This window comes from Pandoraea eparura (assembly GCF_902459725.1).
Classification (GTDB): Bacteria; Pseudomonadota; Gammaproteobacteria; order Burkholderiales; family Burkholderiaceae; genus Pandoraea; species Pandoraea eparura.
In genome coordinates this window covers 403,061-460,080 of sequence record NZ_CABPSH010000003.1, presented here as the reverse complement: position 1 = coordinate 460,080, position 57,020 = coordinate 403,061, and the positions used below count along the sequence as shown (strand labels likewise).

Here is a 57,020-nt window from a genome sequence, read left to right as displayed (position 1 = left end):
ATCCAGATGTGCATTCAGGAACTCTCGACGTGCCTGCAGTACCGCACGCCGATCAAGATCCTGTCGCTCAACAATCGCTACCTGGGCATGGTTCGCCAGTGGCAGCAGATCGAATACAGCAAGCGCTACTCCAGTTCGTACATGGACGCGCTGCCCGACTTCGTGAAGCTTGCCGAGGCCTACGGTCACGTGGGTATTCGCATCGAGAAGTCGTCGGACGTCGAGCCGGCACTGCGCGAGGCGTTGCGCCTGAAGGATCGTACGGTATTCATGGATTTCCAAACGGATCCCACCGAAAACGTCTGGCCGATGGTCCAGGCGGGCAAGGGCATCAGCGAGATGCTGCTCGGTTCGGAAGATCTGTAAGACGAGGCGCGCGCCGAGCGTCGCCGCCGGTCAGGCCGGCGCGGGCGCGACGTCCCCACACTAGGACAATCCGGGATACACCATGAGGCACATTATTTCTGTTTTGCTCGAGAACGAGCCGGGCGCGCTGTCGCGCGTGGTGGGCCTGTTTTCGGCACGTGGCTACAATATCGAGACCCTCACTGTCGCGCCGACCGAAGATCGGTCGCTCTCACGCATGACGGTGGTCACGACGGGCTCCGACGACGTCATCGAGCAGATCACCAAGCACCTGAACCGGCTCATCGAGGTGGTGAAGGTGGTCGATCTGACCGAAGGGGCGCATATCGAACGTGAGCTGATGCTCATCAAGGTGCGCGCCGTGGGCAAGGAGCGAGAAGAGATGAAGCGGATGTCGGATATTTTCCGCGGCCGCATCATTGACGTTACTGAAAAGACCTACACGATCGAGCTGACCGGGAATTCGTCGAAACTCGACGCGTTCATCGAAGGGCTCGATCGTACGGCGATTCTCGAGACGGTTCGTACCGGTGGCTCGGGCATCGGGCGCGGTGAGCGCATCCTGAAGGTCTGATCGGCAGCGGCAACGCGGTAAGCGGATTTCGATCCATTCTGATTTGAGTAATTTTTTGGCATTACGGGACAATTCCAAATGAAAGTTTTCTACGACAAAGACGCCGACCTCTCCCTCATCAAGGGCAAGCAAGTGACGATCATCGGCTATGGCTCGCAAGGCCATGCCCACGCCCAGAACCTGAAGGACAGCGGTGTGAACGTGACGGTCGGTCTGCGCAAGAATGGCGCTTCGTGGAACAAGGCAGTCAGCGCCGGCCTGAACACCAAGGAAGTGGCGGAAGCCGTGAAGTCGGCCGACATCGTCATGATGTTGCTGCCGGACGAGCAGATCGGCGACGTGTACAAGAACGAAGTGCATGACAACATCAAGCAAGGCGCCGCACTGGCCTTCGCGCACGGCTTCAACGTGCATTACGGCTGCGTGATTCCGCGCGCCGACCTCGACGTCATCATGATCGCCCCGAAGGCGCCGGGCCACACGGTGCGCTCGACGTACTCGCAAGGCGGCGGCGTGCCCCACCTGATCGCCGTGGCACAGGACAAGTCGGGCGCCGCGCGCGACATCGCCCTGTCGTACGCTGCCGCAAACGGCGGCGGCCGTGCCGGCATCATCGAAACGAACTTCCGCGAAGAGACGGAAACCGACTTGTTCGGCGAACAAGCCGTGCTGTGCGGCGGTACCGTCGAGCTGATCAAGGCCGGTTTCGAAACGCTGGTCGAAGCCGGTTATGCGCCGGAAATGGCCTACTTCGAGTGCCTGCACGAACTCAAGCTGATCGTCGACCTGATCTATGAAGGCGGCATCGCCAACATGAACTACTCGATCTCGAACAACGCCGAGTACGGCGAGTACGTCACCGGCCCGCGCGTCGTGACCGAAGAGACGAAGAAGGCCATGAAGCAGTGCCTGACCGACATCCAGACCGGCGAGTACGCCAAGTCGTTCATCCTGGAAAACAAGGCAGGTGCTCCGACCCTGATCTCGCGTCGTCGTATCACGGCCGAGCACCAGATCGAGCAAGTGGGCGGCAAGCTGCGCGCAATGATGCCGTGGATCGCCAAGAACAAGCTGGTCGACCAGTCGAAGAACTAAGCCCGACGCGCCGTAAGATGCGTATGCCCGGCACAGCTTGCGGGCGTTGCACCGGCGGCGCACGGCAGACGGGGCGAGCGCCAAAAGCGCCTGTCGCGGGTAAAAGCGCATAAGGGGCTGGATCGCCGTCACCGTCGCGCCGGGCCGTCCGCTTTGCTGTAGCTGTCGCTATGGCAAGGCGGGCGGCCTTTTTCGTTTTGTCCCGGATATCGATCGGTTCGACCAGCTCGCCCCGTGTGCCCAGTGCGCTCCGTGCGACCCGTTCGATCGGCTCCACCAGCTCGACCAGCTCGACCAGCTCGAGCCGTTTGACCAGTTCGACCCGCTTGGCCAGTACGGACAATGCGATCAGTGAGATCAGTGGATCAGTGGATCAGTGGATCAGTGCGACCGACTCGACCATCTGGGCCGTGATCTGGTGCTGTGGTTGTGCGAAATGACCGACTTTGGCGTTGTGCCGCCGACCTGTCGATTGGGGAAAAAGTGTCACGGCGCCGCGCGCATTGCTACAATGCCGCCACGTCATGGTTTGGCCCAACGCAGGCCGACCCGCTCACTCAACCGTTTTACCAAGGACGCGAGCTCAATCGCATGAATTATCCTCACCCGATCATTGCCCGCGAGGGCTGGCCCTTCCTGGGTATCGCCGTCGCCGTCGCGCTCGTCGTGCACTTCATGGCCGGCGTGCTGTGGGCCGCGCCGTTCTGGGTGATCGCCCTGTTCGTCCTGCAGTTCTTCCGGGATCCGCCGCGGCAGGTGCCGCAGCAGGCCGGCGCCGTGCTCTCCCCGGCCGACGGCCGCATCGTGGCCATCGAAACCACGCAGGATCCGTACGCCGGTCGTGAAGCGCTCAAGATCAGCGTGTTCATGAACGTCTTCAACGTTCACTCGAATCGTGCCCCGGTTGACGGCACGGTGACCAAGGTGGAATATTTCCCGGGACGCTTTTTCAACGCCGATCTGGACAAGGCATCGCTTGAGAACGAGCGCAATGCGCTGGTGATCGACGTGGGCGGTCAGATCGTCACGAGCGTGCAGGTCGCGGGGCTCATCGCGCGCCGTATTCTGTGCTACGTCAAGGCCGGCGATACGCTTTCGCGCGGTCAGCGTTACGGCTTCATTCGTTTCGGGTCGCGCGTCGATGTGTACCTGCCGCTGGGCTCGCGTCCGCGCGTGACCATCGGTGAGAAGGTGTCGGCCACCTCGACGATCCTCGCCGAGCTGTAAGCCACCCGAGCCTCCGGGCCACGTCCGTGGGTGGCGGCGCGACCTTCAGTGGTGCGTCGCCGGGCTGCGGCCTGCAACGGCTTTCGCTTCGCGCGTTCCAATAGCGGTGATCCGTCGCGGGTTCGCCCGCCGTCATAGCATCGTCAAGGAGGTACAGATGCCGGAAAACCATCGCGGCCGCTTGCGCAACAATGTCAGGCATCTCTCGGCGTTCAGCCGTCACAACCATTCATCCGCAGAGCCATTGATGAACGAAGACCACGACCAGGGTGTGGAGGACGATCTGCCTGTGCGCCCGCGCAATCGCGGCATCTACCTGTTGCCGAATGCCTTTACGACAGCCGCGCTGTTCTGCGGCTTCTTTGCGATCGTGCAGGCCATGAACGATCGCTTCGAGCAGGCCGCCATCGCGATCTTCTTCGCCATGGTGCTCGATGGCATGGACGGGCGCGTGGCGCGCATGACCAACACGCAGAGCGCGTTTGGCGAGCAATACGATTCGCTCTCGGACATGACCTCGTTCGGCGTGGCGCCGGCGCTGGTGATGTACGAATGGATTCTCCACGAGATCGGCAAGTGGGGCTGGCTCGCGGCGTTCGTCTATGTGGCCGGCGCGGCTTTGCGGCTGGCGCGCTTCAACACGAACATCGGCGTGGTCGACAAGCGTTTCTTCCAGGGGTTGGCAAGCCCCGCGGCGGCGGCGCTCATTGCCGGGTTCGTGTGGATTACGATCGACAACAAATTGCCGGTGAATGTGTTCTGGATGCCATGGGTGGCGTTCGGGTTGACAATCTATGCGGGCATGTCGATGGTGTCGAATGCGCCGTTTTACAGTGGCAAGGCGCTCGATGTGCGCCAGCGCGTGTCGTTCGGCGTGGTGCTGCTCTTCATGGTTGGCTTCATTCTGGTGTCGTCCGACCCGCCGCTGGTGCTCTTCGGGATGTTCTGCCTGTACAGCATCTCCGGCTATGTGCTGTGGGGGTTCCGTTTCCTGAAGGGCCGTCGGCAACGCATCTTCGGCGAAGTCGACGAGTAGGCGGGTGAGTAGCTAAGGTAAAGGAGATGTTCTTTAAGCTTGCAATGCTCGTGTCTAGACCGTTCCTGGCTGGCGAAGTTGAAAGCCTTCGCGCCAGGATCGGCTCGATTATTGCGACTATAGACGCCGAAGATTCTTCGTATTCTTTTTACTTGGCGCAAAAGTTGCTTGTGTCTGGGGAAGATCGCCGTGCGTCCAGTCACGCTGGGGTCGACGTTGTCGCCATATTCAGGGCACTTTTTGTTCGAATTAGCTCGGGGCGGCGCCAAGGGGGCAGTACTCTTGAGCAACAAGTGGTTAGAGTTCTCACCGGAGCGTATGAAATAACCCTGCGACGCAAGTTTCGCGAGGCATTACTGGCCCTACATGTATCGCGCCTGATTCCCAAGCATCGATTTCCGCAGGTATACCTGATGATTGGGTACTTTGGCACGGGCCTAGTGGGATACAAGTGCGTGGAGCAACATTTGCGCAGACAAGGGCTAGTAGATCACGTAGAGCTTTGTGCGGCGATTGTCGCCCGCTTGAAGTATCCGGAGCCAAGAGTGATGTCGGAGCGACGTTGGCAACAACTTAATTTGCGCTCGATGCATCTCGTCCGTCTATATCACGAACACTCAAAAAGCGGTGTCTATGACTTCCTCGAACTTCCCCCCATTCGACTCGGTGAGCCGATCTCTTCATGGACTGGAACATCATCCGAAACCTATGGCGTTCAAGGATGCGTTGAGAACGTCGGGCAAAGTTGATCGTGAAAGCCTTGTTAGGCTTTGGCTAACGGAGGGAATTCCATTTGCATTTTCTGAATGCGCAGGAGTCTATGAGGACATGCGCGGTTGGATTGCTGTGCGTTTGAATGTACAGGCGAAGGATGTGACGCTGGTCGGGAGTGCGAGAATCGGTTTCTCGATGCATCCGAACAATTTTGGTAGGGAGTTTGGTGGCGAATCAGATCTCGACTTGACGGTGATCAACGAGCCATTATTCGAGCGCTGTCGGGCGAACGCGTTTGCGTTCGTTCAAGCAGTTTCGGATGGGGATCCAGCACCTCGAAATGAGGCCGAGAGAAAATATTGGCCTGAAAACGCTAGGTGGTTGCCTGCTAATATACAAAAAGGGTTTCTAAATACGTTTCAGATCCCGAACCTGAGCATGTTTGAAGCGTCAAGTTCAGTCAATCATGTTATGTCAATAGTGAAGCGGCGCCTTGAGGTTACAGAAGGTGCGCCACGTCCAAAGAAAGTATCTGCAAGGGTTTATCGAAACTGGGACTCACTTGTCGCGCAAGTTGCGTTCAATCTCGAGACTGCCCGTAGGAAGTTGGACGGGGATTCCTGACCTGCTAATGCTGACTCTCCGCTAACGCGAGCGAGACTACACATCGTGTAGCACAGGAGGCGGTGAGTCTGGCGTCGATTGTTCAATACACAAGATCCCCACAGGAGAAAGTCATGGCCGACAAGCTGATCATTTTCGATACGACCCTGCGCGATGGTGAGCAGTCGCCCGGCGCGTCGATGACGCGTGATGAGAAAATTCGTATCGCCCGTCAGTTGGAGCGTCTGCGCGTGGACGTCATCGAAGCCGGCTTTGCCGCCAGCTCGAACGGAGACTTCGAGGCCATCCAGGCCATCGCCGGCATCATCAAGGACAGCACCGTGTGCTCGCTCGCGCGTGCCAACGACCGCGATATCGCCCGCGCCGCCGAGGCACTCAAGGGCGCGAACTCGTCGCGTATCCACACGTTCATCGCCACGTCGCCGCTGCACATGGAGAAGAAGCTGCGCATGAGCCCGGATCAGGTGCTCGAGCAGGCGAAGCTCGCGGTGCGGTATGCGCGCCAGTTCACGGACAATATCGAATTCTCGCCGGAAGACGGCAGCCGCTCCGAGCTGGATTTCCTGTGCCGCGTGCTGGAAGCCGTCATCAACGAAGGTGCGACGACCATCAACGTGGCCGATACCGTCGGCTATGGCGTGCCGGAACTCTACGGCCAGCTCGTGCGCACCCTGCGCGAACGTGTGCCGAATTCGGACAAGGCGGTCTGGTCGGTGCACTGCCACAACGATTTGGGCATGGCCGTGGCCAATTCGCTGGCGGGCGTGCAACTGGGCGGCGCGCGTCAGATCGAGTGCACGATCAACGGTCTTGGCGAGCGCGCGGGCAATACCGCGCTCGAAGAGGTCGTGATGGCGATCAAGACCCGCAAGGATTACTTCGGCCTGGAACTCGGCATCGACACGACGCAGATCGTGCCGGCCTCGAAGCTCGTCTCGCAGATCACCGGTTTCAGTGTGCAGCCGAACAAGGCCGTGGTGGGCGCCAACGCGTTCGCCCACGCCTCCGGCATTCACCAGGACGGCGTGCTCAAGGCACGCGACACCTACGAGATCATGCGGGCGGAAGATGTGGGCTGGACCGCCAACAAGATCGTGCTCGGCAAGCTCTCGGGCCGCAACGCCTTCAAGCAGCGCCTGCAGGAACTGGGCATCGAGATGGCGTCGGAGCAGGACGTGAATGCCGCATTCGCCCGCTTCAAGGAACTGGCCGACCAGAAGTCTGAAATCTTCGACGAGGACATTTTGGCGATCGTCTCGAATGAAGCCCAGGCCGAAGGCGGCGAGCATTTCTATCTCGTGTCGATGGCGCAGCATTCCGAGACAGGCGAGCGCCCGAGCGCCCATGTGGTCTTCACGGCGCAGGGCAAGGAACTCGTGGGGGACGCCGAAGGTAACGGCCCGGTCGACGCGGTGCTCAATGCCATCGAATCGCAGGTGCAAAGCGGCGCCGAGCAACTGCTGTATTCGGTGAATGCGATCACGACCGGTACGCAATCGCAGGGCGAGGTGACCGTACGACTGTCGAAGGGCGGACGCATCGTGAACGGTGTGGGCACGGATCCGGATATCGTCGCGGCCTCGGCCAAGGCCTATCTGTCGGCGCTCAACAAGCTGTATTCGAAGGCCGAGAAGCTCAACCCGCAACTGACGCCGTAATCGAGGGCGCCCTGGCGCCGTTGACCGTCGATGTATCGCACACACAACGCCCGCATCCGCACATCCGGCATGCGGGCGTTGTGCTGTCGGCGGTGCCTGAAAGACGATCAGAACAGGTCGTGGTCAAATTTCTCGTGCAGCGGATCGGGGCTGATCTGGGTGGTCTTGACGATGCCGTTCGCGTCGAAATAGAAGTTCATCATCGAGTACCAGACGTCGTCCTGCTTGAAGCGATAAGTCCAGACTTCGCGCTTCATGAGGGGGAAGTACGACGTTTCGACCGGCTCGCCGAAGTGATGCAGCACGTCGGTTTTCGTCCACTTGTCGATTTCGACCTTGTTGAACTCCGGCATCGAGAGCACTTGCGCGGTACCCAGCAGGCGGCCTTGTGCATCGAAGTCGGCGGCGATCGTCTCTTCACCGAACGGCTTGGTCGGATAGAGCCATCGCGTCACGCCTGGGGCGAGCGGATAGACTTCCTTCGGTTTGCCCAGCCGCGCCTGCACCTCGGTCTGCGAGGTGTTGGGAGAAAATGTCTGCCACGGGGGCGTGTAGCAGGCGCTCAGCGATAGCGCGAGTGCGCCGCTCAAGAGCCAGCGCAGCGCCGCGACAGGGCGCAAGGCGCTGGGGGGAGGGGGGCTTTGGGTAACGGCGTTCGGGGGGGCGATGCCCGCGCGCGCGCGGATCGGATCAGTCATGAATGGCCTCGCGTCAGAGGAAGACGGCCGCAGGGCGGCATGCCGATAGCATACCGCCGTGGGATGCGTCCCGGGGCGCGTCGGCTTGCCGGGGGTGGGCGGGAACGTTATGATTCGCGCCGAAACAGTCTCTGGGGCTTCAATGAAAGTTCATGTCTTGCTGGCGCGCTTGAGCGCGGTGCTTTGCGCCGCCACCCTGCTGGCCACGACCAGCCTTGCCCACGCGGCACCGCCGATCCGGCTCGCGCTCATCGAAGGGATGAGCGGCCCCTTTGGCAATGCGGGGGCGATGGTCGAGCGCAATTTGCGATTTGCGATCGAGCGCGTGAATGCGCGCGGCGGGGTCAAGCTGCGCGACGGCGCTCATCCGTTCGAGCTGACGGTGTTCGACAGCAAGGGCGGCGTTGAAGACAGCCTGGTGCAGCTCAAGGCGGCCGGCGATCTGGGCATTCCGTTTGTCCTGCAGGGCAACAGTTCGGCCGTTGCGTCGGCGCTGATCGATGCGATCAACAAGCGCAATGCGCGCGAGCCCGGGCAGCGCATGCTGTTCTTCAATTACTCTGCTGTCGACACGGCGCTCACGAACGAGCAGTGCAGCTTCTGGCATTTCGCCTTCGACGCCAATGCTGCCATGCGCATGCAGGCGTTGACTGAAGCCATCAAGCAAGACCCGAGCATCAGAAAGGTCTACCTGCTCAACCAGGACTACAGCTTCGGCCGGCAGGTCGCGGGGCTGGCCCGTCAGATGATCGGTGCAAAGCGCCCGGATGTGCAGATCGTGGGCGAACAGTTCAACCCGGTGGGGCGGGTGAAGGACTTCACGCCCTATCTCGCGCGCATTCGCGCGGCGGGCGCGGATACGGTGGTGACGGGGAGCTGGGGCAACGACCTGACCTTGCTCGTCAAGGCCGCGCGCGAACAGGGAATGGAACTCAAGTTCTACACGTTCTACGGCAACGCCCTCGGCGCTCCGGCGGCGCTGGGCGAGGCCGGCGTTGGTCGCGTGTACGCGGTGGCCGAATGGCACCCAAACGTGGGCGGAGAGGCATCGGATGCGTTCTACAAGACGTTCCGCGCGCGTTATCCGGAGGCGCGCGACGACTACCCGCTGCTGCGCATGAGCGTGATGATCGACATGATCGCCGCGGCGATCGAGCAGGCCGGCACTACCGATGTGACGACGGTGGCGAGGGCGCTCCAGAACCGCCGGATTCGCGAGGCGCCAGTCGATGCGTGGATGCGTCCGAACGACCACCAGATGATCGAGCCGTTGTACGTTTCCGTGATGCGTCGCGCGGGCGAGCCGGGGGTGAAGTTTGATAACGAGGGCTCGGGCTTCGGCTTCAAGACAGTGCTCGAGCTACCCGCCAGCAAGGTGGCGTTGCCGAGTACTTGTCGAATGGCCCGCCAGCGGTAACCGCCCGGCGAGGCGGGAGGACGGACGCGATGGGCGGGAAGCAGCGAGCGCCGTGCGAGATGTGAGGCCGATTTGTCGAAATTTTCAAGATAATTTGGTGAAATTTCATCGATTATTCGATGCGACGGCCGATTTTTCCCGCTAGAACCCCTCGCTCGGCCCCACCCAAGGCGGCGTGGCGAGGAAAAATGTGGCGTCCGGGAGGCAACTCCCGTATAATCGCGCACTTGCAGTTTTGTTTATGTGCGGCTAAGCCGCGCATGTTTTTGTAAGTTCACGGCACGGCCATTCTTCCGTGACCGCGTGTATCCAAAGGAAAGCAAATGACTACCGCAATGACCAAGAAGTCGGACGTCGTGGCGCAATTCGCCCGCGCCGCCAACGATACCGGTTCCCCCGAAGTGCAAGTGGCGCTGCTCACCACGCGCATCAACGAACTGACGCCGCACTTCAAGGCGCACATGAAGGATCACCACAGCCGCCGCGGTCTGCTGCGCATGGTGAGCCGTCGCCGCAAGCTGCTCGATTACCTCAAGGGCAAGGACGCCGATCGTTACCGCGCCCTGATCGAGAAGCTGGGCCTGCGTAAGTAAGCGATTACGATTACGACGAGATGCCTGTATCAGCGTGCTGATGCAGGCATTTTGTTTTTGGGCGCTGCCTGATGGATGTCCCGAGGATGTCCGGCAGGTTGCCAGCCGCGCCGTCGGGCGGGGTTCGCCCAGTTCCCGCAGTTCATGCGGTTCCCACTTTACGGGGCCTCGTCGATAAGCAGGGCTTGTGTCATTCCAGCGTCGTCCGAACGATGCGTGTGCCAACGTGCCGGGCAACGCTGGAATGGCATAACACTCCCCCCTGCGAGGCGTCGGGATCCCCCCGGCAGCGATGTCGCGCCGCTGCTGCATTCGCGCGATTCGATATAGGAGTGCAAATGTTCAATAAAGTCGTCAAGTCTTTCCAATGGGGACAAAACACGGTTCGCATGGAGACTGGTGAGATTGCTCGCCAGGCATCCGGCGCGGTGCTGGTCGACATGGACGATACCGTCGTGCTCGCCACGGTGGTGGGCGCGAAGAGCGCCAAGTCGGGCCAGGATTTCTTCCCGCTGACCGTCGACTACCTGGAAAAGACTTACGCCGCCGGCAAGATCCCGGGTGGCTTCTTCAAGCGTGAAGGCCGTCCGTCGGAAAACGAAACGCTGACGTCGCGCCTGATCGACCGTCCGATCCGCCCGCTCTTCCCGGAAGGCTTCTACAACGAAGTCCAGGTGGTCGTGCAGGTCGTCTCCCTGAACCCGGAAGTGCCGGCCGATATTCCGGCCCTGATCGGTGCATCGGCCGCGCTGTCGATCTCGGGTCTGCCGTTCAACGGCCCGGTGGGCGCCGCTCGCGTGGCCTATGTCGACGGCCAGTACGTGCTGAACCCGTCGCGTGAGCAGATCGCCAAGTCGAAGCTCGACCTGGTCGTCGCCGGTACGGAACAAGCCGTGCTGATGGTGGAATCGGAAGCGCAAGAGCTGCCGGAAGACGTGATGCTGGGCGCCGTGGTGTTCGGTCACGAGCAGATGCAAACGGCGATCAACGCCATTCACGACCTCGTGCGCGACGCCGGCAAGGCCGAGTGGGACTGGGCCCCGGCCGCCAAGAACGAAGCACTGATCGCACAAGTGACCGAGCTGGCGGACGCCCCGCTGCGCGCCGCTTACCAGACGCGCGAGAAGCAAGCCCGTACGCAACAACTGCGTGCGGTGACGAACGACGTCATCGCCAAGCTGGGCGAGGCGGCACTCGCCAAGGGCGAAGCTGCCCCGGACAGCATCGACGTCGGCAACATCCTGTTCGATCTGGAAGCCAAGATCGTGCGTAGCCAGATTCTGGCGGGCGAGCCGCGTATCGACGGCCGCGACACGCGCACCGTGCGCCCGATCTCGATCCGCACCGGCGTGCTGCCGCGTGCCCATGGTTCGGCGCTGTTCACGCGTGGCGAAACGCAAGCGCTCGTGGTGGCCACGCTCGGTACCAAGAGCGACGAGCAGATCATCGACGCGCTGCAAGGCGAGTACCGTGATCGCTTCATGCTGCACTACAACTTCCCGCCGTTCTCGACGGGTGAAACGGGCCGCGTGGGTTCGCCCAAGCGTCGCGAAATCGGTCATGGCCGTCTGGCCAAGCGTGCCCTGGTTGCGTGCCTGCCGGGCGCCGACGATTTCGGTTACACCGTGCGTGTCGTGTCGGAAATCACCGAGTCGAACGGTTCGTCGTCGATGGCGTCGGTGTGCGGCGGTAGCCTCGCCATGCTGGACGCCGGCGTGCCGCTGACCTCGCCGGTCGCCGGCATTGCCATGGGCCTGATCCTCGAAGGCAACAAGTTTGCCGTGCTGACCGATATTCTCGGCGACGAAGATCACCTGGGCGATATGGACTTCAAGGTGGCGGGGACGTCGAATGGCGTGACCGCCCTGCAGATGGACATCAAGATCCAGGGCATCACGAAGGAAATCATGCAGGTCGCTCTGGCGCAAGCCAAGGAAGGCCGCCTGCACATTCTCGACAAGATGACGCAAGCGCAGTCGGGCGTGCGTACGGAGCTGTCGGAATTCGCGCCGCGCATGGTCACCATCAAGATCAACCCGGAAAAGATCCGTGACGTGATCGGCAAGGGCGGTTCGGTGATCCGTGCGCTGACGGAAGAAACCGGCACGAGCATCGACATCTCGGACGACGGTGTGGTGACGATTGCCAGCCCGAGTGCGGAAGGCATTGCCGAAGCGAAGCGTCGCATCGAGCTGATCACCGTGGAAGTCGAGGTGGGCCAGGTGTACGACGGTACGGTGCTGAAGCTGCTCGAGTTCGGCGCGATCGTGTCGGTGCTGCCGGGCAAGGATGGTCTGCTGCACATCTCCGAGATCGCCAACGAGCGTATCAAGGACATCAACGAGTACCTCAAGGAAGGTCAGGTGGTGCGCGTGAAGGTGATCCAGCAGGACGACAAGGGTCGCCTGCGCCTGTCGCACAAGGCGCTCACGGACGAGGAAAAGCAGGGCAGCCCGGCGCTGGTCAAGCGCGAAGGCGACGCCCAGTAATTTCGGTGTCCGCATGAGGCTCGGCGATACGCGTTCGCGTGTCGCTGTGCCAAGGAAGACGGTGACGCTTCGGTGTCGCCGTTTTTTTATTCATCGCACGGATCGGCAAAATAATGCGGAAAAAATGCGAGAAGGGTATTTACAGAAAATGGGTTTGTCTTTAGAATCTCATTTCTCTGTTCGGGGGGTATAGCTCAGCTGGGAGAGCGCTTGCATGGCATGCAAGAGGTCAGCGGTTCGATCCCGCTTACCTCCACCACGGATTCCGACGCTTGATTTTCAGGCGCATCGAACAAGCAAGATTCTTGCGAAAACGATGTAAAAGACTTGAAAATAAAGCTTCACAAGCGAAGAAATGTTGTTTAGAATGGCGTTCTTCGCGAAATGCAGTAAAGCGAAACAGACAAGATTGTGACGATTTTGTCCCCTTCGTCTAGAGGCCTAGGACATCACCCTTTCACGGTGAGTACAGGGGTTCGAATCCCCTAGGGGACGCCAGAATTGGTGCCGGTAGCGAGTCGGTATCAGTTTGAAAGTGCCAAGCAGTTAGTGGCGTAAAGCCCGCTGAAAGTTAGGCGGGTTTTTTTGTCGGTTTTGGAGCGGTAGTTCAGTTGGTTAGAATACCGGCCTGTCACGCCGGGGGTCGCGGGTTCGAGCCCCGTCCGCTCCGCCAAAACCTACGAAGTTCGGCAATCTGCGCGTAACAACGCTGCAATGTCGAATGGTGAGCAGGAAAGCAGAGTGAGTCACATCACAATGCTGCAGCAAGTTTGGAGCGGTAGTTCAGTTGGTTAGAATACCGGCCTGTCACGCCGGGGGTCGCGGGTTCGAGCCCCGTCCGCTCCGCCAAACGAAGAAAGCCCAGGCTGATGCCTGGGCTTTTTTTATCTCTCGACGCTCGTCGTTTCGGGGCCTGCAACGGGGGCTCGCGAGGCGTTTCGATGCCGTATTCTTCCTGGTAATGCCATCCCGAAAGGCTGTGCGGATTTTTCGCGCTATTTCTTTAAAATGCGCAAATTATGCGCATTGATGATGGATGGCGATCATGTGCGGCGAGCCATCGAGTCGTGGTGACGATCCTGAATCGACCGGAGGCGGGGGCGATCAGCCTCGATCAGCTTTTGACCCGCACAATCCAGCGCAGATAGAGCAGCAAGCCGAACGCAGCGACTGCCAGACTGGCGCTATTGGCGAACCAGAATCCCGCGGCGCCATGCAGCCACCCCGGCGACAGTCCGCCGACGTCGAAGCCCAGCACGTAACCGCCGCCCAGACCAACGCCCCAGAGCGATACGGCATAGATCACGGTCGGCACCACTGCCACTTTCCACGCGCGCAGCACGAAGACGGCGCTCACCTGCAATGCGTCGAAGACGTGATAGCCGGCGACGATGGCGAGCAACGGGGTTGCGACGGCGGCAACCAGCGGATCCGACGTATAAGCGGCCAGAATCCACTGTCGGCACAGTCCCATGAGGGTTGCCAGCAACACGCCCAGCAGTCCGGCAAACTCGACGCCCCGGCGTCCGATCCGGCGTGCCAAGCGGAAGTCGCGCGAGCCAATGGCTTGCGCGGTGAGCGTCGCAGTCGCGATCGCGATCGACATGGGCAGCATGTACATGAGTGCGCCGAGGTTTGCGGCAATCTGGTGACCGGCAAGTGTCACGTCGCCCAGGCGTGCAATGAAGATGGCCATGAACGAAAACGCTGTCACCTCGATCAGGTAGCTCAGCCCCATCGGTACGCCGAGCTTGAGCAGCACCCGAATCGCCTGCCAGTGCGGCCAGCAGAATCGCGAGAAGACGGCGAACTCGCGCAGCTTCGCGTGACGAGCCATCAACGTGAGCCCAAGCGCACAGGACACCCAGTTGATGGCCGTCGTGGCGATGGCGCAGCCGGTGCTGCCGAGTGCCGGAACGCCCAATCGCTCAATGCCATAGATCAGCGCCAGATTCAGCGGGACTTTCAAGGTCAGCCCGGTGAGTTGAATGGCCATGACGATGCGAGGCTGCCCCACGGCGGTGGACAGCGAGGAGTACACACGAAAGAGCAGTGCGGCGGGCAGGCCGAAGGCAAGAATCTGGAGATAGGCGCTCGCCCGCGCTTCGAGTTCCGGGGTCGCTTCCGAGAGCCGCAGAATGAACTGCGGGTGCGACAGCAGCAGCACGCCCGGTACGGCGAGGCACCCGGCGAGCCAGAACGCCTGACGGACTTCCTCGCCAATGCTCTCGCGCTCACCCGCCCCGAAGCGTTGTGCGACGATCGGGGAGAGTGCCACGAGCACACCCATCAGCCCGACATACACGGTGATGTAGATCGACCCGCCGAGCGCGAGCGATGCGAGATCGAACGCCGAGGCGCGACCGACCATCGCCGTATCCATCACCCCGAAGGCGATGACGGCCAACTGACCGATGAGCACCGGCCAGGCCAGCCCGGCAATGCGTTTGATGTCGTGCCACATAGCGTTGCGCGAAGGACGCGGTGGACGGGCTTAGCGCGGGCGCGCTCCGCGATGCCACGGACGCTCCTGCAATACGTAGAGGCGGAAGCGCTCGTCGCGGTCGGCCGCACGGCGGCCTTCCCAGAGTTGGCGCCATTCATAGGGCGCCAGCGACAACGGTTCGCTGTAGTCCTGCGAGTCTTGACGCAGCAACACGTCGCAATCGTCGCCGGCCGAGCCGAAGCGCATCTTGCCGAAGTAGGCGAACGAGGCGAGCTGCGCATCGCCGACGCGGGCCGTGCGAATGCAGGTGTAATCGGCCGGCAGATGCGCGGCGATCTGTGCCGCCACGTCGCGGTAGGTTCGGCCGTAGTTCACGACGGGCAGCCACAACGTCATGAGCAGCACCCACATCAGGGTAGTGCCGCCGGACGACAGCACCACGCTGCGCCACAAGACTTTCGGGCTGCGTGACACGCGCCATGCCACCAGCGCGACCCAGGCGCCCGTGACGATCAGGGCGCTGATCAGCGTGACCCAACTGAATTCGGGGGCGAAACCGGGGACCAGGCGCCGCAGGTTGCGAGCGATCGATGCGGGGAAGCCGGTGATGCCGGCCAGCCAGACGATCCAGACAAAGCCTGCCAGCACGGTAAACGACAGCACGGCGAACCAGTCGATGGCGTTGACCGTGCCGCGCTTGAGCGTGGGCAGGCCGAACGCGGCGATGATCGATAGCGCGGGCAACGCCAGCATGAAGAGCTGATTGCCCTGATGCGCCTGCAGCACGATCAGCACGAGAATAACGATGGCAAAGGCGAGGGCAATCGCGATGTGCGGTGCGCGTCGCATGCCGCGCCACGAGTATAGCGACCACGCGGCCAGCGGCCATGCAGGCCAGGCGAACAGCGCCAGGTTCTTGGCGATATAGCTCAGCGAGGCGAGCGTTGGGCCGCTGAACGCGTCCACGCCGATATCCGTCCATTCTCCGAGCCATTGGCGCGCGCCGTAGGCAAACTTGAGTGCCACGAGCGGCCACGCGCAGGCGATGAGCAGCGTCACGGGCGTGGAGACCAGCAGCAACATGCGCAGGGGTAGCGCGCGGCAGACCACGGCGGCGGCCATGCCCGCGACCCAGAGCGAGAGCGTCATCAACGGCGAGGACGCGAGCGCCATGCCGCCCAGCGCGAGGCCGAACCAGACGGCGCCCTGACGCGGCTTGTCGAGGCTGCGCACGAGGCCGTAGATCGCCATCGAAATGAGCGTGAGCTGCCCGACGGCAGACGTCGTTTCGTGCCCGCGTTCGGCCAGGCCGAAACAGGCAAGCAGAATCAGCAGCGCGCCATCGGCGAGCGTGCGGCCGTAGTCGCGGGGTTCGGGCTCGCCGCCAAAGGCATATTTGAACGGTTGCACTTCGGGGCGGCGGCCGAGCAGGTAGGTGCCGTACCAGATGAATGTGCAGGTGGCGTAGAAGCAAAGGCCGGTGACGATGCGGGCGGCGTCGGGCGCGTCGAGCCATGAAAAAGCGCGGATGGCGAGCGCACCGAGCCACGAGACGAGGGGGCCGGTGTCGTAGATGGGTTTGCCGGCGATGTTCGGCAGCAGCCAGTCGGACAACTGACCGTGTGCCATTGTCCACATGACGCCGAATCCCGCGGCGTCTTCGTTTTTCCACGGATCGCGACCGAACAACCCCGCCAGCACATAGATGACACAAATGGCGATCAGCAGCGAACGCGGTAGCGCGCTGGTGGCGGAGGCGGTGATGCGAACTCGTTTCATAGGCCGGACGACAGGACCGGCACGGCGGCCGGATGGGAGAGACTCAGGGAGCGAGCCGGAACGGACTCGAAAGTGAAACCTTGGGTGAAGCTCAGGGTGAAACTAAGGGAAAACTCGGGGAAATCGGCAAAGCCGACAGTATGACAGTAACCGGCCCGATGGCGCAGGCCAGATCCAACAAAAAAGGGCAGCCTGAGCTGCCCCTTTCCAATGTTTTCTCCAACGCCGGGGTGTTGCCCCCAATGTGCTGGCCCGCCAGTGTCTGCCGGGCCCCGCATCGCGTTGTGCGGCGCGTCGCCGGTAAAACTCAGGCGATCTTGCCGCCGGCGCGGTTGCCGAACTTCTGGCGGAACTTGTCGACGCGGCCGGCCGTGTCCATGATGCGCTGTTCGCCGGTGTAGAAGTTGTGCGAAGCCGACGACGTTTCGATCTTCACGAGCGGGTAGGTCTTGCCATCCTTCTCGACCGTTTCCTTGGTGTGGATCGTCGAGCGGGTGATGAATTCGAAGTCAACGCCGGGCGTCATGTCGCGGAACAGGACTTCGCGGTATTCGGGGTGAATGCCTTCTTTCATGATGTACCTTGGGTTAAGTCGGTAGCCAGTCTGCGCGGGAGGAGGTTCGCCCGAGGTCGTTACCCCGGGAGGCGCCCCGTTGGCCCGCTAACGCCAGCGCCGTCATACGGCGGGAAGGACGTCAACCACTTTCCGGGTGAGTAAAACGCGCATTATGCCATGAAAACAATGACTTTCGCAAAGTTTTCACGGGGTTGTGGCGGGCGCGAGCCCCGCCGTGCCGGGCGTGCCGTCGCCTGCGCCGGCGCTCGCTGCGGGATCTTGCAGGAAATAGCGGGAAAACAGTGTGTAGAGGGACGGATAGGCGTCGCGGAAGGCCTCGGGGGCGACAAAGAACGCCTCGGCGCAGACCGCGAAGAACTCCGATTCGTGTTCGGTGGCGTATGGATCGAGCAGCGACGACGACGCGAACGCGTCCCAATGGGCATCGGGAACGTTGGACACGTCGTGGCAGAACGCCTCATACGCAGGGTCGAAGACCTCGCACCAGGCCTCGGGCGTGAGCTCGCCATGCAGACGCCGCAGCATCGGCGGTACACCGTCGGCTTCACCGCCTTCCATGTCGATCTTGTGCACGAACTCGTGAATCACCACGTTGTACGCCAGCACATCGCTCGCTTGCACGTCTTGCCATGAGAGCACGACCGGTCCGCCTTCCCAGGCTTCGCCGCTCGCCTCCTGCGCGATGTCGTGCACCACGCCGGCGTCATCCTCCACGGTTTTGCGGATCAGGAACTCGCCGGGGTACAGCACGATGCCCGTCCATCCGCGATACAGCGCGCTGGGCAGATTGAGAATCGGCAGGCACGCCTGCGCGGCCACCGAGACGCACATCGCCTCGGTCAACGGCAGGTCGTGCGCCGTCGAAAAGTGTTTGCTGCCCAGGAACTCAGTCGCGAGTCCGCGCAGCTTGTCCACGTCGGCCGCGCTACGCCGTGCCAGGAATGGCAGTGCGCCCACCACCTCGTGCCAGACGGCGTCGTCGATGGTAGGGCGTGCGTGGGCGCGTCGGAGGCGGGCGAGCAGGGTTTTGAACATGACGAGCGAAGTCGGAGGGTTGATGCCGCAGCGGTGGTATGCAAGGGCACGTCGCACTGCGATGGCGCAACGTTACTAATTTAGCTGTTTTTGAAGGGCTGCAAAGATGGCGCCGCACAGCGCGACGATGGCGATGAAGTGAAAGCCGTCGATGAACGTCAGAAACGACGCCTGCCGCTGAATCATCCGGGCAATTTGCGCGAGCGCGGCGCCGTGGGCTTGCGAGGCGGCCACGCCCGCGTGCGTGAGGGCTGTGGCGAGCGCGTCGAGCGTCTGCGTGAAGCGCGGGTTGAAGGGATTGGCGATCTCCGTCAGGCGCGTGCGATGCAACGCTTCTCGATGCTGTTCGAACGCCACAATCGTCGAGACGGCGAACGAGCCGGAGAGCTGGCGCAGGATGTTCTTGAGCCGGTAGCCATGCACGAAGCTCTCGTGGTCGAAGGCGCGGAAGGTCAGGTTGGCCACGGGCAACACGGTAAAGATGCCGAACACGGCCTTGAGGGCCAGCACGCCATAGAGTTGCGGCTGACCCGCGTCGGGTGGCATGGCGGCGAGCCACAGGCTGGTGGCGATCGTCATCGCGAAGCCGCTCACGATCAGTAATTTCTTGTGCGTAATGAATTTCGCGACGCGAAAGTAGGCCAACAGCAGAAACACGGTGAGGAGCGCCGAATACCCGAGCAATTGCCCGGTTCGCTCGACCGTGAAGCCCAACCCCTGCTCGAGCATGCGCGGCATCAGGTAGCTTTGCGTGTTCGCCAGGTAGTAGTACGCCGCGTAAAGCAACAGCCCGACCTGAAACTCCCTGCGACGCAACGATTGCAGGCGAATGAAGGGTGCCGGATGTTGCCACTGGTGATAGCCGAACGCCACGAGCGCGCCCGTGCCGACGACGGTGAGCAACGGCAACCACGGGGTTTGCAGCCACAACGTGTAACGCATTTCCTGCAGCACGAGCTCAAACGCCCCCATCGCCAACGCGAAGGCCATGAAAGGGGCGAACGGGTAGCGGCTGTCCGTGGCGCGCTCGCGCAGGCGGCCGATGTCCGGCACCGAGAACCAGGCGAGTCCCGCGAGCAGCACGGCGGGCGGCGCGGTGCACAGGAACAGCGTGCGCCAGGTGTATTCGGCGATGAGCAGTCCGCCGATGAGCGGCGCAACGGCCGAGCCGGTGAACAGCAGCAGGGCGAAGGTTTGCACCGTTTTGCCGCGGCGCGCCGCCGGCACGCTCACTTGCGCGAGGATGCGGCACGAACTCATCCAACTCCCCGCGCAAAAGCCCTGGCAGGTCCGCGCGATCACGAGTTGCGTCACGCTCTCGCTGGTGCCCGCAAGCAGGGCGCCGCAGGCATACAGCAGCAGTGAGGCCGTCAGATAGCGGCGATAGCCGATGCGCTCGACAAACCATTGCTGTTTGAGGATGGCGAGGACCGACGCCATGCCGTAGGCCGTCGTTATCCAGACGAACTCTTTGGGTGAGGCGTCGACGCCGCCGGAGATGTAGACGGCGAAGTAGACAAGCAGCGCGTTCTCGAAAAATTCGAGCCCCGGGATCAGGCCAAGCGCGTAGCGGTATGCCTCGACGCGCATCGGTCTTGACGGGTCGTTTGCCGGCGCGGTGTCAGGACCGGTCGGCGGGACGGTGGATGTCATGATGGGCGACGCGGCGGCGGCGCTCAGTCGGGCAGCACCTTGCCCGGGTTCATCAGCCCGAGCGGGTCGAAGGCCGTCTTGAGCGTGCGCATCAGCGCGAGTTCGACCGGCGACTTGTAACGCGCCGAGGCGTCGCGTTTGAGTTGCCCGAGGCCATGCTCCGCGCTGATGGTGCCGCGATGGGCATGCACGCTGTCGTGCACGGCGGCGGTGACGCTCGTCTGATATTGGTGAAGGAAGGCCGCGGGATCGACGCCCTCGGGCGCCATCACGTTGTAATGCAGATTTCCGTCGCCCAGATGGCCGAAGGTGACCCTGCGCGCGCCGGGTGCAAGGCGCTCAACGATCGGGTCGGTGGCGTTGAGAAACGCAGGTACCTGGGACACCGGCACGGCGATGTCGTGCTTGATGTTGAGCCCCATGGCCGACTGCGCCAGCGGAATGCTTTCGCGCAAGTGCCAGAGCGCATTCGATTGCGCCAGGCTGTTCGCGACGATGGCGTCGCGCACGATGCCCTGCTCGACGGCCGCGCTCAGCAAGCGCTCCAGCAGATCGCGTGCGTGCGCTTCACTCTCGTTGTCCGACAGTTCGAGCAGCACGGCCTGGGCATGGGGTTGTGCGAACGGATAACGCTGCTGTGGGAAGACTTGCGCGACGAGTTGGAGGCAGAAGTGGGACATCAACTCGAAGCCTGTCAGCAGCGGGCCTGCCATGCGTTGCGCCAGATTCAGGAGTGCCAGCGCGTGCGCCGGGCTGTCCAGCGCGGCGAGCGCCGTCATGCGCGCCATGGGTTGTGCGAAGAGCTTGAGTGTTGCTGCGGTAATCAGCCCGAGCGTGCCTTCCGCGCCGATAAACAGATCGCGGAGGTCGTAGCCGGTGTTGTCCTTGCTCAGCCCGCGCAAGCCCTCCCACAGTTCGCCTTGTGGCGTCACCACCTCGAGGCCGAGACACAGTTCGCGCGTATTGCCATAACGCAAGACGGCGGTGCCGCCCGCATTCGTCGCGAGATTGCCGCCGATGGTGCAACTGCCCTCGGCAGCCAGGCTGAGCGGGAACAGGCGCTGCGCGGCGGCGGCCGCTGCCTGCACGTTCGCCAGCAGACAGCCGGCCTCGGCGGTCAGGGTCATGTTCTCGGCATCCACTTCTCGGATGCGATCGAGGCGGCGCAAGCTGATGAGCACCTGACGTCCGGTTGTGTCGGGCGTCGCGCCGCCGGCGAGGCCCGTGTTGCCGCCTTGCGGCACCATCGGCACGCCGTGCCTGACGCACAGTCGCACGAGGGCGGCGACCTGTGCGGTGTCGGCGGGGCGAAGCACCGCGAGGGCGCGTCCTGTGTAGCGTTTGCGTTGGTCGGTGAGGTAGGCGCCCGTGTCGGCGGCCTCGCGCAGAACGTGGTCACGACCCAGCAGGTCACGGCACGCGGTGAGGAAGGAGGAGTCGTTCATGGCAGGGGGGCGGCACACGCTTCGCGCGATCCAAGGTTTGGCAACGCTGAGTTTCGAGGGCAGGCGCTAACGGGCGGCGGCGGCGCAGGCTTTCGCGGCCCGCTTGAAGGGCCGCAGATAAAAGATCGTCGAGAAGAAAAAGACGACGGACAGTGCCGTCTCGATCCACGCGAGCGAGGCCGATACCCCTGTGTCCGTCATGCCGCGCACAACGCCTTCGGCAAGAAACAGCAGGATGAACATGCTTGACCACTGAAGCGTGTAGAGGTTGCCGCGCAACACGCCGCGCAGCGGCAGCAGCAACAGCAACGCCTTGAGTACCAGCCACGAGCCGCCGGGACGCAGCGGCGCAAGCCACAACTCCCAGGCGAGCGACAGCGCAATCAATGCCAACAGACTCGTCACGCTGGCCAGGCGCAGCCCACGAGCCCCGCCGGAGGCGACGGGCATCGGCGGTGGCGTGCGCGGGGCCTGCGCGTGCGCACTGCGGGCATCGGTGCTTTGTGGCATATCGGGCGGTGTAGCAGTCATGGGCTTGTCGTGAGGGCCGGATTTACTGCGGGAAAGCGAGCCGCCGCCGCGTCGGGGTGGCGTGACGCGCGGCGCAAGCCCTCATTCTGCCAGCTTGTGTGCGGCGCGGGCGAGTCGTGCGCCGAGCGCCGACGCCAATTGACGCTCTTCAGCCGAGAGCGGATTGCCGTCATGCGCGAAATGGGTGGCGCCGTAGGGCGAGCCGCCGGTCCGGGTGCTGGAAAGCGCGGGCTCGGTGTAGGGCAGGCCCATCAGCAACATTCCATGATGCAGCAGCGGGATCATCATCGACAGCAGCGTGCTTTCCTGGCCGCCATGCAGGCTTGCACTGGACGTGAAGACGCAGCCCGGTTTCCCGGCGAGTGCGCCCGAGAGCCATTGCGGCGTGGTGCCGTCGAGAAAGTACTTCAACGCGGACGCCATGTTGCCGAAGCGCGTCGGCGACCCGAGCGCGAGCCCCGCGCATTCTTCCAGATCGCGCAATTCGACATAGGGCGGGCCGCTGTCGGGAATGTCCGGGGCGCTCGCTTCGCATACGGTCGAAACGGCGGGGACGGTACGCACTCGCGCCTGTGCGCCGGGCACGCTGTCGATGCCGGCCGCGATGCATTGGGCGAGTTGTGCCGTGGTGCCGTGGCGGCTGTAGTACAGGACAAGGATTTCAGTCATGAAGTCGAATTGGCTGGGTCGGCTGGGCCGCGGTAGCGGGCAGCTGGATGCCCGGAGGCGTCGACACGAGGTAGCGACGTCGACCGGACGAGCTGCGCGTTGCGATATCGCTGGTCGAGCGTTACGACGACAACGTCGGCGCGAGTCTTGTGGCAGCAAACCCTTTAGCGCCTTTGGCCTTGGTGGGGAGGCGGGTGGAAAAGGAAACGCGACGGAACGAGAACAGAACGAAAAAGGGTCGAAAAAGGATCGAAAAATGGATCGTAAAAGTGCAGGTATTATAGGGCGTTCCTATTGGCGTGACGGCTTAACCGCGCGACGGCTTTTGACCGGGTGACGGCTTAATCGCGTAACGGCTTAACTGCGCGACGACTAAGCCACGTAACGATGTACCCACGTAGCCGCATGACCGCGTGATCGCACAACCGCGTAATGGACCGCGTGGGATGCGCAGTCGCCGGCAGGCCGCGCCGGCGCTTTCCTTCTGGAGCCCGATTTGCTCAGATTCTCCCGCATCAACTGGAACAACGTTCGCCAACTGCTGAGATACGCGCTTGCGCGGGCAAAGGACGACCGGATTCCGCAGGTGGCGGGAAGCCTGACGTTTACCTCGATCCTGTCGATCGTGCCACTGTTCGCGGTGACGTTCGCGTTGTTCACGGCCTTCCCGATCTTCAATGCGTTTCGCGACGCCTTGCAGGGCTTCCTGCTCGAGCACCTGATGCCCGAGAGCGTGAATGCCCAGATATTCAACTACTTGAACCAGTTCGCGTCGAAGGCGAAAAGCCTGACGGCCTTCGGTCTGATCGGTTTGCTGGTGACGGCCGTGCTCACGTTGATGACGATCGAGTCGGCGTTCAATGTGATCTGGCGCGTGCGACGTCCCCGTCCGCTCGCGCAGCGCCTGCTGATCTACTGGAGCTTGCTGACGCTCGGGCCGCTGTTGATTGGGGTGAGTCTGTCGATCAGTTCGTACGTCTTCACGCAATCGATGTCGCTGGTGAGCACGTTGCCGCCGATCGTCGCCTCGCTGCTCAGTCTGATTCCGCCCGCGCTGACAAGTCTGGTGTTCATGCTGATGTATCTCTACATGCCGAATTGCAAGGTGGATTGGCGTGACGCGTTGGTCGGCGGGGTCGTCGCGGCGCTGGCGTTCGACCTGACCAAGCGGGGCTTCGGCCTATACATCCGGCAGTTCCCGACTTATACGGCCGTGTACGGCGCCTTCGCGGCGGTGCCGATCTTCTTGTTATGGATCTATCTGTCGTGGCTGGTGGCACTGATCGGCGCGACGATCGCGTCAGTGCTGCCCGCGCTGCGCCTTGGACACTTCCAATATCCCCGATTTCCGGGAAGCGATCTGCTCGATGGCCTGACGCTGATCCATTTGCTCAATCTGGACCGGGAGGCCGGCGGCAGCGGGTGCACGATGGTGCAATTGGCGAGCACCATGCGCACGAGCCTCGATCATGCCGGTGATTTGCTTACCCGGCTCGAGCGGATGGGGTGGGTCGGGCGGCTGACGACGCCGCCCCCGGCAGAGCGATGGCTGCTGCTCGCGAACCCGCGCACGGCGACTCTGGCGCCGCTGGTCGCGCAACTGGCCCTCAACGTCGACGAGTTGGCACGGCAAATGGAGCGTCACGCGCTTGACGGCGCGCATGTCGCCGAGATCCTGCGCGACGGGAGGTGGGACGTACCGCTGGCCGATGCGTTACCGTGCGATGTCACGCTGGCAAATTGTGGTGACGACACGTCGGGCGCGGGGGCGGATCACGCGAGCGGTGAGTCCCACGAAGGCGCTAGAGCTTGATGCGGCCCAGGCAGATATCCCGAAACATGACCCAGTCGCCCATCAGGCTGTAGATCGGATGGCGGAAGGTGGCGGGCCGGTTCTTCTCGAAAAAGAAGTGGCCCACCCACGCGAACGCATAGCCGCACACAACCGCCGCGAGCAGCCACCAAGGGTTGCCCGTCACCATAAACGTCAGCAGAAAGGCGATCACGCCCCAAGAGCCGACGAAATGCAGACGGCGGCAGACGGAGTTGCGGTGCTCTCCGAGATAGAACGGGTAAAAGTCCGCAAACCGGCGAAACGCCGGTGCGTCGTCGTGCCCAGGTGTCATCGCAAGCCTCCTCCATTGGGAAGGTGACGCGCTCAGTGTCGCATGAATGCGACGAGCGCATCGAGCAGGGCGTCCGGCTGCTCGGTCATGATCGCGTGCCCCGCATTGACGACCTTGATCGAGACCGGCGCACCGGCCTCGCGCAGCGCGTCGAGCAGGGCTTGTGCTGCGCGCGGCGGCGTCATCTGATCGCGCTGCCCCAGCACGGCGAGCACAGGACACCGCACCTGCGCAGCCGCGGCCATTCCCTGATCGTAGCGATTGCACGCCTCGAAGTCGGTGAGAAACACCTTGGCGGGATTGCGTTGCGACACGCGCTCCATCAACCGTTGATTCACGCCCCATGTCCAGAAACCGGGGCCGGGCGCCGAAGGCTTGGCCGCGAGCGTGCTGTGCGACCAGGCGTTGACAAGGGCGATGGCCTCCGGCTCACGCTCGGCGGCGGCCTCGAGCAGCACGTCGGACACCTTCATTGGGTAGGCGGTGCCCACCAGCGCAATGCGGGACACCCGCTCGGGATGGCGGGCGGCGGCGTCCAGCGCGATCAGCGACCCCATGCTGTGCCCGACCCACGTCGCTTGTCCGATGCCGGCCGCATCGAGGACGGCGACCACGCGATCGGCCATCTCGCCAATCGTGGTCAATGGGGCGCCCGCGCTGCGGTGATGCCCGGGCAGATCCAGGGCGAGCACGTTCATGCCGTGATGAGCGAGGTATCGGCTCTGTAACCCCCACACGCTGTGGTCGTGCTGCGCGCCATGCAGGAAGACGACTGTCGGCAGCGCCGGATCCATCGATTTGCCAGCGGTGTACGCGTAGAGGTTGTTGCCGTCGATGGTGAAGTTCATCGCGTTTGCCCCTTGGCTGTGGACTTGACGGCCGCCTTCAGGCCGCGTTTGAGATCCTGAATCAGGTCGTCGGGGTCTTCCAGGCCGATCGACAGGCGCACGGTGCCTTCTCCGATACCGGCTGCCGCGAGCGCCGCGGCGTCCATGCGGAAATGCGTGGTCGAGGCGGGGTGAATGACCAGCGAGCGCGCATCGCCCACATTCGCCAGATGCGAGAATAGCTGCAGCGATTCAATGAAGCGACGCCCAGCCGCCCGATCCCCCTTCAGGTTGAAGCTGAATACCGCGCCGGCGCCGCGCGGCAACAGGCGTTTGGCCAGTGCGTGGTCGGGATGCGACGCCAGTTCGGGGTAGGCGACGCTCGCCACGGCCTCGTGTCCGGCCAGAAATTCCACCACCCGACGTGCGTTGTCGACATGCCGCGCCATGCGCAGCGGCAGCGTTTCGACGCCTTGCAGCAGTTGCCATGCCGCTTGTGGATGCAGGCAGGCGCCAAAGTCGCGCAATCCCTCGCGCCGCGCGCGCAACAGGAACGGCGCGACGGAATTCTCCTCGGCGAAGACCATGCCGTGGAAGCCGTCATACGGTTCGGTCAGTTCGGGAAATTTGCCGCTTCGCTCGAAATCGAACGTACCACCGTCAACCAGAATGCCGCCGATCGTCGTGCCATGTCCGCCGAGGAACTTGGTGGCCGAGTGATAGACGAGATCGGCGCCATGATCGAAGGGCCGGATGAGCCACGGTGTGGTGAAGGTGCTGTCGACCATCAGCGGCACGCCGGCGTCGTGCGCGATCTCGGCAACACGGGGGATGTCGAGGACATCGAGCCCAGGGTTGCCAAGGGTTTCGCCGAAGCACAGCCGGGTCTCGGGGCGCACGGCCGCGCGCCAGCCGTCCAGGTCGCCGGGGCGCACGAAGGTGGTCTCGATGCCGAAGCGGCGCAGCGTGTAATGCAGCAGATTGTGCGAGCCGCCGTACAGCGCGCTCGATGCCACGATATGCGAGCCTGCGCCCATCAGGGTGGCAATGGCGAGGTGTAGCGCGGCCTGTCCGCTTGCCGTGGCGATCGCGCCGACACCATTTTCCAGGGCGGCCATGCGTTCTTCGAAGACGGCGTTGGTCGGATTGGAAATGCGTGAGTAGACATGGCCGGCGCGCTCCATGTTGAAAAGCGCAGCCGCCTGATCGGCGTCGGTGAAGACGAACGACGTGGTCTGGTAAATCGGGGTGGCGCGTGCCCCGGTGGCGGGATCGGGGGCGGCCCCGGCGTGCAGGGCAAGCGTGTCGAAGTGCGGGACGGACATATCGGAGAAGGCCTCGCGGTTGGCTTGACGTTGACGGAACGGCGGCTGAGCGATGACTAGGCGCTGGTGCGTGATGCCGGCGTCTTGAACGCGGCCATCCTAGCACCACCGCCGTGCATCGCGACAGGCGCAGTCGGATGCATCGGCAAAATGCTGGCGTTGTCTTATGTTTGAGGTGAGGGTATGTCCGATCGATCGCTGGAATCGGCCGAAAAGCCTCGTCGCACGGACATTTGAGCGTCTTGTTTCTTTCCTTTTCAGACGCTTTCCGATAGCATCTTTCGAACATGATCTAATCACGATAACGAGGGGACGACGGCGTGCGCGCCTGCGATCCGCCTCGAACACCGAAGTCTGGCAACTACGTCCGGTGGCATCGTTCTGCCGCGGTTGCCCGAGCATCACAACGAGGAGAGTGTGCCATGCGAGTGTCTGACATCCTGAAAGTAAAGGGCAACACCCTTTTCACCGTGACCCCGGAGACGTTGCTGGCCGATGCCGTCGACACGATGGCGCAGCATGATATCGGCTCACTCGTGGTCATGGAGTTCGGCGATCTCGTGGGCATGCTCACGTTCCGCGAAATCATCAATACGATCAGCGAGAATGGCGGTACGGTCGGCGCCTCCACGATTCGCAAGGTGATGGACGACCATCCGCTCACGTGCACGCCGGAGACGGATGTCAACGAAGTCCGGCGCATGATGCTCGAGCGTCACGCACGCTATTTGCCGGTCATGGACAACCGCACGCTCATGGGCGTGATTTCCTTCTACGATGTGGCGCGTGCCGTCGTCGAGGAGCAATCCTTTGAAAATCGCATGCTCAAGGCCTACATTCGCGACTGGCCGGCCGAGGAAGCGGAAGACACCAAGTGAGTGAGGCCAGCCGGCGCGGGGCACGCGGCGAGGGCCACCAATCACGACTGTTGAAAGAGCGGCGCTTTGCGCCGTTTTTCTGGACGCAGTTTCTGGGCGCGATGAACGACAACGTGTTCAAGATTGCGTTCACGTCGCTTGTCACCTATCACGCATCGCTTTTTCATAACGTCGACGGCAAGACGGCGGCGTTCCTCATCTCGGCCATCTTCATCGCGCCATTCCTGTTGTTTTCCGCGACCAGCGGGCAGATTGCCGACAAGTGGGACAAGGCGCGCCTGATCCGCTTCGTCAAGACGCTGGAAATCGCGATCATGGCCGTCGGCGCAGCCGGTTTCCTCTGGGCGAGTGCGCCGTTGCTGTTTGTGTGCACGTTCCTCATGGGGCTGCACTCCACCCTTTTCGGGCCGGTGAAGTACGCGTATTTGCCCCAGCACCTGGCCACACGTGAACTGGTGGGGGGAAACGGCCTGGTCGAAATGGGCACGTTCGTCGCCATCCTGATCGGCACGATTGTCGGGGGCGAACTGGCTGGCGCGGGGGCGGGCGCGCTGCCATGGATCGGCGGTGTTTGCCTGGGGTTGGCCTTGCTGGGGCGAGGGATATCGACGTGGGTGCCGCAAACGCCCGCCGCGCAGCCGGATCTGCGCATCAATTGGAATCCGCTGACCGAGACGTGGAGAAATCTGCGCATCGCTCGCGAGGATCGTGCGGTCTTCCAGAGCCTGCTCGGCATCTCCTGGCTTTGGTTCCTCGGGGCCACCTTTCTTGCCTCGTTTTTCAATTTCGCGCACGACGTGCTCGGCGCGGGCTCGGGCGTCGTCACGCTGCTGCTGGCCATGTTCTCCCTGGGCATCGGGCTGGGCTCGCTGCTGTGCGAGCGGCTGTCAGGCGGCAAAGTGGAAATCGGGTTGGTGCCGTTCGGCTCGATCGGCATGACCGTATTCGCGGTCGATCTCTATTTCGCGAGCCGCGGCGGCGCGCACGGTGTGGCCTTGCAGAGCGTGGCGCAGTTCGTTTCGCAACCGGCCCATTGGCGTGTGCTGGCGGATCTGTTCCTGCTGGCGATGTTCGGCGGTTTCTACAGCGTGCCGTTGTATGCGCTGATCCAGAGCCGTAGCGCGCCGTCGCATCGCGCGCGTATCATTGCCGCGAACAACATTCTCAACGCATTGTTCATGGTCGTGTCGGCACTCATGGCGATGGCCATCACGAAAGCCGGGTTCACCATCGACCAGTTGTATCTCGTCACCGGCGTTCTCAATGCGCTGGTGGCCATCTATCTGTATCTGCGGCTCCCGGAGTTCCTGATCCGCTTCATGATGTGGCTGCTGTTGCACACCCTGTATCGTATCCACGTCAAAGGGTCCGACCAGATTCCGGACGACGGGCCATGCCTGCTGGTCTGCAATCACGTCAGTTTTGCCGATGCGGTGGTCATCGGTGCGTCGATCCGTCGTCCGGTTCGCTTCGTCATGGACCACCGGATTTTCCGCATTCCTGTGTTGTCGTGGTTCTTCCGTACGGTCGGCGCCATTCCGATTGCTCCGGCGCATGAAGATGCAATTGCGCTCGACCAAGCGTATCAACAGATCGCAGAGGCCCTGAAGGCTGGCGAGGTCGTTTGCCTCTTTCCAGAGGGCAAGGTCACGGCATCCGGCGAACTGCAGGTCTTCCGGCAGGGCGTGCAACGCGTCATCGAGCGTACGCCCGTGCCGGTGGTGCCGATGGCGCTGCGCGGGCTGTGGGGGAGTTTCTTCTCGCGGCACGGCGGTGCGGCCATGACGCGACCGTTCAAGCGCGGCATCCTGAATCGGCTCGAACTTGTCATCGGTGCGCCAGTAGCGCCCGCCCAGGCCACGCCGGAAACCCTGCGCGAGAAGGTGCTCAAGCTGCGCGGTGCCTGGCCAGTGTAAGCGGTAACGTGTAAGGGCCCCCTGGCATCACGGCGTGGCTCGGAATGCGCTGAGGCCTCGCCTGAAAAGCCCTCGAAATGCCGCCGTTCGGTCGATTCGCGCCACCGCCTGCCGCACGGCGCGGCGCGGCGCGGTGGGATCGCTGGCATAATAGGGCCTTCCCGTCCTCCCCGAACCCGATCCCCGTATGTCTGGCAATACGCTTGGAACCCTGTTTACCGTTACCACTTTCGGCGAATCGCATGGCCCGGCCATTGGCTGCGTCATCGATGGCTGTCCGCCGGGAATGGCGCTCACGGAAGCCGACATCCAGGGGGAACTGGATCGCCGCCGTCCCGGCACGTCGCGTCACGTCACGCAGCGCAATGAGCCGGACACCGTCGAGATCCTCTCCGGCGTGTTCGAAGGCGTGACGACGGGTACCCCGATCGCGCTGCTGATCCGCAATACCGATCAACGCAGCAAGGACTACGGCAACATCGTCCAGACGTTTCGCCCCGGACACGCCGACTACACCTACCTGCAAAAGTACGGCGTGCGCGACTACCGTGGCGGCGGCCGCTCGTCGGCACGCCTCACGGCGCCGGTCGTTGCGGCCGGGGCCGTGGCCAAGAAGTGGCTGGCCGAGAAGTACGGCGTGCAGGTGCACGGCTGCATGACGCAACTCGGCGACATCGAGATTGCACAGACCGATTGGTCGCAGGTATCGCAGAACCCGTTCTTCGCCGCCAACGCAGAAGTTGTCCCGGAACTGGAAGCGTATATGGACGCGCTTCGCAAGGCGGGGGATTCCGTCGGGGCCAAGCTTCGCGTCGTGGCGACCGGCGTGCCGGTCGGTCTCGGCGAGCCGCTGTTCGACCGCCTGGATGCCGATATCGCCCACGCGATGATGGGGCTGAACGCCGTCAAGGGCGTGGAGATCGGTGCGGGCTTCCGCAGCGTCACGCAGAAGGGATCGGAGCATGGCGACGAACTGACCCCGGAAGGCTTCGTCGGGAACAACGCCGGTGGCATTCTGGGTGGCATTTCGACCGGTCAGGATATTGACGTGTCGATCGCGATCAAGCCCACGTCGAGCATTCGTACGCCGCGTCGCTCGATCGATGTGGCCGGTCAGGCGTCGACAGTGGAGACGTTCGGACGCCATGACCCGTGTGTGGGAATTCGCGCGACGCCGATTGCCGAAGCGCTGCTCGCGCTCGTGCTGATCGATCATGCGTTGCGTCACCGCGCGCAGTGTGGCGATGTGCACGTGAGCACGCCGGTCATCGCGGCACACGCGCCGGAATGACGACGTCGCGCTGACGAAACGCGCGGCGCCGTGGCCCACAAACAAAAACCGCCGGACGAACCGGCGGCGATGCGGCATTACATATTCGGGTAGTTTGGCCCGCCCCCGCCTTCCGGCGTGACCCACACGATGTTCTGCGTCGGATCCTTGATATCGCACGTCTTGCAGTGCACGCAGTTCTGCGCGTTGATTTGCAGTCGCTCGGAGTCGTCGTCGTTCTTCACGAATTCGTACACGCCTGCCGGGCAATAGCGCTGCTCGGGCCCCGCGTACTCCGTGAGATTGATGCCGACCGGCACGCTGGGATCCTTGAGCGTGAGGTGCGCCGGTTGGTTCTCTTCGTGGTTGGTGTTCGAGATGAACACCGACGACAGACGGTCGAAAGTGAGCTTGCCGTCCGGCTTCGGGTAGACGATCGGCTGGCATTGCGCGGCCGGCAGCAGGCACTCGTGATCGGCCTTCTTGCGGTGAATCGTCCACGGCATCTTGCCACCGAGCAGCTTTTGCTCGATGCCGGTCATGATCGTGGCGATGGTCAGGCCCTTCTTGAACCACTGCTTGAAGTTGCGCGCCTTGTTCAACTCTTCGTGCAGCCACGATTGCTCGAACGCGGCCGGGTAGGCGCTGAGCTCGTCACGCTGACGCTCGGCAACCAGCGCGTCGAATGCGGCGTCCGCGGCCATCATGCCGCTCTTGATGGCGGCATGGCTGCCCTTGATCCGGCTCACGTTGAGGAAGCCCGCTTCGCACCCGACCAGCGCACCGCCCTTGAAGACGAGCTTCGGCAGGGCCAGCAGACCGCCCGCCGTAATCGCGCGTGCGCCATACGAGATGCGCTTGCCGCCTTCGAGGAAGTGACGAATCGACGGGTGCGTCTTGTAGCGTTGAAACTCCTCGAACGGCGACAGGTACGGATTGCCGTAATCGAGACCGACGATGAAACCGACCGCCACCTGGTGATTCGGCAGGTGGTAGAGGAACGAGCCGCCGTAGGTTTGCGCATTGAGCGGCCAGCCTGCCGTGTGGATGACGAGGCCTTCCTTGTGCTTGGCCGGGTCGATTTCCCACAGTTCCTTGATGCCCAGGCCGTAGGCCTGCGGATCGCGCCCGTCGTCGAGATTGAATTTGCGGATCAATTGGCGGCCCAGGCTGCCACGCGCGCCTTCCGAGAAGATCGTGTACTTGGCGTGCAACTCCATGCCCAGTTGGAAGTTCTCGGTCGGTTCGCCGTCCTTGCCGACACCCATGTTGCCGGTCGCCACGCCCATGACCGCACCGTTCTCGTCGTACAGGATCTCGGCGGCGGGGAAGCCCGGGAAGATTTCGACGCCCAACGCTTCGGCCTGCTGGCCGAGCCAGCGCACGACGTTACCCAGGCTGATGACGTAGTTGCCATGATTCTGGAAGCAGGCGGGCAGCAGCCACGACGGCGTGGGGGTCGCGCCGGTCTCGTTCAGGAACAGGAAGCGGTCTTCGACGACCGGGGTGTCGAGCGGCGCGCCGAGGGCTTTCCAGTCGGGGATGAGTTCGCTCAGCGCCTGCGGATCCATGACTGCGCCGGACAGGATGTGGGCCCCGATTTCCGAGCCTTTTTCCAGCACACATACGGAAATGTCCTTGCCCGCCTCCTGCGCGCGCTGCTTCAAACGGATTGCCGTGGACAGGCCGGCCGGACCGCCGCCGACAACGACGACGTCATACTCCATCGACTCCCTCGGGCCGTACTGCTCAAGCAGCTTGGGATCCATTGATGCTCCTGTTATTAACGTTAGAATTCGTGGGTGCGGCCATTTTCCGGGAATGGGAGGCGCCTCGCAACCGCATATTAATAGCACGATCGTTCAGTTTGGTAGGTGAGCAACTCTAGCGGCAGGCCATGCGGCGTCGCCGTTTTTCGATGGATGTCGAGGCTCGAGGGAGAAGACGATGGGGCGTTCGCTGAATCTGGAAGGGAAAGTGGCGATGGTGACGGGCGCGTCGAGTGGACTTGGCATGCAGTTTGCCAAGGTGCTGGCCCAGGCCGGGGCGAAGGTCGTGCTGGCCAGCCGGCGCGTTGAACGGCTCAAGGAGTTGCGCGCGGAGATCGAGTCGCAAGGCGGTGCGGCGCACGTCGTTCCCCTCGATGTGACGGACTACGACAGCATTCGCGCCGGGGTGGCCCATGCCGAGACCGAGGCGGGGGCCATCGACATTCTCATCAACAATTCGGGGGTGTCGACCCAGCAGCGACTGGTCGACGTCACGCCGCAGGACTACGACTATGTTCTGAACACCAACACGCGCGGGACCTTTTTCGTGGCGCAGGAAGTCGCCAAGCGAATGATCCGGCGGGCCAAGGGCGATCCGCAGCGCCAGCATCGGATCATCAATGTGGCGTCGGTGGCCGGGCAGCGCGCGATCTCGCTGCTTGGCGTCTACTGCGTGAGCAAGGCGGCGGTCATCCACATGACTCGCGCGATGGCGCTGGAATGGGGGCGGTACAACATCAACGTCAATGCGTTGTGTCCGGGGTATATCGACACCGAGATCAACCACGAACATTGGCAGACCGATGCGGGGCGCAAGCTTATTCAGATGTTGCCTCGCCAACGCGTCGGCGAGCCGAGCGATCTGGACGGGCTGATTCTGCTTCTGGCGTCAGACGATTCCAGGTTTATCAATGGATCGATCATGACGATCGACGATGGCCTGGCGATCGGTTAAGCCATGACGGGCCTTATGCGGCGGGCGATTCGGTGCCATCGGTGGCCGCGCTGCAATGCGGCAATCGGGGAATGTCCGAGGCAGCCAGCGCCGTGGCGACGAGCGCATAATTCACCGATGCCAACGGGGTCGTGAAGGACGTCGCGTTGACGTCGGATCCCGAATCATCCTGAGGACACCATGCTGAATCAAGGCTGGCGAGCGCTCGTCGGCGTCGCGCTTGCCCTCGCCGCCGTCGCGCTGCCGGCGGCCGCGCGCCCCTACAAGGCCGAATACGCGCTGTCGATCATGCCCGATGCGGGCACGCCCTGGGGTAAAGGCACGCAACTCTGGGCCGATATGGTGCGCGAGCGCACGCACGGCCGCATCAACATCCGATTGCACACGGGCGCCTCGCTCGTGGGCGGCGATCAGACACGCGAATTCTCGGCCTTGCGTCAGGGCGTAATCGACATGGCGGTCGGCTCGACGATCAACTGGTCGTCGGCAATTCCCGAATTCAACGTTTTCTCCCTGCCATTCCTGCTGCGCGGCTGCCGGTCGCTCGACGCCCTCACGCAGGGTGAGGTGGGGCGCGAACTGTTTCGCCGCGTGGAAGAGCAGGGGGTCGTGCCGCTGGCGTGGGGCGAGAACGGTTTCCGACAACTGAGCAATTCGCGTCGGCCGATCCGTGCGCCGGAGGACATGCGCGGGTTGCGGTTCCGTGTTGTCGGATCGCTGTTGTTCAACGACATCTTCACGGCATTGGGCGCCGTGCCGACTCAGATGACGTGGAACGACGCGATGCGTGCGCTGCGCGCGCGCAAGATCGATGGCCAGGAAAATCCGATCACGGTTTTCAACAATGTGCGGCTCGACACGTTGGGGCAGCGCTTCATCACGGTATGGGATTACGTGGCCGATCCCATCGTGTTCTCCGTCAATCGGCAGGTCTGGGATAGCTGGACACCTCAGGACCGCGACATTGTTCGTGACGCCGCGATCGAGGCGGCGCGCTTCGAAGTGACGCTCGCGAGAGAGGATGCGATGAGCGGTGGGAGTGCGGCGTGGGATGATCTGGCGGCGCGTGGCGTGAAGGTGATACGACTCACGCCGGAACAACGTCAGCGTTTTGTCGACGCGACGCGTCCCGTCTATGCGAAATGGAAGGCGCTGGTCGGGCGCGATCTCGTCGACAAGGCTGAGGCTGCCGTAAGGGACGAAGTGACTACGGCCAAGTTGAACGAGCCCGACGTTCGCCGGTAGTGGCGATGGCTCGCCTCGGACGTGTCCGAAGCCGTGGTCTCGCGCAATCCCTAAAAGGCGGGGGATCCTGGCAAATCGCCCCGGTTTGCCGCGCACCGATCCCTGTGAAGCGCTACACTTTCTCCCCACGACGTCCTGTCACTGCACGGCAGGGCGTCGATCTTCAATATGGGGAATTTGCAGTGTCGTCAGAATACAAAGAAGTTTTCCGGATGCGCATGCCCATTCGCTGGGGCGATATGGATGCGTTCGGGCATGTGAACAATACCGTCTACTTCCGCTACATGGAGCAGGTGCGTATTTCGTGGCTGGAGTCGCTCGATATCGCGTCGGAGGAAACCTCGACCGGGGAGGGGCCGGTGATCATCAACGCCAACATGACGTTCTTGCGCCAGTTGCGTTATCCCGGCGATATCGATTGCCGCATGTCGGTGGGCGCGCTGGGCCGAAGCAGCGTCGACACCCGTTTCGAGCTGCGCCGTGCCGACATGCCTGAGGTACTCGTCGCCGAGGGCGGGGCGAAGATCGTTTGGGTCAACTACAAGGCGGAAAAATCGGTGCCGCTACCGGAGGCGGTGCGCGCATTGATGGTTTGAGGCGGAATCGCGGTCGTTGAACGGGGGCGCTGCTCGCCCCCTCGCGCCGCCTAATTGCCGAGCAGCCGCTGAACGAGTTCGGTGGCGGTGCCGGCGCCGTACTTCTGCATCAGACGCGCTCGGTAGATGTCGACGGTACGCGGGCTGATGTCGAGAATCTTGCCGATCTGCTTGCTCGTCTTGCCCTGCACGAGCTGGGCCGCAATTTCGCGCTCGCGAGCGGTCAGGGCCACGGCGACGCGACGGGTGGCCGACATGTCCTCGAAGGTCCAGAGGCCGGCGGCATGCGGGTCGTTCACGTCGAGCGATCGACCGGTCACGTGACACCAGAACAACTCGCCGCTGGCGCGGCGCATGATGCGCTCATCGGCATAGACGCCCTGCGTGCTCATGATTGGCGGAATGCGCTCGCCAATGCGCTCGAACTCCTTCGGCGACGGATACAGCACCTGAAACGACTGGCCAATCAGCGTCTCGGGTTCGTAGCCGAAGATCTTGCCGAGCTGACGATTGCAGTCCTCGATGATGCGCTGGCGCGAAATGACGAGGCCGACGGGCGCGATGTGAAATGCAGTCTGGTAGTCGAACGTCGGCATGGGGGAGCGGCGCGGATCCTGTCGGGGCGCGTGCCGGTGGGTCGCGTGCGACAGCCTGGCGCGCAGGGAGATATGTAATTTCACGTATTGTGCCCGATTTGCACGACACCGTAAGCTCTATGATTGCATGAGGGGCGTGGCCACGGTGATTCGCGGGGCGGCGCAAGCCTCGCAACGCGCAGGCGCGCGACATAATTTCAATGCTCAACCGAGGGAAAGGGACAAACGATGAACAAGGTATACGCCAGCGCCAAGGAGGCGCTCGCCGATGTTGTCGCAGACGGGCAAACGCTCGCCGTCGGCGGCTTCGGCCTGTGTGGCATTCCGGAGGCCCTGATCGCCGCGCTGCGCGACTCGGGCGTCAAGGGGCTCACCTGTATCAGCAACAACGCCGGCGTGGACGGCTTCGGCCTGGGCCTGTTGCTCGAGACGCGTCAGATCAAGAAGATGATTTCGTCGTATGTGGGCGAAAATAAGGAGTTCGAGCGCCAGTATCTGGCCGGTGAACTCGAACTCGAATTCACGCCGCAGGGCACGCTGGCCGAAAAGCTGCGCGCCGGCGGTGCGGGCATTCCGGCGTTCTTCACGAAGACAGGGGTCGGTACGGTGGTCGCCGAAGGCAAGGACACCCGTGAATTCGACGGCGAGACTTACATCATGGAGCGCTCGTTGCGCGCTGACGTCGCGCTCGTGAAGGCCGCCAAGGCCGATCGCGCCGGCAACCTCGTGTTCAATCGCACCGCCCGCAACTTCAACCCGGTGGCGGCCATGGCCGGCAAGATCACGATCGTCGAAGTCGAGGAACTGGTCGAGACCGGTTCGATCGACCCGGACGACGTGCATTTGCCCGGCATCTTCGTTCAGCGCATTGTGCTGAACGCCCATCCGGAAAAACGCATCGAACAACGCACGGTACGTGCCAAGTAAGCGCCGAGATCAAGGAGATAACCATGGCATGGAATCGTGATGAAATGGCTGCGCGCGCGGCGCGAGAGCTGGAAGACGGCTTTTACGTGAACCTCGGCATCGGGTTGCCCACGTTGGTGGCCAACCATGTGCCCGAGGGCATGGAAGTCTGGCTGCAATCGGAGAACGGCCTGCTTGGCATCGGCCCGTTCCCGACGGAAGACGAAGTCGATGCGGACATGATCAACGCCGGCAAGCAGACGGTGACCACGCTGCCCGGGTCGTCGATCTTCTCGTCGGCGGACTCGTTCGCGATGATCCGCGGTGGTCACATCAATCTGGCGATTCTCGGGGCGATGCAGGTTAGCGAAAAGGGCGACCTCGCGAACTGGATGATCCCGGGCAAGATGATCAAGGGCATGGGCGGCGCGATGGACCTCGTTGCCGGCGTCGGTCGCGTGGTGGTGCTCATGGAGCACGTTGCCAAGGGCGACGCGCACAAGATCCTCAAGGCCTGCGATCTGCCGCTCACCGGGGTTGGAGTGGTCAATCGCATCATCACCGACCTGGGTGTGATCGATGTGACACCAGGCGGCCTGAAGGTGGTCGAACTCGCGCCGGGCGTGACCAAGGACGAGATTTCGCAGAAGACCGGGGCGCCGCTCGACACGAGCGCTGTCTGACGTGTTCGCGATGTGCCGATTGTCTCCGGTTGCCTGAGTACCGGGGATGTCTGACACGCAGTATTGCTGAGGGTTGCCGTGGCCGTTGAACCCGGTGACCGGTGGAAGGCGAGACGGGCGGGGATTTCCCCGCCCGTTTTGTTTTGGAGACGTCTGCGGCCCAGTGACCATCCGTGCGCCGCGCAACGCTGCGCAGCGGATTGCCGGCATCGGTGCAAAGGAAGGCCGCAAGCGCGGTAGAATTCGGGTCTGGAAACCGATCCGAAGAGTCTGTCATGCCGAGCTACGCGCCGCGTCTGTCGAACGTTCAGTGCCTGAGTCCGTCCGGGTTGCATCGTATGGCGTACACCGAATGGGGCGATCCGGAGAATCCGCGCGTGCTGTTGTGTGTGCACGGGCTCACGCGATGCGGGCGCGATTTTGACGCGCTGGCGAAGACGTTCGCAAACGACTACCGTGTCGTGTGCCCCGACGTGGTCGGGCGCGGGCAGTCGTCGTGGCTGCGCAATCCCGCCGGGTATGTCGTGCCGCAATACGTCTCCGATATGGTGACGTTGATTGCGCGGCTGGGGGTGGCGTCGGTGGACTGGTTTGGCACGTCGATGGGCGGATTGATCGGCATGGGGCTTGCGGGTTTGCCGGATACGCCGATTCGAAGTCTGCTGCTCAACGACGTCGGGCCGCATATCGACGCCGCGGCGCTTGCCCGCATCGGTCAATATGTCGGCATGCCGAAGCGTTTTGCGTCGATCGACGAAGGCGCCGATTACCTCTGGTCGATCTCGTCGTCATTCGGCCCCCATACCCGTGAGGAATGGCATGCGTTATGCGAGCCGCTGCTCAAGGCCGACGGCGACGGGTATGTGTTGCGTTACGACCCATCGCTCGGGGCGGCGTTCGCCGCGATTTCGCCCGAGGCCGTGGCGGCGGGCGAGGCCATGCTTTGGGCGTCGCTGGCGGCGTTTTCCGGGCGCATACTGGTCGTGCGCGGCGAGCAGTCGGATCTGCTCTCTCGCGCGACATTGGAACAAATGCTGGCGCACGCGCAACATGCGCGCGCCGTTGAAATACCCGGCGTGGGGCATGCGCCGACGTTTGTGCATGCGGATCAGATCGAGATCGCACGCCGATTTTTTGCGGAATCCGCCGACTGACAGGCGCCCCGCTGGCCGGAGGGGGCATTGGCAGGTTCGGCATTCGAAGAATACGAGGAGTCTTACATCATGGCAGTACAACGTTTCTACGTCGAAAAGCGCTGGTCGGACATGGCCGTGCACAACGGCACGGTGTATCTGGCAGGCCAGACGCCGGACGACCGCACGCAGGACATGGCCGGTCAGACGCGCCAGGTGCTCGCGCATATCGACCGTCTGCTCGCCGAGGCGAACAGCGACAAGTCGCTGATCCTTTCCTGTCAGATCTACATTTCGGACATGAAGTACTTCGGTGAAATGAATCAGGTGTGGGACGACTGGGTGCCGGCCGGTAATGCGCCCCCGCGTGCCACCGTGCAGGCGTTGCTCGCCGACCCTGCCATGCTTGTTGAAATTGTGGTCGTGGCGGCGCAGCGCGAGCGCTGAGTGCACGACCCGCATCATCAGGGGCGCGCGACGCCCCGTGTTACGACATGAACCCACATCAAGCCCCGACATCCGCTGGCACGAATTCGACGACGGCGCCCGACGCCAGAAATTCGATCCCGGGCGCGGGTGAAGCCCCGCTGCCCGCCACGCTCGACGATGCGTTGGCGTTCGCCGAGACACTGTGCGGCGAGCACGTGTTGTCGTCCGGCGAGCCGATCATGGCGCACGCACGCGGCATGCTCGCGATTCTCGATACGCTGCGCGTGGACGAGGCAACGCATCAGGCCGCGGCACTCTTCTCGGCGGTCGAGTTCCTGCCGGATCCGCAAGCCACGTTGACCCAAACGTTCGGGGCCGAAGTGGCCGCGCTCGTGATCGACGTGCGCAAGTTGCAGCGGCTCTCGGGCGCGGGCTCGCGTGCCGCGCAGGCCATGCCGTCCGACGGGCGTGATCGCGACGCGGCGGCAGAGCGCAAGTCGCAGGTCGAAGGGCTGCGCAAGATGCTGCTCGCGTTCGCGCAGGACATCCGTGTGGTGATGATCCGGTTGGCGTCGCGTCTGCAATCGCTGCGCTGGTATGCGGCGCAGAAGAAGGCGCCGCCCGAGGACATGCCGCACGAGGTGCTCGAGATCTACGCGCCGCTGGCGAACCGTCTTGGCATCTGGCAACTGAAGTGGGAACTCGAAGACCTCGCTTTCCGCTTCCTTGAGCCGGTGACGTACAAGCAGATCGCCAAGCTGCTCGAAGAGAAGCGCGTCGAGCGTCAGACGTTCATCGAAGGGGCGATCCAGCGTCTTCAGGAGGAATTGGCGCGTGCGGGGGTCAGGGCCGAAGTGTCCGGGCGGCCGAAACACATCTATAGCATCTGGAAGAAGATGCGCGGCAAGGCGGTCGATTTCGCCGAGCTGTACGATGTGCGCGCGTTTCGCGTGATCGTCGACGACATCAAGGATTGCTACACGGTGCTGGGCATTGTCCACAACTTGTGGCAGCCGATTCCGAAAGAGTTCGACGACTACATCTCGCGTCCGAAGCCCAATGGCTACAAATCGCTGCACACCGTTGTGATCGGCGACGACGGGCGGGCCTTCGAGGTGCAGATTCGCACGAACGAGATGCATCACTTCGCCGAGTACGGCATCGCGGCCCATTGGCGCTACAAGGAGGCGGGGCAGCGGGGCTACGGCGGTGCGTTTGCGGCGAACGAGGCGTACGACGAGAAGATCGCCTGGCTGCGTCAGCTGCTTGCGTGGAAAGACGACGTGGCCGACACGGTGGGCGCCGAGGGGGCCGCGCAGCCCTGGGCGCAGCTCAAGCGCGCGACGATCGACGATCACATCTACGTGCTCACCCCGCAGGCGCGCGTGATTGCGTTGCCGCAGGGGGCGACGCCGGTGGATTTTGCCTATCATCTGCACTCGGAGCTGGGGCACCGATGCCGTGGTGCGCGTGTCGACGGCGCGATGGTGCCGCTCAACACGCCGCTGCAAAACGGGCAGACGGTCGAAATCGTGACGGTCAAGCAGGGCGGTCCGTCACGCGATTGGCTCAACACGCAGTTGGGGTATCTGCAGAGCCACCGGGCACGCCAGAAGGTGCGCCAGTGGTTCAATGCCATCGATCTCGAAGAGACGATCGCCCACGGTCGCACGCTGATCGACAAGACGCTGCAGCGCGAGGGCAAGACTTCGGTCAACCTGGAGGAGCTGGCCGCTCGCCTCGGGTTCCGTACGCCGGACGACCTCTACGCGTCCATCGCCAAGGATGAGTTCAGTCTGCGCCATGTCGAGCAGGCGCTGTCGGGCAACCTGCCGGGGCCGGAGCCGCGCGACGAGGATACGCTCGTCGCGAAGAAGAGCCTCGACACCAGCGTCGCGCAGGGAGCCAAGAGCGGGGTGCTGGTCGTGGGCGTCGGGGCGTTGCTCACGCAACTGGCCAAATGCTGCCGGCCGGCGCCGCCGGACCTGATCGTGGGCTTTGTCACGCGAGGCAAGGGCGTGTCGATTCACCGCCAGGATTGCACGAGTTTTCAGGCCATGAAGGCGCGTGCGCCGGAGCGGGTGATTCAAACCGCATGGTCGGCCGACGTGCTCGAAGGGCGGGGCGTGGCCGCTTATCCGGTGGACATTCAGATCGAGGCGACGGATCGTCAGGGATTGCTGCGCGACATCTCCGAAGTGTTTTCGCGCGAGAAGCTCAACGTCACTGGGGTCAGCACGCAGTCGCGGGGGGCGCAGGCGTTCATGCAATTTACTGTGGAAGTGCGCGATGGCGGGCAGTTGCAGCGAGCGCTGGCACAACTGGGTGGGGTGACGGGCGTCGTGTCGTCGCGTCGGCGGTAAGCGGTTTTTGCGGCAGGCACAATAATCGCTTGGCGACCCGCGCAAATGTTGCTAGAATCTCGTTCTCTTGTAGTAGGCTCGTAGCTCAGCTGGTTAGAGCACCACCTTGACATGGTGGGGGTCGTTGGTTCGAGTCCAATCGAGCCTACCAACGAATTTGATGCATGACAGTCCGCGAGACCCCGCAGACACAGGCGCTGGAAAAACACTCATGTTGAAGACCGCCCGAACTTTCACAGTGGTGAAGGTGCGACGTTAAGTCGAGGGTGTTTTTCGTCTGGATGCAAGGAATGAAGAGACGGCCTCGACGACAGTCGAGGCCGTTTTTTTTCGTGGTATTGCCGCGTGGCGTTGGCCGCGCGTGACGCTTTTGCGCATGGGAGTGCGACATGATTTCGGTACGTTTGCCTGACGGCTCGCAACGCCAGTACGAAGCCCCGCTCACGGTGGCGCAAGTCGCCGGCTCGATCGGCACGGGGCTGGCCAAGGCTGCCCTGGCCGGCCGCGTCGACGGCAAGCTGGTCGATACGTCCTATCTGATCGATCGCGATGTGAGTCTTGCCATCGTCACGGACAAGGACGCCGATGGTCTCGACGTCATCCGTCACTCGACGGCTCACTTGCTGGCTTACGCTGTCAAGGAGCTGTTCCCCGAGGCGCAGGTCACGATCGGTCCGGTCATCGAGAACGGCTTCTACTACGACTTTTCATTCCACCGCGCCTTCACGCCGGAAGATCTCGAGGCCATCGAGAAGAAGATGCACGAGCTGGCGAAGAAGGATGAGCCGGTCACGCGTGAAGTGCTCTCGCGCGACGACGCCGTACAGTTGTTCATGTCGATGGGCGAGAAGTACAAGGCCGAGATCATCGAATCGATTCCGGCAACGGACGAGATCGGCCTGTATCGCGAAGGCCGGTTCGTCGACCTTTGCCGTGGGCCGCACGTGCCGTCGACGGGCAAGCTCAAGGTCTTCAAGCTGATGAAGGTCGCGGGCGCCTACTGGCGCGGCGACGCCAAGAACGAACAGCTTCAGCGCATCTACGGCACGGCCTGGACGAAGAAGGAAGACCAGGACGCGTACCTGCACATGCTCGAAGAGGCGGAAAAGCGCGATCACCGCAAGCTCGGCCGCGCCCTGGACTTCTTCCACATGCAGGAAGAGGCGCCGGGCCTCGTCTTCTGGCACCCGAAGGGCTGGACGCTCTGGCAGCAGGTCGAGCAGTACATGCGCCGCGTCTATCGCAACAACGGTTACCAGGAAGTGAAGGGCCCGCAGATTCTCGACCGCTCGCTCTGGGAGAAGTCGGGGCACTGGGAGAACTACAAGGACAACATGTTCACGACGGAGTCGGAGAATCGCGCTTATGCGCTCAAGCCGATGAACTGTCCGGGCCATGTCCTGATTTTCAACTCGGCGCTGCACAGCTATCGTGACCTGCCGCTGCGCTATGGCGAGTTCGGTCAGTGTCACCGCAACGAGCCGTCGGGCGGCCTGCACGGCCTGATGCGCGTACGCGGCTTCACGCAGGACGATGGTCACATTTTCTGCACGGAAGACCAGATTCTCGACGAGTGCGTGAATTACACGGCGCTGCTGCACGCCGTGTACAAGGATTTTGGCTTCACGGACATGATTTACAAGGTCGCCACGCGTCCTGAGCATCGTGTTGGCTCGGACGAGAACTGGGACAAGGCCGAATTTGCGTTGATGGAGTCGCTGCGCCGTTCGAACTGCGAATTCGTGATCGCCGAGGGCGACGGGGCATTCTACGGCCCGAAGATCGAATACACCCTCAAGGACGCGCTTGGCCGGCAATGGCAGTGCGGCACGATGCAGGTCGACTTCTCGATGCCCGAGCGCCTGGACGCCGAGTATGTGGCCGAGGACAACAGTCGCCGACGCCCGGTGATGCTTCACCGCGCCATCCTGGGTTCGCTTGAGCGCTTCATTGGCATTTTGATCGAGCACCATGCTGGTGCAATGCCGACCTGGCTCGCGCCGGAGCAGGTGATTGTGCTGAATGTGTCCGAAAAAACGGCCGATTACGCACAGGAAGTGACGAAAAAGTTGAAAGAACAAGGGCTTAGGGCTCGCTGCGATTTGCGCAACGAGAAAATTAGCTATAAAATACGCGAGCATTCCTTGCAGAAGGTTCCCTATCTCGTTGTGGTCGGGGACAAGGAGCAGGAAGCGAATACGGTAGCCGTGCGTGCCCGTGGCGGCGTGGATCTGGGTGTGATACCCGTTGACGCGCTCATCGAACGTCTGGCGCAGGAATGCGCAACGTTCCAATAACGCCTGTCGGACAGCGCGGCTAAATTTTTTGTTTTTTTCGAGGATAAGCAACATCGCTACCGATAAAGCGCATCGCATCAATGGCGAGATCACTGCGCCTGAAGTGCGTCTAACCGGGGTCGACGGTGAACAGCTCGGCATCATGAAACTCGCCGAGGCTTTCCGTCTGTCCGAAGAGGCCGACGTGGATCTGGTGGAAATCGCGCCGCAGGCGCAGCCGCCGGTGTGCCGCCTGATGGACTATGGCAAGTTCAAGTATCAGGAACAGAAGAAAGCGCACGAGAACAAGCTGAAGCAGAAGGTTGTTCAGATCAAGGAAGTCAAATTCCGGCCTGGCACCGACGACGGCGACTACAACGTCAAGTTGCGCAATTTGAAGCGGTTCCTCGAAGAAGGCGACAAGACCAAGATCACGCTGCGTTTTCGTGGCCGTGAGATGGCTCACCAGGAAATCGGCGCTCGTATGCTGGAACGTCTGAAGTCCGATCTCGAAGAGTTCGGCCAGCCGGAACAGATGCCGAAGATGGAAGGCCGTCAGATGATCATGGTCATCGCGCCGAAGAAGAAGTAACGCCGTGGCGGTGTCGAACGATGCCGCCGGGCTGCAAGGAATTGCTGCCGTGGCCCGCAAGGCCGCGGCAGCGATGCAGGGTGCTGTCTGACCCTGAATACAAGTGGTCTCGGGTTCTACAAGGGGCGCGATTTTGGCGTCACACCTGTGATCATGTTAAAAACTCGGAGTTTTTCATGCCTAAGATGAAAACCAAGAGCGGTGCCAAGAAGCGCTTTCGCGTGCGTCCTGGCGGTACCGTTAAGCGTGGTCAGGCCTTCAAGCGTCACATTTTGACGAAGAAGACCACCAAGAATAAGCGTCACCTGCGCGGTGCCGTCGGCGTTCATGAGTCTGATCTGAACTCCGTACGCGCAATGCTGCCCTTCGCTTAAACCCCGACTTAGATAGGAGAGAAACATGCCTCGAGTCAAACGTGGGGTCACCGCACGGGCCCGCCATAAGAAAGTCATCGCTGCTGCCAAGGGTTTCCGCGGCCGCCGCAATAACGTCTTCCGCATCGCCAAGCAAGCGGTCATGCGCGCTGGGCAGTACGCCTATCGCGATCGCCGTAACAAGAAGCGCGTGTTCCGCGCCTTGTGGATTGCGCGTATCAATGCAGGTGTGCGTCAGCACGGTATGACCTACAGCGTGTTCATCGCTGGTCTGAAGAAGGCCTCGATCGAACTCGACCGCAAGGTGCTGTCCGACATGGCCATCAACGACAAGCCGGCGTTTGCCGCGATTGTCGCCCAGGTGAAAGCCGCCGTCGCAGCCTAAGCTGTAGTTAGCGTATCGCGCGCCTTACCGCGCGCCATTCGCCAGGAGGGGGCTCTCATCGGAGCCCCCTTTTGTTTTTCGCATGGTACATGCGGCCATCTCGACCGCCTAACTTGAGTCTGTAGCATATGGATCTGGAACTTATCGTCAGCGAAGCGCAGCGTGCGTTCGCCGCCGCTCCCGACGCCGCCGCGCTGGAAAACGAGAAAGCCCGCTTTCTTGGCAAGACCGGCCAACTGACCGAGTTGCTCAAGGGCCTCGGCAAGCTTGATCCCGACGCGCGCAAGCATGAGGGCGCACGGATCAATGCGGCCAAGCAACAGATCGAAGGCGCCCTGCAGGCGCGCCGTCAGGCCATGGCCGACGCGCTGCTCGACGCGCGCTTGTCTGCCGAGGCCGTCGACGTCACGCTGCCCGGCCGAGGCCTGGGCGCTGGCAGCCTGCACCCCGTGCTCACCACCTGGGAGCGCGTTGAACAGATTTTCCGCTCCATTGGCTTCGACGTGGCTGATGGCCCCGAAATCGAAACCGACTGGTTCAACTTCACGGCACTGAACAGCCCGGAGAATCACCCGGCGCGTTCGATGCAGGACACGTTCTACATCGAAGGGAACGACGACGCCGGCAAGCCGTTGCTGCTGCGCACGCACACGAGCCCGATGCAGGTGCGTTACGCGCGCATGAACAAGCCGCCGATCAAGGTGATCGCGCCGGGCCGCACGTACCGCGTCGACTCCGATGCCACGCACTCGCCGATGTTCCACCAGGTCGAGGGCCTGTGGATTGCCGAAGACATCAGCTTTGCCGACCTGAAGGGTGTGTACACCGACTTCCTGCGCAAGTTCTTCGAGCGCGACGACATTCAAGTGCGTTTCCGCCCGTCGTATTTCCCGTTCACGGAACCGTCCGCCGAAATCGACATGCAGTTCGAGACCGGCAAGAACGCGGGCAAGTGGCTGGAGATCTCGGGCTCGGGGCAAGTGCATCCGAGCGTCGTGCGCAATATGGGACTCGACCCGGAGCGTTACATCGGCTTCGCGTTCGGCTCGGGGCTGGAGCGTCTCACGATGCTGCGCTACGGCGTGCAGGACCTGCGCCTGTTCTACGAGAACGACCTGCGCTTCCTGCGCCAATTCATGTAATCGATGCCGACGGCCCCGGACTGGCGCGACGCCGCTGCCGCCGGGCTCTCGGATGTGAAGACTTAACTGCGAGCGAACTGATCCATGCAATTCTCTGAATCGTGGCTGCGTACCCTGGTCGACCCGGATTTGTCGACGGACGCGTTGGCGCATGCCCTGACGATGTCCGGGCTCGAGGTCGAGGAAACCGACCCGGTGGCCCCGCCGTTTACCGGCGTGGTCGTGGCCAAGGTGCTCGACGTCGCCCGGCATCCGGATGCTGACCGCCTGAACGTCTGTCAGGTCGATGCCGGCACCGGCGAGACGCTCACCATCGTGTGCGGCGCACCCAACGTGGCGCCGGGCATCAAGGTGCCGTGCGCGACCGTGGGCGCGGCCTTGCCCCCGGCCGAAGCCGGCGGTGCCCCGTTCCAGATCAAGATCGGCAAGCTGCGCGGCGTGCAGAGTTTCGGCATGCTGTGCTCGGCGCGCGAGCTCAAGCTCTCGGAAGACCATGGCGGTCTGATGATCCTGCCCGATGATGCCCCGGTTGGCATGAACATCCGTGAGTATCTCGATCTCGACGACACGGTGTTCGTCGTCAAGCTCACCCCGAACAAGGCCGATTGCCTGTCGCTGCTGGGTATCGCCCGCGAAGTCGCCGCCATCACCGGCGCGCCGCTCAAGGACTTGCCGGGCCAGGGCGCCCAGCCCGCGACGATCGCCGACACACTGCCGGTGCGCATCAGTTCGCCGGAAGGTTGCGGACGCTTCGGTGGCCGTATCATCCGCAACGTGAACGCTGCCGCGGCGTCGCCGCGCTGGATGGTCGAGCGCCTCGAGCGCGCCGGTCAGCGCAGTATTTCTGCGCTGGTCGATATCACCAATTACGTGATGCTCGAATTGGGGCAGCCGCTGCACGTCTATGATCTGAACCGTCTGCAAGGCGGGATCGACGTGCGCTTCGGGCGTGCGGGAGAAACGCTCAAGCTGCTCAACGAACAGACCGTGACGCTCGACGAAAGCGTGCTCGCCATCACCGACGCCAGCGGTCCGATCGGGCTTGCCGGCATCATGGGCGGCGACTCGACCAAAGCGGGTCTGGAGACGCAGAACATCTTCCTCGAAGGCGCATTTTTCTTCCCGCAGGCGATTCAGGGCCGTGCGCGCAAATACAACTTCACCAGCGATGCCTCGCACCGCTTCGAGCGTGGCGTCGACTTCGCAGGCAATGTGCGCTCGCTCGAGCGTGCCACACAACTGGTGCTCGATATCTGCGGCGGCCAGGCCGGTCCGCTGGAAGATCACGTCGCGAAGTTGCCCGAGCGTCAGCCGGTGACCCTGCGCGTCGCACGCGCCGTCAAGATTCTGGGGGTGCCGGTTGCCGAGGCGGAGATGAGCGCCATCTTCACGCGGCTGGGGCTGCCGTTCACGCTGCAAGACGGCGTGTTCAGTGTCACGCCGCCGTCGTATCGCTTCGACATCGAGATCGAAGAGGATCTGATCGAAGAGATCGCACGCATCTATGGTTTCGATCGCATTCCGGCCAATCCGCCGGTCGCCGCGAGCGAAATGCGTCCGACGCAGGAAGGCCGCCGCTCGCAGCATGCCGTGCGTCATGCCGTGGCAGCGCGCGACTATCACGAGACGGTTGGCTTCAGCTTCGTGGACGTCGAGTGGGAAGCCGACTTCGCCGGCAACGACAATCCCATCAAGCTGCTCAATCCGATCGCCAGCCACCTCGCCGTGATGCGCTCGACGCTCATCGGCAGTCTGATCGCGGCCACGCGCTACAACCTGAACCGCAAGGCGTCGCGCGTGCGCGTGTTCGAAATCGGGCGTACTTATCATCGCGACAACACGGTCGCGTCGGGCGAGCTGAGCGTTGGCGGCTATCGTCAGCCGCTCACGGTCGCGGCGCTGGCCTACGGCCCGGTGCTCGACGAGCAGTGGGGCGCGGCAACGCGCCAGGTCGATTTCTTCGACGTGAAGGGCGATCTCGAAGCGCTGTTGTCGCCGCGCACGGCACGTTTCGTCAAGGCCGACCACCCAGCGTTGCATCCGGGACGCAGTGCGGCGATCGAAGTCGATGGCAAGCGTGTCGGGATCCTCGGCGAGCTGCATCCGCGCTGGCAGCAGAAGTACGACCTGCCGCATGCGCCGGTGCTGTTCGAGATCGAGGCGCAAGCGCTGCTGGTGCGCGACGTCGCGAGCTACGAAGAGATCTCGAAGTTCCCGCCGGTCACGCGTGACATCGCGCTGGTGGTGGATCAGGCGCAGCCGGTACAGGGTCTGATCGACGCCATGCTGGCGGCGCGTCATGACGATCCGGCATGCAGCGTGGTGCAATCGGTCCGCCTGTTCGACGAGTTCCGCCCGAAGGCCGGCGCAGCGTCGGGCTCGCTGGGGGCGCAGGACAAAAGCGTGGCGTTTCGTGTTACTCTGCAAGACCCCTCGGGTACGTTGCAGGACGAGACGGTCCAGAGCGCGATCAACGCACTGGTACAACGGGTAGAAGGGTTTGGCGCACGTTTGCGCGCCTGAAACTTGGTTAGCATCCGCTTGCGAGTGGGTTATCGCACTGTCATCGCCATCGCGTGAGACGTATGAACGAAATGAATCCTGGTGAATTTGAAGCCATGCTCGCGGCGCAGCGCATCGCGCTGGGCCGCAGCGACACGAACGAGGTCTCGACCGAAGCGCCTACGCTGACCAAGGCCGAACTGGCCGAGCTGCTGTTCGAGCAAGTCGGATTGAACAAGCGAGAAGCGAAGGATATGGTCGAGGCGTTTTTCGAATCGATCCGTGACGCGCTGGAATCCGGCGACAGCGTCAAGCTCTCCGGCTTCGGTAACTTCCAGTTGCGCGACAAGCCGCAACGACCCGGTCGGAATCCGAAGACAGGTCAAGCCATTCCGATTGCGGCGCGTCGCGTGGTCACTTTTCACGCCAGCCAGAAGCTCAAGTCGATGGTGGAATCCGGCGTACTGAGCAAGTAATTTCCGGCCGCCGCATTCTGTGGCGGCCGCTGGTTTCTCCTTCGCAGTTTAACCGTCGTCCCATTCCGCTCACGCCGCGATGGATCACGTTGCCTTGCCGCCGATTCCCGCAAAGCGTTACTTCACCATCGGTGAGGTGAGCGAGCTGTGCGGCGTCAAGCCGCACGTTTTGCGCTACTGGGAGCAGGAGTTCACGCAACTGCGCCCGGTCAAGCGGCGCGGTAACCGACGGTACTACCAACACCATGAAGTCCTGCTGATCCGGCGTATCCGGGAGTTGCTCTATGAGCAGGGCTTCACCATCAACGGGGCACGTAACCGTCTCGAAGCCGATACGCCGCGCGGTCCCCGTGCGAGTGCGACGGGGGCGGCCGCCGGGCTCGCGGGCGAGCCGGCGCCGTTGGCTGAATTCGAGGGCGCGGTCGACGTCGATGATCTGCGTCGCCGGCTGGAAGCCATTATCGATCTGCTCAAGTCTTGAGCAAGTAGGGGCGCCTGGGTAGCGGCTTGCCTCGCGCTCTCCGCCCCGAGGCCGTTGTGTTAAGCGATTCCAGCGTCGCTGGCAGTGACCGCTCGGTAGCGAGGGCGTGTGACGCTCCCAGTGGCGCTCGGCTGCCGTTGTGCGGCCCGACCGGGGCGTTGAACCCCGGGATTCTCCTGATGCGGCGGTTGCCGAAATATCCGTAATCCGACATATGAGACGCCGCGAGGCGGGGGCGTTCGCGCCCAACCTCACCCAACGCGGCCTCCCGAATGCGCACGTACCGAATGACTTCCGGGGGCGCCTCGATTGCCTTACACTTGCCGGAAACCATGGCGTGCGTGAGCGACGACCGCTGGATCCTATTGACGACCGGGCCAACACCGACTTTCGCGCGCGCTTGCGCACAAGGGCTGAAAGGATCTCGACCTATGGCGGAACCGAGCACAATGGGAGCGCGACAGGGAAGTTGGATGGCGCCGCGTCGCTCGATCGCCGCGATTCTGATTTTCGGTCTCCTGATTCTGGCCCTTGTCTGGACGGCTGTGCTTTGGCGCATCGCCATTGAACGCGAGGCCATTCTGCGCGACGCGGCCGGCTCGGCATCGACGGTCGCGACGGCGCTCGAGCAACATACGCTGCGCGCCATCCGTCAGGTTGATCAACTGACCCGTTTCGTGAAATACGAGTTCGAGCGACGTCACGGGACCTTCGATCTGAAGCGCTCTCTCGTTGAAGGGACGGTCAAGGACCCCTTCATGGTGCAGGTCAGTCTGGCGGATGCGAAGGGCGACATCATCGCCACGACGATAGCCGGCGGCATCGGCGTCAGCATTGCCGACCGGGAGCACTTCCGCGTGCATCAGGAGCTCGCGAACGACAACTTGTTCATCAGTCATCCCGTGCTCGGGCGCGTGTCGCACAAGTGGGTGCTCCAGTTCACTCGGCGGCTCAATCATCCCGACGGCAGCTTCGCAGGTGTCGTGATCGTGTCGCAGGCGCCGGACTACTTCACTACGGACTTCTACACGAACGCCGTGCTTGGCCAGTATGGCGAGGTCGCCGTCATTGCCGACGACGGTGCGATGCTCGCGCGCAGCACCGGCGCCGGCGTTGCTGTCACCGGCACGGGGGAACTGCCGCCGTTCTCGGCCGCGCAACGCACCTCCGGCATCCAGCGCGATCCCATCGACGGCGTCGAGCGCATCGTGGCTTACCGGCATCTGCGCGATTATCCGCTGGCGGTTCAGGTCGGTTTGTCGGTGGAAGAGGCGCTGGCTGAGCACCGGCATGTGGCGCGGGTCTATCTCACGATGGCCACCTTCGTGTCGGTCGCACTCATCGTGTTCTTCGCGCTGATTGCCTACCTCATGCAGCGGCTGATCGGTCGCGACCAGCAGCTCACGCGTCTGATCTCGTTCGACGCGCTTACCGGACTTCCGAATCGCTACGCGATGATGGAGTCGCTGCGGCGTGCACTGGCCACGCCTGATCAGGTCGGCAAGGTGGCGTTGCTGCACATCGACCTGGACAACTTCAAGAGCGTCAACGACACGCTGGGCCATACCCAGGGTGACGAGATCATTCGGCAGGTCGCTGAACGCTTTGCCCCGTGCATGCCGCCAAACGCCATGCTGGCGCGTTTTGCCGGCGACGAGTTCATGGTGCTGCTCGCAGGCGACGGGGCGCCGGATAGCGCCGAAGCGCTGGGCGAGACACTGCTTGCCACGCTCAAGTCGCCGATGGTGGCCGACGGCACGTCTTTCGCGTTGCACGCGAGTATTGGCGTGACGTTCTGGTCGACGCTGGAAGAAACCGAAGCCGATCTCATCAAGAAGGCCGATCTGGCCATGTACTCGGCCAAGGAGGCCGGCAAGAGTATCGTGCGCGTCTACACGCAGCAGATGACGTATCAGGCGCATCAGCTCGTCGTGTGGGAGCGCCAGATGGAGCAGGCGCTGGCCAACGGCGAATTCTTCCTCGCCTATCAACCCATCGTCGCGCTCGAGTCCGACTGCGTGCGTGGCATGGAGGCGTTGATTCGCTGGCGTCACCCGGAGCGAGGCGTGTTGAGCGCAGGCGACTTCATTCCCCTGGCGGAAACGACCGGGCAGATTGTCGCCATCGGCGAGTACGTGCTGGCGCAGGCTTGCAGTCAACTGGCCGCGTGGCGAGACACGCCGATGGCGTCGCTGCGGCTGGCTGTCAATGTCTCGTCGGTCCAATTCTGGCGCGGCGACATTGGCGAACTGGTCGAGCGTCTCTTGCGGGCATACGCGATCGAGCCGAATCGTCTGGAGCTGGAAATCACCGAGTCGGTCATGATCCGGAACCCGGCGCTCGTGGAGATGAGAATCGAGCAATTCAAGCGCGCCGGGCTACGCATCGCGCTGGACGACTTCGGTACCGGATACTCCTCGTTATCCTACCTGACCCGATTTCCTGTCGACACCCTCAAGGTCGATCGCTCATTCGTGGAATCGATTCCCGATTCGTCACGCTCGTGTCTGATGATTTCGAACATCGTCAACATCGCGCGTTCGCTGGGTATTGAACTGATTGTCGAGGGTGTGGAGAACGATCGGCAACTGGATTGGCTGCGTCATTTCGTGCCGCTGTGCGCACAGGGTTACTTATTCTCGCGGCCAGTGGAAATCGATCAGCTTGATTCGGTCATCGCGCGTTTGGGTATCTGCCGTTAAAGCGAGGCAATGCGGCAAGGTAGACGAGCGAAGTATTCAGCTAATTAATAGATTAAATAGGCATTCGTAATATATTCGTGATTTGATGTTCGTCGCTACAGTTTGATCGTCGGTGTGCTATAAAATTGCCCGATTCGCGGGATGAATCCGGTCGGCATAAGCGCCATAAGTGGCATAAGCGCTATAAGAGGCGCAAGAGGCGCAAGAGGTGTAAGAGGCGTGAGCGGGAAGTGCGGCGAGTGCGAACGGCGGCGGGCCGTCGCGAAGCCCGCTTGAAGGCGAGGGAGGCAGGGTGTCAACCGCCTGCCATTGTCGGGGTGGACAATGCGGGCGGTCAGGATCCGACGGCGCGGGGCGCGACAGGCCGGGGGTCGGGAAAGGGGGACAAAAGGGGGAACGAGTTCGACGCGCAGACCAGAATTGGCGGTAATTCGCTGGCACCAGGGCGGCCAGTCGCGACCAGAACTTCTGTCCGGGGAAATGACAGAAACGCGACACGAATGCGGCGCATATTTCGCCAACGTAAGAAGTGAATAATATTAGAACGAGCGTTTGATTTTCGGATGAGGATAAGGCATTGGCTTTATGCTGCCAGCGTCTCGGTTGGCGTGCTGGTCGCCTGCTGGGTTGCGGCGGACCGCACCGCCACGTCGCTGGTCGGCGACAAGCTTGCCCAGAGCGTCGACGCCGGGCAAATGGTGGCCGACCGTGTCGCCGACGGCATGATTCACGCGATCAACACCGATCTGGCGATGGTGCGCGCCATCCCCTCGACGTTGGCCGAAGTGGATTTGCTGCGCGACGTTCTGCGCCCGCCGGGCGGCGGGGCACCGCCCCCCGAGATGGTCGATCGCGCCAACAGGTTTCTGCTAGGCGCTCAGGGATACTTCGGTGTTGACCGGGTGTGGCTGATCGATGCCCACGGCATCTGTGTGGCCGCGAGCAATTTCAACGATGGGCCATCGCCGATCGGACAGTCGGTGGCCGACATGCCCTACGTCACCAATGCCCTGTTGGGCGGACGCTTCGAGAGCTATGCCGCAGGCTGGGAGCATCAGGCGCCGGGCCTTTATTTCAGCGTTCCGGTGTATCGCCAAGGCGCGCTGATCGGTGTCGTGATGACCAAGATCGGACTCCGACGTTTGCGTCATTGGGTAGGCAGTGGCGAATCGTTCATCGCGGACGGCAACGGCGTGGTCATCATGGCGAACGACCCGCGCTTTGAAAATCGCTTCATGCTCGATGGCAAGTTGGGGGCGCTCTCCGCCGCCCAGCGGCGGGCGTTGTATCAGCGTGACGACTTCGCACGCATGCCCATCTCGCAGTTCAAGCGCGCCCCCGGCCGCTCGAACGCCTGGGTGCCGCAGGAATTGCTGGCGCGGATGTCGGCGTTCGGCGAGTTCCGCAAGCCGTTCGTGATCACGTCGCGTCCGAGTTCGAGCAACGGCCTGACCGTCTACGCGGTGGAAGGCGTCGACGCCTGGGAGGCGCTTACGCGCGAGCATGCCAAGGATCTGGCATTGTGTTTCCTGCTGTATCTGGGCGGTGTCGTCATTGTGGCCCTCGCGCTCTGGACGTACTGGCGTGAGCGGGCGCAGCATCGTGTCGCCCGTCAGTCGAACGAGGCACTGCGCGCAGCCAATCATCAACTGGCCTTCGAGGCGAGTTATGACGAACTGACGGGCAGCCTTACGCGGCGCTACTTCTTTCATCGTTTCGAGCGGTTGCTGGAAAGCACGCAGCGCAAGAACGAGCCGATGAGCCTCATCGTCGCCGATCTCGATCTCTTCAAGTCCATCAACGACACCTATGGGCATGCCATCGGCGATCAGGTGCTGTGCCGTTTCGTGCTGGTCTGTTCGTCGACGTTGCGCGGCGACGACCTGATCGGCCGCATCGGTGGCGAGGAGTTCGCGATTCTGCTGCCGGGGGCGAGCGAGCGCGACGCGCTGCGTGTCGCGGATCGCATCCGCGAGCGCTGCAAGCGTGAATCGCTGGAGGGTAGTGAGCCGCCGCTGCGGTTCTCGGCGAGTTTCGGCATCACCGAGTGGCAGGACGACGATTCGCCGATGTCCATGGTCGAGCGCGCCGATATGGCGCTGTACCGCGCGAAACGCGCCGGTCGCGACCGTTGCTGGGTGTTCTGAGCCGGGACCGGCGGCCCCTCGGGCAGGGGCTGCACGTCATATTGCGTCGTGGTTACCAATGTCACGTTTGGTAACCAAAGAAGCTGCGTCCCGCGCGCATTTCACGGGAACCCGCGTGTCTAATGAGTCAACAAGGGCTGCGAGGCTCGACGACCTGCCGATGGCCGGTGGTCGATGCTCGTCGCTCGCGACTCGAACAGCTCATGCGGGAGACGTTATCGTGAAACGATTACTTTGGCTGGCAGGCGGCGCTGCCGTCGCCGTGATGATGGCCGGTTGCGTTGCCGTGCCCTATGGTTCTCCGGCGTACGGCAACGCGTATTACGACAGTTATGGCTATGCGCCGGGCTACGCAGTCGCGCCTGCGCCCGTGGTGACGTTCGGGATATCGGGCGGCTACTACGGCGGTGGATATTACCGCGGATGGCACGGCCGGGGCCGCGGATGGGGTCGCGGATGGGGATGGCATCACTGAGATGGCACCGACGGGGCGGGCTGAGCGCCCGGCCCCGGCGTCCCGTGCGCGGTCGTTACCGCACTCAGAACTCCGACAGCGCGAAATCGTCCTTGGCGACGTCGCATTCCGGGCAGCGCCAGTCGGCCGGTACGTCGACCCAGCGCGTGCCGGGGGCGAGGCCGTCGTTCGGCGCGCCTTCGGCTTCGTTGTAGATCCAGCCGCAGATCAGGCAGATCCAGCGCTTGAATTCGGTCGGGGTGTCCAGCAGGGTCGTCATGGTGTCGAGGCAACAGGGATAACGTGAGCGACCCGCATTGTAAGGCAAGCGCAGCGCGACGTCCCGCCCGCGGACCAGGGTGTGCGCACGCAACGTTAATCCAGATCAATGGACGGGCGCGGCAGGTGCGAATCAGGGAGCGGCGAGGGAGCGAACGGAGGGGGCAGGCGCGCCGGCGGCGACCGGCGCGCCAAACATTACCAGTGAATCTGGTTCAGGAAGATCGGCGCCATCTGTGCAAGCGAATTGAGCAGCGAAATCGCGGTGTCGCGATGGGATACCTCCCGCCACAAGCGACTTTCCTTGACGACCCGATCACGGTCTTCTGCCGTCTTCACGTCAGGCGAGCGTAACTCGTTGATCAAGTCGATGACGGACGCGCGGTCGACCGTTTCCGTGACCGAATGACGCGCGAGCAGGTCGTCCAGATGGACGCGCTCCGCTTCGGTCGTGGACGCGTCGGCAGGCGACGGGGCAGGGGTAACGGACGGCTTGTCGGATTGGGTCATACGAGACGTTCTCCCGAAGTTACTGGAAAGCGAAACGGCCGCTGAACCGCGGATCCTGTGAGGATCCCAAGTCATGCATGGCGAGTTATCGCACGATTCCATCATAGGCCGATTCGCTTGCGCTGCGAACCCTCTCCTGCGCGCGAAGCCCCCGCTTTTCGCGCGAATCGCCGCGTGATTTCCCACGGGCTTGCGTCACGTCAAAGCCGTAACGGTTTGTAATACGTGCGCACAGAAGCGCGGTGAAACGTCAAGCTTAAAAAATTTATCCAAGGCTGACGCTGAAACGGGCAATCCTCTTGACAGCTTGTAACGACGGGCCTTTCAGCAGACAGGGGGCGGGTTATCCAGTGGGTTATCCACAGAACCTGTGGGTAACTCGTCGCGCGTTCGGCGTTCGGCGATCGCCGAGCGTGTAACGCCGATCGGCGCCGGTCAGTCACACGCACCGACACCGCACCGACGCCGCGTCGTCACCGAAAGAGCGGGCGCAGCATCAGCAGCGCGAAGAACAGTGCGACACCAACGGGGAGCAGACCCGTGAAGAAGGCGGGCCATGGACCGCGGCCGCGACGACGTGCACCGAATGATGAAATCAGGCCGGCGCAAAGACACATCACGCCGACGGCCCAGGTGGGATGTGGGCTCTTGAGCACCCAGGCGGCAGCGGCCAGCAACCCGATCCAGGCGAGCGGCAACGCGCCCGGTGGCGGCAGGGCACCGCCGGGCGAAAGCTTGGCGCTGCGAGACTTGTCGGCGGTGTTGGACGTGGCAGGCGTGGCGGGCGTACCCGGCTTGTTTGGGGGATTGGCAGGCATTGAGATTCCGGAAACGCAGGGGGGCGCAACGACGCGGGCGTGCGAAAGACGCAGGATAGCAAACGCCGCGCGGCAGCGCTCAGGACTTGCGAGCGTGCAAGGTGGGGAACGCAGAGGGTCTTGCGGCCGCATGCATGTCGTCTGCGGGGGCGTCCACATGCCAGACGGCGGTCGAGTCGACGTCACGCGTCGGCGCGAACGCTGGCGGTGTCGCACAGCGGTTGTCGAGGTCGACATAT

At 62.8% G+C, this 57,020-nt stretch carries 51 protein-coding genes, 5 tRNA genes and 1 pseudogene (2 of these 57 running past the window's edge); 39 read left to right on the top strand and 18 right to left on the bottom strand.

The window, feature by feature from the left end:
- The 8 genes from PEP31012_RS10040 to PEP31012_RS10005 form a co-directional block, all read left to right on the top strand.
- Window positions 1-366, top strand: the final stretch of a protein-coding gene (locus PEP31012_RS10040) for an acetolactate synthase 3 catalytic subunit (protein WP_150589191.1). 1,404 nt of this gene lie to the left of the window's left edge; only the last 366 of its 1,770 coding nucleotides appear in the window; its start codon lies off the left edge, out of view; it ends in the stop codon at window positions 364-366.
- 82 nt (window positions 367-448) lie between these two features.
- On the top strand, window positions 449-940 hold the full coding sequence (ilvN, locus tag PEP31012_RS10035; RefSeq protein ID WP_023595471.1) for an acetolactate synthase small subunit: 492 nt from the start codon (window positions 449-451) through the stop codon (window positions 938-940).
- 78 nt (window positions 941-1,018) lie between these two features.
- Window positions 1,019-2,035, top strand: coding sequence for a ketol-acid reductoisomerase (gene ilvC / locus PEP31012_RS10030; RefSeq protein ID WP_150589190.1), 1,017 nt, complete (start codon window positions 1,019-1,021; stop codon window positions 2,033-2,035).
- Window positions 2,036-2,626: 591 nt separating this feature from the next.
- Entirely contained in the window at window positions 2,627-3,262 is a 636-nt protein-coding gene (locus PEP31012_RS10025) for a phosphatidylserine decarboxylase (RefSeq protein ID WP_150589189.1), read from the top strand.
- 157 nt (window positions 3,263-3,419) lie between these two features.
- Entirely contained in the window at window positions 3,420-4,298 is an 879-nt protein-coding gene (locus tag PEP31012_RS10020) for a CDP-alcohol phosphatidyltransferase family protein (protein ID WP_150589188.1), read from the top strand.
- Between the two features lie 26 nt (window positions 4,299-4,324).
- Window positions 4,325-5,047 (top strand): transglycosylase domain-containing protein, encoded by a 723-nt coding sequence (locus tag PEP31012_RS10015; protein WP_150589187.1) that lies wholly within the window; start codon window positions 4,325-4,327, stop codon window positions 5,045-5,047.
- Window positions 5,048-5,126: 79 nt separating this feature from the next.
- Window positions 5,127-5,636 (top strand): hypothetical protein, encoded by a 510-nt coding sequence (locus PEP31012_RS10010; protein WP_174978180.1) that lies wholly within the window; start codon window positions 5,127-5,129, stop codon window positions 5,634-5,636.
- A 113-nt stretch (window positions 5,637-5,749) separates the two neighbouring features.
- The gene (locus tag PEP31012_RS10005) at window positions 5,750-7,294 is read left to right on the top strand and encodes a 2-isopropylmalate synthase (RefSeq protein WP_150589185.1); all 1,545 of its coding nucleotides are present in this window, start codon (window positions 5,750-5,752) and stop codon (window positions 7,292-7,294) included.
- 107 nt (window positions 7,295-7,401) lie between these two features.
- Here the strand turns inward: PEP31012_RS10005 and PEP31012_RS10000 are convergent, their stop codons facing one another.
- Complete coding sequence (locus PEP31012_RS10000; protein ID WP_246171222.1) at window positions 7,402-7,992, bottom strand: hypothetical protein; 591 nt, start codon at window positions 7,990-7,992, stop codon at window positions 7,402-7,404.
- 142 nt (window positions 7,993-8,134) lie between these two features.
- Here PEP31012_RS10000 and PEP31012_RS09995 point away from each other — a divergent pair, with 142 nt between their 5' ends.
- The 7 genes from PEP31012_RS09995 to PEP31012_RS09965 all read left to right on the top strand — a co-directional run bounded on the left by PEP31012_RS09995 (window position 8,135) and on the right by PEP31012_RS09965 (window position 13,340).
- Entirely contained in the window at window positions 8,135-9,409 is a 1,275-nt protein-coding gene (locus tag PEP31012_RS09995) for a branched-chain amino acid ABC transporter substrate-binding protein (RefSeq protein ID WP_150589184.1), read from the top strand.
- A 323-nt stretch (window positions 9,410-9,732) separates the two neighbouring features.
- Window positions 9,733-10,002 (top strand): 30S ribosomal protein S15, encoded by a 270-nt coding sequence (gene rpsO, locus PEP31012_RS09990; protein ID WP_017233294.1) that lies wholly within the window; start codon window positions 9,733-9,735, stop codon window positions 10,000-10,002.
- Between the two features lie 332 nt (window positions 10,003-10,334).
- A complete protein-coding gene (pnp, locus tag PEP31012_RS09985) occupies window positions 10,335-12,491 on the top strand; it encodes a polyribonucleotide nucleotidyltransferase (RefSeq protein ID WP_150589183.1) in 2,157 nt (718 codons plus the stop codon).
- A gap of 183 nt (window positions 12,492-12,674) precedes the next feature.
- A tRNA-Ala gene (locus PEP31012_RS09980) sits at window positions 12,675-12,750 on the top strand.
- A 163-nt stretch (window positions 12,751-12,913) separates the two neighbouring features.
- Window positions 12,914-12,989, top strand: a tRNA-Glu gene (locus PEP31012_RS09975).
- Between the two features lie 98 nt (window positions 12,990-13,087).
- Window positions 13,088-13,164: transfer RNA gene (locus PEP31012_RS09970), tRNA-Asp, on the top strand.
- Window positions 13,165-13,263: 99 nt separating this feature from the next.
- A tRNA-Asp gene (locus PEP31012_RS09965) sits at window positions 13,264-13,340 on the top strand.
- Window positions 13,341-13,605: 265 nt separating this feature from the next.
- Here PEP31012_RS09965 and PEP31012_RS09960 read toward each other — a convergent pair.
- The 8 genes from PEP31012_RS09960 to wrbA all read right to left on the bottom strand — a co-directional run bounded on the left by PEP31012_RS09960 (window position 13,606) and on the right by wrbA (window position 22,626).
- Window positions 13,606-14,955, bottom strand: a complete 1,350-nt coding sequence (locus tag PEP31012_RS09960; protein WP_150589182.1) for an MATE family efflux transporter — start codon at window positions 14,953-14,955, stop codon at window positions 13,606-13,608.
- 30 nt (window positions 14,956-14,985) lie between these two features.
- A complete protein-coding gene (locus tag PEP31012_RS09955) occupies window positions 14,986-16,716 on the bottom strand; it encodes an ArnT family glycosyltransferase (RefSeq protein ID WP_150589181.1) in 1,731 nt (576 codons plus the stop codon).
- Between the two features lie 307 nt (window positions 16,717-17,023).
- Entirely contained in the window at window positions 17,024-17,290 is a 267-nt protein-coding gene (locus PEP31012_RS09950; protein ID WP_150589180.1) for a type B 50S ribosomal protein L31, read from the bottom strand.
- 186 nt (window positions 17,291-17,476) lie between these two features.
- The gene (locus PEP31012_RS09945) at window positions 17,477-18,328 is read right to left on the bottom strand and encodes a M90 family metallopeptidase (protein ID WP_150589179.1); all 852 of its coding nucleotides are present in this window, start codon (window positions 18,326-18,328) and stop codon (window positions 17,477-17,479) included.
- Between the two features lie 75 nt (window positions 18,329-18,403).
- Window positions 18,404-19,981: an MFS transporter gene (locus tag PEP31012_RS09940; protein ID WP_150589178.1), complete on the bottom strand. Its 1,578-nt coding sequence runs from the start codon at window positions 19,979-19,981 to the stop codon at window positions 18,404-18,406.
- Between the two features lie 23 nt (window positions 19,982-20,004).
- On the bottom strand, window positions 20,005-21,426 hold the full coding sequence (locus tag PEP31012_RS09935; RefSeq protein ID WP_150589177.1) for an FAD-binding oxidoreductase: 1,422 nt from the start codon (window positions 21,424-21,426) through the stop codon (window positions 20,005-20,007).
- A 66-nt stretch (window positions 21,427-21,492) separates the two neighbouring features.
- Window positions 21,493-21,876 (bottom strand): DUF2069 domain-containing protein, encoded by a 384-nt coding sequence (locus PEP31012_RS09930; protein ID WP_150589321.1) that lies wholly within the window; start codon window positions 21,874-21,876, stop codon window positions 21,493-21,495.
- Window positions 21,877-22,038: 162 nt separating this feature from the next.
- The gene (gene wrbA / locus PEP31012_RS09925) at window positions 22,039-22,626 is read right to left on the bottom strand and encodes an NAD(P)H:quinone oxidoreductase (protein ID WP_150589176.1); all 588 of its coding nucleotides are present in this window, start codon (window positions 22,624-22,626) and stop codon (window positions 22,039-22,041) included.
- 496 nt (window positions 22,627-23,122) lie between these two features.
- On the opposite strand from wrbA, the gene PEP31012_RS09920 reads away from it, so the two are divergent.
- The gene (locus tag PEP31012_RS09920; RefSeq protein ID WP_150589175.1) at window positions 23,123-24,439 is read left to right on the top strand and encodes a YihY family inner membrane protein; all 1,317 of its coding nucleotides are present in this window, start codon (window positions 23,123-23,125) and stop codon (window positions 24,437-24,439) included.
- Here the strand turns inward: PEP31012_RS09920 and PEP31012_RS09915 are convergent.
- Genes PEP31012_RS09915 through PEP31012_RS09905 form a run of 3 tightly spaced genes read right to left on the bottom strand, consistent with a single transcriptional unit; the run spans window position 24,429 to window position 26,904 of the window.
- The gene (locus PEP31012_RS09915) at window positions 24,429-24,752 is read right to left on the bottom strand and encodes an Mpo1-like protein (protein WP_150589174.1); all 324 of its coding nucleotides are present in this window, start codon (window positions 24,750-24,752) and stop codon (window positions 24,429-24,431) included. The genes PEP31012_RS09920 and PEP31012_RS09915 overlap by 11 nt on opposite strands.
- Before the next feature lie 32 nt (window positions 24,753-24,784).
- A complete protein-coding gene (locus PEP31012_RS09910) occupies window positions 24,785-25,600 on the bottom strand; it encodes an alpha/beta fold hydrolase (RefSeq protein ID WP_150589173.1) in 816 nt (271 codons plus the stop codon).
- Window positions 25,597-26,904 carry an O-acetylhomoserine aminocarboxypropyltransferase gene (locus tag PEP31012_RS09905; protein ID WP_150589172.1) on the bottom strand — a complete coding sequence of 436 codons (1,308 nt, stop codon included), beginning with the start codon at window positions 26,902-26,904 and terminating at the stop codon, window positions 25,597-25,599. The genes PEP31012_RS09910 and PEP31012_RS09905 overlap by 4 nt, the downstream gene beginning before the upstream one ends.
- Window positions 26,905-27,326: 422 nt before the next feature.
- Between PEP31012_RS09905 and PEP31012_RS09900 the strand changes: the two genes are divergently transcribed.
- From PEP31012_RS09900 to aroC, 3 genes are all read left to right on the top strand, one after another.
- The gene (locus PEP31012_RS09900) at window positions 27,327-27,782 is read left to right on the top strand and encodes a CBS domain-containing protein (protein WP_150589171.1); all 456 of its coding nucleotides are present in this window, start codon (window positions 27,327-27,329) and stop codon (window positions 27,780-27,782) included.
- Entirely contained in the window at window positions 27,779-29,698 is a 1,920-nt protein-coding gene (locus tag PEP31012_RS09895) for an MFS transporter (RefSeq protein ID WP_150589170.1), read from the top strand. The genes PEP31012_RS09900 and PEP31012_RS09895 overlap by 4 nt, the downstream gene beginning before the upstream one ends.
- Window positions 29,699-29,885: 187 nt before the next feature.
- On the top strand, window positions 29,886-30,989 hold the full coding sequence (aroC, locus tag PEP31012_RS09890) for a chorismate synthase (RefSeq protein WP_150589169.1): 1,104 nt from the start codon (window positions 29,886-29,888) through the stop codon (window positions 30,987-30,989).
- Window positions 30,990-31,066: 77 nt separating this feature from the next.
- Here aroC and PEP31012_RS09885 read toward each other — a convergent pair whose 3' ends face one another.
- A complete protein-coding gene (locus PEP31012_RS09885) occupies window positions 31,067-32,737 on the bottom strand; it encodes an electron transfer flavoprotein-ubiquinone oxidoreductase (protein WP_150589168.1) in 1,671 nt (556 codons plus the stop codon).
- Window positions 32,738-32,915: 178 nt separating this feature from the next.
- Here PEP31012_RS09885 and PEP31012_RS09880 point away from each other — a divergent pair, with 178 nt between their 5' ends.
- The 3 genes from PEP31012_RS09880 to PEP31012_RS09870 all read left to right on the top strand — a co-directional run bounded on the left by PEP31012_RS09880 (window position 32,916) and on the right by PEP31012_RS09870 (window position 35,533).
- Window positions 32,916-33,692: an SDR family oxidoreductase gene (locus tag PEP31012_RS09880; protein WP_150589167.1), complete on the top strand. Its 777-nt coding sequence runs from the start codon at window positions 32,916-32,918 to the stop codon at window positions 33,690-33,692.
- Between the two features lie 180 nt (window positions 33,693-33,872).
- Window positions 33,873-34,937, top strand: coding sequence for a TRAP transporter substrate-binding protein DctP (dctP, locus tag PEP31012_RS09875; RefSeq protein WP_150589166.1), 1,065 nt, complete (start codon window positions 33,873-33,875; stop codon window positions 34,935-34,937).
- Window positions 34,938-35,119: 182 nt separating this feature from the next.
- Window positions 35,120-35,533: an acyl-CoA thioesterase gene (locus tag PEP31012_RS09870; protein WP_281355429.1), complete on the top strand. Its 414-nt coding sequence runs from the start codon at window positions 35,120-35,122 to the stop codon at window positions 35,531-35,533.
- Window positions 35,534-35,583: 50 nt separating this feature from the next.
- Here PEP31012_RS09870 and PEP31012_RS09865 read toward each other — a convergent pair whose 3' ends face one another.
- Window positions 35,584-36,129, bottom strand: coding sequence for a PAS and helix-turn-helix domain-containing protein (locus PEP31012_RS09865; protein WP_150589165.1), 546 nt, complete (start codon window positions 36,127-36,129; stop codon window positions 35,584-35,586).
- A gap of 228 nt (window positions 36,130-36,357) precedes the next feature.
- Between PEP31012_RS09865 and PEP31012_RS09860 the strand changes: the two genes are divergently transcribed.
- The 17 genes from PEP31012_RS09860 (at window position 36,358) to PEP31012_RS09775 (ending at window position 55,195) form a co-directional block, all read left to right on the top strand.
- The gene (locus PEP31012_RS09860; protein WP_150589164.1) at window positions 36,358-37,056 is read left to right on the top strand and encodes a CoA transferase subunit A; all 699 of its coding nucleotides are present in this window, start codon (window positions 36,358-36,360) and stop codon (window positions 37,054-37,056) included.
- A 23-nt stretch (window positions 37,057-37,079) separates the two neighbouring features.
- On the top strand, window positions 37,080-37,718 hold the full coding sequence (locus PEP31012_RS09855; RefSeq protein WP_150589163.1) for a CoA transferase subunit B: 639 nt from the start codon (window positions 37,080-37,082) through the stop codon (window positions 37,716-37,718).
- A 275-nt stretch (window positions 37,719-37,993) separates the two neighbouring features.
- Window positions 37,994-38,872, top strand: a complete 879-nt coding sequence (locus PEP31012_RS09850) for an alpha/beta fold hydrolase (protein ID WP_150589162.1) — start codon at window positions 37,994-37,996, stop codon at window positions 38,870-38,872.
- 69 nt (window positions 38,873-38,941) lie between these two features.
- Window positions 38,942-39,298 (top strand): RidA family protein, encoded by a 357-nt coding sequence (locus PEP31012_RS09845; RefSeq protein WP_150589161.1) that lies wholly within the window; start codon window positions 38,942-38,944, stop codon window positions 39,296-39,298.
- A 47-nt stretch (window positions 39,299-39,345) separates the two neighbouring features.
- Window positions 39,346-41,643, top strand: a complete 2,298-nt coding sequence (locus PEP31012_RS09840) for a RelA/SpoT family protein (protein WP_246171221.1) — start codon at window positions 39,346-39,348, stop codon at window positions 41,641-41,643.
- Window positions 41,644-41,717: 74 nt separating this feature from the next.
- Window positions 41,718-41,794 (top strand) — tRNA-Val (locus PEP31012_RS09835).
- A gap of 238 nt (window positions 41,795-42,032) precedes the next feature.
- A complete protein-coding gene (gene thrS / locus PEP31012_RS09830; RefSeq protein ID WP_150589160.1) occupies window positions 42,033-43,940 on the top strand; it encodes a threonine--tRNA ligase in 1,908 nt (635 codons plus the stop codon).
- Between the two features lie 28 nt (window positions 43,941-43,968).
- On the top strand, window positions 43,969-44,511 hold the full coding sequence (gene infC / locus PEP31012_RS09825) for a translation initiation factor IF-3 (protein WP_150589318.1): 543 nt from the start codon (window positions 43,969-43,971) through the stop codon (window positions 44,509-44,511).
- 176 nt (window positions 44,512-44,687) lie between these two features.
- Entirely contained in the window at window positions 44,688-44,885 is a 198-nt protein-coding gene (gene rpmI, locus PEP31012_RS09820) for a 50S ribosomal protein L35 (RefSeq protein WP_010806049.1), read from the top strand.
- 25 nt (window positions 44,886-44,910) lie between these two features.
- Window positions 44,911-45,270: a 50S ribosomal protein L20 gene (gene rplT, locus PEP31012_RS09815; protein ID WP_010806048.1), complete on the top strand. Its 360-nt coding sequence runs from the start codon at window positions 44,911-44,913 to the stop codon at window positions 45,268-45,270.
- A 128-nt stretch (window positions 45,271-45,398) separates the two neighbouring features.
- On the top strand, window positions 45,399-46,412 hold the full coding sequence (pheS, locus tag PEP31012_RS09810) for a phenylalanine--tRNA ligase subunit alpha (protein WP_150589159.1): 1,014 nt from the start codon (window positions 45,399-45,401) through the stop codon (window positions 46,410-46,412).
- Between the two features lie 84 nt (window positions 46,413-46,496).
- Window positions 46,497-48,935, top strand: coding sequence for a phenylalanine--tRNA ligase subunit beta (pheT, locus tag PEP31012_RS09805; protein ID WP_150589158.1), 2,439 nt, complete (start codon window positions 46,497-46,499; stop codon window positions 48,933-48,935).
- 62 nt (window positions 48,936-48,997) lie between these two features.
- The gene (locus PEP31012_RS09800) at window positions 48,998-49,390 is read left to right on the top strand and encodes an integration host factor subunit alpha (RefSeq protein ID WP_150589157.1); all 393 of its coding nucleotides are present in this window, start codon (window positions 48,998-49,000) and stop codon (window positions 49,388-49,390) included.
- A gap of 79 nt (window positions 49,391-49,469) precedes the next feature.
- A complete protein-coding gene (locus PEP31012_RS09795) occupies window positions 49,470-49,871 on the top strand; it encodes a MerR family transcriptional regulator (RefSeq protein ID WP_150589156.1) in 402 nt (133 codons plus the stop codon).
- 473 nt (window positions 49,872-50,344) lie between these two features.
- Window positions 50,345-52,573: a bifunctional diguanylate cyclase/phosphodiesterase gene (locus PEP31012_RS09790; protein ID WP_150589155.1), complete on the top strand. Its 2,229-nt coding sequence runs from the start codon at window positions 50,345-50,347 to the stop codon at window positions 52,571-52,573.
- A 563-nt stretch (window positions 52,574-53,136) separates the two neighbouring features.
- Window positions 53,137-54,720 carry a sensor domain-containing diguanylate cyclase gene (locus PEP31012_RS09780; protein ID WP_150589153.1) on the top strand — a complete coding sequence of 528 codons (1,584 nt, stop codon included), beginning with the start codon at window positions 53,137-53,139 and terminating at the stop codon, window positions 54,718-54,720.
- A gap of 220 nt (window positions 54,721-54,940) precedes the next feature.
- Window positions 54,941-55,195 carry a hypothetical protein gene (locus PEP31012_RS09775; protein WP_246171220.1) on the top strand — a complete coding sequence of 85 codons (255 nt, stop codon included), beginning with the start codon at window positions 54,941-54,943 and terminating at the stop codon, window positions 55,193-55,195.
- A 64-nt stretch (window positions 55,196-55,259) separates the two neighbouring features.
- Here PEP31012_RS09775 and PEP31012_RS09770 read toward each other — a convergent pair.
- The 4 genes and pseudogenes from PEP31012_RS09770 to PEP31012_RS09755 all read right to left on the bottom strand — a co-directional run.
- Window positions 55,260-55,427 (bottom strand): annotated as a pseudogene (locus PEP31012_RS09770) (rubredoxin); the annotation flags it as partial.
- 224 nt (window positions 55,428-55,651) lie between these two features.
- The gene (locus PEP31012_RS09765; protein ID WP_150589151.1) at window positions 55,652-55,963 is read right to left on the bottom strand and encodes a hypothetical protein; all 312 of its coding nucleotides are present in this window, start codon (window positions 55,961-55,963) and stop codon (window positions 55,652-55,654) included.
- Between the two features lie 473 nt (window positions 55,964-56,436).
- Entirely contained in the window at window positions 56,437-56,781 is a 345-nt protein-coding gene (locus PEP31012_RS09760; RefSeq protein WP_150589150.1) for a hypothetical protein, read from the bottom strand.
- 79 nt (window positions 56,782-56,860) lie between these two features.
- A protein-coding gene (locus PEP31012_RS09755; protein WP_150589149.1) for a hypothetical protein crosses the window boundary here: on the bottom strand, window positions 56,861-57,020 show its 3' portion. The gene runs 38 nt beyond the window's last position; only the last 160 of its 198 coding nucleotides appear in the window; the start codon falls outside the window, past its right edge; its stop codon occupies window positions 56,861-56,863.

Excerpts from the sequence above, each read along its gene's own strand:
- ilvC (WP_150589190.1), top strand. The coding sequence starts at position 1,019 with ATGAAAGTTTTCTACGACAAAGACGCCGACCTCTCCCTCATCAAGGGC.
- PEP31012_RS09850 (WP_150589162.1), top strand. The coding sequence starts at position 37,994 with ATGCCGAGCTACGCGCCGCGTCTGTCGAACGTTCAGTGCCTGAGTCCG.
- PEP31012_RS09865 (WP_150589165.1), bottom strand. The coding sequence starts at position 36,129 with ATGCCGACGTTCGACTACCAGACTGCATTTCACATCGCGCCCGTCGGC.
- PEP31012_RS10005 (WP_150589185.1), top strand. The coding sequence starts at position 5,750 with ATGGCCGACAAGCTGATCATTTTCGATACGACCCTGCGCGATGGTGAG.
- wrbA (WP_150589176.1), bottom strand. The coding sequence starts at position 22,626 with ATGACTGAAATCCTTGTCCTGTACTACAGCCGCCACGGCACCACGGCA.
- rpmI (WP_010806049.1), top strand. The coding sequence starts at position 44,688 with ATGCCTAAGATGAAAACCAAGAGCGGTGCCAAGAAGCGCTTTCGCGTG.
- PEP31012_RS09760 (WP_150589150.1), bottom strand. The coding sequence starts at position 56,781 with ATGCCTGCCAATCCCCCAAACAAGCCGGGTACGCCCGCCACGCCTGCC.
- PEP31012_RS09845 (WP_150589161.1), top strand. The coding sequence starts at position 38,942 with ATGGCAGTACAACGTTTCTACGTCGAAAAGCGCTGGTCGGACATGGCC.
- PEP31012_RS09855 (WP_150589163.1), top strand. The coding sequence starts at position 37,080 with ATGGCATGGAATCGTGATGAAATGGCTGCGCGCGCGGCGCGAGAGCTG.
- PEP31012_RS10000 (WP_246171222.1), bottom strand. The coding sequence starts at position 7,992 with ATGACTGATCCGATCCGCGCGCGCGCGGGCATCGCCCCCCCGAACGCC.
- PEP31012_RS09840 (WP_246171221.1), top strand. The coding sequence starts at position 39,346 with ATGAACCCACATCAAGCCCCGACATCCGCTGGCACGAATTCGACGACG.
- PEP31012_RS09795 (WP_150589156.1), top strand. The coding sequence starts at position 49,470 with ATGGATCACGTTGCCTTGCCGCCGATTCCCGCAAAGCGTTACTTCACC.
- PEP31012_RS09885 (WP_150589168.1), bottom strand. The coding sequence starts at position 32,737 with ATGGATCCCAAGCTGCTTGAGCAGTACGGCCCGAGGGAGTCGATGGAG.
- PEP31012_RS09780 (WP_150589153.1), top strand. The coding sequence starts at position 53,137 with ATGAGGATAAGGCATTGGCTTTATGCTGCCAGCGTCTCGGTTGGCGTG.
- PEP31012_RS09995 (WP_150589184.1), top strand. The coding sequence starts at position 8,135 with ATGAAAGTTCATGTCTTGCTGGCGCGCTTGAGCGCGGTGCTTTGCGCC.
- PEP31012_RS09765 (WP_150589151.1), bottom strand. The coding sequence starts at position 55,963 with ATGACCCAATCCGACAAGCCGTCCGTTACCCCTGCCCCGTCGCCTGCC.
- PEP31012_RS10010 (WP_174978180.1), top strand. The coding sequence starts at position 5,127 with ATGCGCGGTTGGATTGCTGTGCGTTTGAATGTACAGGCGAAGGATGTG.
- PEP31012_RS10015 (WP_150589187.1), top strand. The coding sequence starts at position 4,325 with ATGTTCTTTAAGCTTGCAATGCTCGTGTCTAGACCGTTCCTGGCTGGC.
- PEP31012_RS09940 (WP_150589178.1), bottom strand. The coding sequence starts at position 19,981 with ATGACATCCACCGTCCCGCCGACCGGTCCTGACACCGCGCCGGCAAAC.
- PEP31012_RS09790 (WP_150589155.1), top strand. The coding sequence starts at position 50,345 with ATGGCGCCGCGTCGCTCGATCGCCGCGATTCTGATTTTCGGTCTCCTG.
- PEP31012_RS09945 (WP_150589179.1), bottom strand. The coding sequence starts at position 18,328 with ATGTTCAAAACCCTGCTCGCCCGCCTCCGACGCGCCCACGCACGCCCT.
- PEP31012_RS09800 (WP_150589157.1), top strand. The coding sequence starts at position 48,998 with ATGAACGAAATGAATCCTGGTGAATTTGAAGCCATGCTCGCGGCGCAG.
- PEP31012_RS10025 (WP_150589189.1), top strand. The coding sequence starts at position 2,627 with ATGAATTATCCTCACCCGATCATTGCCCGCGAGGGCTGGCCCTTCCTG.
- rpsO (WP_017233294.1), top strand. The coding sequence starts at position 9,733 with ATGACTACCGCAATGACCAAGAAGTCGGACGTCGTGGCGCAATTCGCC.
- PEP31012_RS09960 (WP_150589182.1), bottom strand. The coding sequence starts at position 14,955 with ATGTGGCACGACATCAAACGCATTGCCGGGCTGGCCTGGCCGGTGCTC.
- dctP (WP_150589166.1), top strand. The coding sequence starts at position 33,873 with ATGCTGAATCAAGGCTGGCGAGCGCTCGTCGGCGTCGCGCTTGCCCTC.
- PEP31012_RS09930 (WP_150589321.1), bottom strand. The coding sequence starts at position 21,876 with ATGCCCGTCGCCTCCGGCGGGGCTCGTGGGCTGCGCCTGGCCAGCGTG.
- PEP31012_RS09955 (WP_150589181.1), bottom strand. The coding sequence starts at position 16,716 with ATGAAACGAGTTCGCATCACCGCCTCCGCCACCAGCGCGCTACCGCGT.
- rplT (WP_010806048.1), top strand. The coding sequence starts at position 44,911 with ATGCCTCGAGTCAAACGTGGGGTCACCGCACGGGCCCGCCATAAGAAA.
- pheT (WP_150589158.1), top strand. The coding sequence starts at position 46,497 with ATGCAATTCTCTGAATCGTGGCTGCGTACCCTGGTCGACCCGGATTTG.
- PEP31012_RS09905 (WP_150589172.1), bottom strand. The coding sequence starts at position 26,904 with ATGTCCGTCCCGCACTTCGACACGCTTGCCCTGCACGCCGGGGCCGCC.
- PEP31012_RS09910 (WP_150589173.1), bottom strand. The coding sequence starts at position 25,600 with ATGAACTTCACCATCGACGGCAACAACCTCTACGCGTACACCGCTGGC.
- aroC (WP_150589169.1), top strand. The coding sequence starts at position 29,886 with ATGTCTGGCAATACGCTTGGAACCCTGTTTACCGTTACCACTTTCGGC.
- PEP31012_RS09880 (WP_150589167.1), top strand. The coding sequence starts at position 32,916 with ATGGGGCGTTCGCTGAATCTGGAAGGGAAAGTGGCGATGGTGACGGGC.
- PEP31012_RS09915 (WP_150589174.1), bottom strand. The coding sequence starts at position 24,752 with ATGACACCTGGGCACGACGACGCACCGGCGTTTCGCCGGTTTGCGGAC.
- PEP31012_RS09935 (WP_150589177.1), bottom strand. The coding sequence starts at position 21,426 with ATGAACGACTCCTCCTTCCTCACCGCGTGCCGTGACCTGCTGGGTCGT.
- ilvN (WP_023595471.1), top strand. The coding sequence starts at position 449 with ATGAGGCACATTATTTCTGTTTTGCTCGAGAACGAGCCGGGCGCGCTG.
- PEP31012_RS09900 (WP_150589171.1), top strand. The coding sequence starts at position 27,327 with ATGCGAGTGTCTGACATCCTGAAAGTAAAGGGCAACACCCTTTTCACC.
- PEP31012_RS10020 (WP_150589188.1), top strand. The coding sequence starts at position 3,420 with ATGCCGGAAAACCATCGCGGCCGCTTGCGCAACAATGTCAGGCATCTC.
- thrS (WP_150589160.1), top strand. The coding sequence starts at position 42,033 with ATGATTTCGGTACGTTTGCCTGACGGCTCGCAACGCCAGTACGAAGCC.
- PEP31012_RS09950 (WP_150589180.1), bottom strand. The coding sequence starts at position 17,290 with ATGAAAGAAGGCATTCACCCCGAATACCGCGAAGTCCTGTTCCGCGAC.
- pheS (WP_150589159.1), top strand. The coding sequence starts at position 45,399 with ATGGATCTGGAACTTATCGTCAGCGAAGCGCAGCGTGCGTTCGCCGCC.
- PEP31012_RS09860 (WP_150589164.1), top strand. The coding sequence starts at position 36,358 with ATGAACAAGGTATACGCCAGCGCCAAGGAGGCGCTCGCCGATGTTGTC.